The organism is Klebsiella sp. Q11 (genome assembly GCF_964241505.1).
Classification (GTDB): Bacteria; Pseudomonadota; Gammaproteobacteria; order Enterobacterales; family Enterobacteriaceae; genus Klebsiella; species Klebsiella michiganensis.
In genome coordinates, this window is the sequence record NZ_CAXSXW010000008.1 from 290,985 (window position 1) to 337,945 (window position 46,961).

At 51.6% G+C, this 46,961-nt stretch carries 40 protein-coding genes (1 of these 40 only partly in view); 29 read left to right on the top strand and 11 right to left on the bottom strand.

Annotated features, from left to right (window positions below; all coding sequences use genetic code 11):
• Both ACESQ2_RS15690 and ACESQ2_RS15695 read right to left on the bottom strand, forming a co-directional pair.
• Window positions 1–1,177, bottom strand: partial view of an MdtB/MuxB family multidrug efflux RND transporter permease subunit gene (locus tag ACESQ2_RS15690; protein WP_122117351.1) — the start only. The gene continues 1,946 nt to the left of window position 1, outside the view; the window shows 1,177 of its 3,123 coding nt (coding positions 1–1,177); it begins with the start codon at window positions 1,175–1,177; its stop codon lies beyond the left edge, outside the window.
• Window positions 1,177–2,430 carry an MdtA/MuxA family multidrug efflux RND transporter periplasmic adaptor subunit gene (locus ACESQ2_RS15695; RefSeq protein ID WP_014230096.1) on the bottom strand — a complete coding sequence of 418 codons (1,254 nt, stop codon included), beginning with the start codon at window positions 2,428–2,430 and terminating at the stop codon, window positions 1,177–1,179. Before ACESQ2_RS15695 ends, ACESQ2_RS15690 begins: the two co-directional genes overlap by 1 nt.
• A 383-nt stretch (window positions 2,431–2,813) precedes the next feature.
• Between ACESQ2_RS15695 and ACESQ2_RS15700 the strand changes: the two genes are divergently transcribed.
• The 4 genes from ACESQ2_RS15700 to ACESQ2_RS15715 all read left to right on the top strand — a co-directional run bounded on the left by ACESQ2_RS15700 (window position 2,814) and on the right by ACESQ2_RS15715 (window position 5,856).
• Window positions 2,814–3,575: a dimethylarginine dimethylaminohydrolase family protein gene (locus tag ACESQ2_RS15700; protein WP_046877531.1), complete on the top strand. Its 762-nt coding sequence runs from the start codon at window positions 2,814–2,816 to the stop codon at window positions 3,573–3,575.
• 28 nt (window positions 3,576–3,603) lie between these two features.
• Entirely contained in the window at window positions 3,604–4,377 is a 774-nt protein-coding gene (locus ACESQ2_RS15705; protein ID WP_014838973.1) for an ABC transporter substrate-binding protein, read from the top strand.
• A gap of 64 nt (window positions 4,378–4,441) precedes the next feature.
• A complete protein-coding gene (locus ACESQ2_RS15710; protein ID WP_016946939.1) occupies window positions 4,442–5,134 on the top strand; it encodes an ABC transporter permease in 693 nt (230 codons plus the stop codon).
• Window positions 5,131–5,856: an ABC transporter permease gene (locus tag ACESQ2_RS15715; protein WP_014230092.1), complete on the top strand. Its 726-nt coding sequence runs from the start codon at window positions 5,131–5,133 to the stop codon at window positions 5,854–5,856. The genes ACESQ2_RS15710 and ACESQ2_RS15715 overlap by 4 nt, the downstream gene beginning before the upstream one ends.
• Here the strand turns inward: ACESQ2_RS15715 and ACESQ2_RS15720 are convergent, their stop codons facing one another.
• The gene (locus tag ACESQ2_RS15720) at window positions 5,857–6,312 is read right to left on the bottom strand and encodes an Lrp/AsnC family transcriptional regulator (RefSeq protein ID WP_029505532.1); all 456 of its coding nucleotides are present in this window, start codon (window positions 6,310–6,312) and stop codon (window positions 5,857–5,859) included.
• Window positions 6,313–6,326: 14 nt separating this feature from the next.
• Here ACESQ2_RS15720 and ACESQ2_RS15725 point away from each other — a divergent pair, with 14 nt between their 5' ends.
• On the top strand, window positions 6,327–7,445 hold the full coding sequence (locus ACESQ2_RS15725) for a succinylglutamate desuccinylase/aspartoacylase family protein (RefSeq protein ID WP_049070162.1): 1,119 nt from the start codon (window positions 6,327–6,329) through the stop codon (window positions 7,443–7,445).
• A gap of 7 nt (window positions 7,446–7,452) precedes the next feature.
• On the opposite strand, the gene ACESQ2_RS15730 is transcribed toward ACESQ2_RS15725, so the two are convergent.
• Both ACESQ2_RS15730 and ACESQ2_RS15735 read right to left on the bottom strand, forming a co-directional pair.
• The gene (locus tag ACESQ2_RS15730; RefSeq protein ID WP_049102812.1) at window positions 7,453–8,349 is read right to left on the bottom strand and encodes a proline iminopeptidase-family hydrolase; all 897 of its coding nucleotides are present in this window, start codon (window positions 8,347–8,349) and stop codon (window positions 7,453–7,455) included.
• An 84-nt stretch (window positions 8,350–8,433) separates the two neighbouring features.
• Window positions 8,434–9,186 (bottom strand): LuxR family transcriptional regulator, encoded by a 753-nt coding sequence (locus ACESQ2_RS15735; protein ID WP_046877528.1) that lies wholly within the window; start codon window positions 9,184–9,186, stop codon window positions 8,434–8,436.
• Window positions 9,187–9,388: 202 nt separating this feature from the next.
• Between ACESQ2_RS15735 and ACESQ2_RS15740 the strand changes: the two genes are divergently transcribed.
• The 7 genes from ACESQ2_RS15740 to ACESQ2_RS15770 all read left to right on the top strand — a co-directional run bounded on the left by ACESQ2_RS15740 (window position 9,389) and on the right by ACESQ2_RS15770 (window position 17,077).
• Window positions 9,389–10,288, top strand: coding sequence for a proline iminopeptidase-family hydrolase (locus tag ACESQ2_RS15740; protein WP_016946945.1), 900 nt, complete (start codon window positions 9,389–9,391; stop codon window positions 10,286–10,288).
• Complete coding sequence (locus ACESQ2_RS15745) at window positions 10,288–11,226, top strand: ABC transporter permease (protein WP_004852520.1); 939 nt, start codon at window positions 10,288–10,290, stop codon at window positions 11,224–11,226. Before ACESQ2_RS15740 ends, ACESQ2_RS15745 begins: the two co-directional genes overlap by 1 nt.
• Window positions 11,223–12,068, top strand: coding sequence for an ABC transporter permease (locus ACESQ2_RS15750; protein ID WP_016946946.1), 846 nt, complete (start codon window positions 11,223–11,225; stop codon window positions 12,066–12,068). Before ACESQ2_RS15745 ends, ACESQ2_RS15750 begins: the two co-directional genes overlap by 4 nt.
• Window positions 12,065–13,039, top strand: coding sequence for an ABC transporter ATP-binding protein (locus tag ACESQ2_RS15755; protein ID WP_014230085.1), 975 nt, complete (start codon window positions 12,065–12,067; stop codon window positions 13,037–13,039). The genes ACESQ2_RS15750 and ACESQ2_RS15755 overlap by 4 nt, the downstream gene beginning before the upstream one ends.
• On the top strand, window positions 13,039–14,073 hold the full coding sequence (locus tag ACESQ2_RS15760) for an ABC transporter ATP-binding protein (protein WP_373170842.1): 1,035 nt from the start codon (window positions 13,039–13,041) through the stop codon (window positions 14,071–14,073). The genes ACESQ2_RS15755 and ACESQ2_RS15760 overlap by 1 nt, the downstream gene beginning before the upstream one ends.
• Window positions 14,054–15,568 carry an ABC transporter substrate-binding protein gene (locus ACESQ2_RS15765; protein WP_025107772.1) on the top strand — a complete coding sequence of 505 codons (1,515 nt, stop codon included), beginning with the start codon at window positions 14,054–14,056 and terminating at the stop codon, window positions 15,566–15,568. Before ACESQ2_RS15760 ends, ACESQ2_RS15765 begins: the two co-directional genes overlap by 20 nt.
• 234 nt (window positions 15,569–15,802) lie before the next feature.
• Entirely contained in the window at window positions 15,803–17,077 is a 1,275-nt protein-coding gene (locus ACESQ2_RS15770) for a dicarboxylate/amino acid:cation symporter (protein ID WP_004852509.1), read from the top strand.
• A 296-nt stretch (window positions 17,078–17,373) separates the two neighbouring features.
• Here the strand turns inward: ACESQ2_RS15770 and ACESQ2_RS15775 are convergent, their stop codons facing one another.
• The 4 genes from ACESQ2_RS15775 to ACESQ2_RS15790 form a co-directional block, all read right to left on the bottom strand.
• Window positions 17,374–17,991, bottom strand: a complete 618-nt coding sequence (locus ACESQ2_RS15775) for a transcriptional regulator (RefSeq protein ID WP_049070207.1) — start codon at window positions 17,989–17,991, stop codon at window positions 17,374–17,376.
• 108 nt (window positions 17,992–18,099) lie between these two features.
• On the bottom strand, window positions 18,100–18,240 hold the full coding sequence (locus ACESQ2_RS15780) for a small membrane protein (RefSeq protein WP_032451537.1): 141 nt from the start codon (window positions 18,238–18,240) through the stop codon (window positions 18,100–18,102).
• A gap of 366 nt (window positions 18,241–18,606) precedes the next feature.
• The gene (locus tag ACESQ2_RS15785; RefSeq protein WP_016946950.1) at window positions 18,607–19,305 is read right to left on the bottom strand and encodes a response regulator transcription factor; all 699 of its coding nucleotides are present in this window, start codon (window positions 19,303–19,305) and stop codon (window positions 18,607–18,609) included.
• Window positions 19,302–21,263, bottom strand: coding sequence for a sensor histidine kinase (locus tag ACESQ2_RS15790; protein WP_227638043.1), 1,962 nt, complete (start codon window positions 21,261–21,263; stop codon window positions 19,302–19,304). The genes ACESQ2_RS15785 and ACESQ2_RS15790 overlap by 4 nt, the downstream gene beginning before the upstream one ends.
• A gap of 841 nt (window positions 21,264–22,104) precedes the next feature.
• Between ACESQ2_RS15790 and ACESQ2_RS15795 the strand changes: the two genes are divergently transcribed.
• Window positions 22,105–23,388, top strand: a complete 1,284-nt coding sequence (locus ACESQ2_RS15795) for a citrate synthase (protein WP_373170844.1) — start codon at window positions 22,105–22,107, stop codon at window positions 23,386–23,388.
• Between the two features lie 97 nt (window positions 23,389–23,485).
• Here the strand turns inward: ACESQ2_RS15795 and yegD are convergent, their stop codons facing one another.
• Window positions 23,486–24,838, bottom strand: coding sequence for a molecular chaperone (gene yegD / locus ACESQ2_RS15800; RefSeq protein ID WP_373170845.1), 1,353 nt, complete (start codon window positions 24,836–24,838; stop codon window positions 23,486–23,488).
• 136 nt (window positions 24,839–24,974) lie between these two features.
• On the opposite strand from yegD, the gene alkA reads away from it, so the two are divergent.
• From alkA to asmA, 4 genes are all read left to right on the top strand, one after another.
• Window positions 24,975–25,823 carry a DNA-3-methyladenine glycosylase 2 gene (alkA, locus tag ACESQ2_RS15805; protein WP_373170846.1) on the top strand — a complete coding sequence of 283 codons (849 nt, stop codon included), beginning with the start codon at window positions 24,975–24,977 and terminating at the stop codon, window positions 25,821–25,823.
• Window positions 25,824–25,937: 114 nt separating this feature from the next.
• Window positions 25,938–26,579, top strand: a complete 642-nt coding sequence (gene udk / locus ACESQ2_RS15810; RefSeq protein ID WP_004122537.1) for a uridine kinase — start codon at window positions 25,938–25,940, stop codon at window positions 26,577–26,579.
• 90 nt (window positions 26,580–26,669) lie between these two features.
• The gene (gene dcd / locus ACESQ2_RS15815) at window positions 26,670–27,251 is read left to right on the top strand and encodes a dCTP deaminase (RefSeq protein ID WP_004122535.1); all 582 of its coding nucleotides are present in this window, start codon (window positions 26,670–26,672) and stop codon (window positions 27,249–27,251) included.
• A 27-nt stretch (window positions 27,252–27,278) separates the two neighbouring features.
• Window positions 27,279–29,126 (top strand): outer membrane assembly protein AsmA, encoded by a 1,848-nt coding sequence (asmA, locus tag ACESQ2_RS15820; RefSeq protein ID WP_373170848.1) that lies wholly within the window; start codon window positions 27,279–27,281, stop codon window positions 29,124–29,126.
• Window positions 29,127–29,369: 243 nt separating this feature from the next.
• On the opposite strand, the gene ACESQ2_RS15825 is transcribed toward asmA, so the two are convergent.
• Window positions 29,370–30,956, bottom strand: a complete 1,587-nt coding sequence (locus ACESQ2_RS15825) for a TerC family protein (RefSeq protein ID WP_004122529.1) — start codon at window positions 30,954–30,956, stop codon at window positions 29,370–29,372.
• A 972-nt stretch (window positions 30,957–31,928) separates the two neighbouring features.
• Here ACESQ2_RS15825 and galF point away from each other — a divergent pair.
• The 12 genes from galF to ACESQ2_RS15885 all read left to right on the top strand — a co-directional run.
• Window positions 31,929–32,825 carry a UTP--glucose-1-phosphate uridylyltransferase GalF gene (galF, locus tag ACESQ2_RS15830; RefSeq protein ID WP_024360046.1) on the top strand — a complete coding sequence of 299 codons (897 nt, stop codon included), beginning with the start codon at window positions 31,929–31,931 and terminating at the stop codon, window positions 32,823–32,825.
• Window positions 32,826–33,285: 460 nt separating this feature from the next.
• Window positions 33,286–33,915: a phosphatase PAP2 family protein gene (locus ACESQ2_RS15835; RefSeq protein ID WP_142471151.1), complete on the top strand. Its 630-nt coding sequence runs from the start codon at window positions 33,286–33,288 to the stop codon at window positions 33,913–33,915.
• A gap of 997 nt (window positions 33,916–34,912) precedes the next feature.
• On the top strand, window positions 34,913–36,352 hold the full coding sequence (locus tag ACESQ2_RS15840) for a capsule assembly Wzi family protein (protein WP_049088546.1): 1,440 nt from the start codon (window positions 34,913–34,915) through the stop codon (window positions 36,350–36,352).
• 73 nt (window positions 36,353–36,425) lie between these two features.
• Window positions 36,426–37,565 (top strand): polysaccharide export protein, encoded by a 1,140-nt coding sequence (locus tag ACESQ2_RS15845; protein WP_373170851.1) that lies wholly within the window; start codon window positions 36,426–36,428, stop codon window positions 37,563–37,565.
• Window positions 37,565–37,999: a protein tyrosine phosphatase gene (locus ACESQ2_RS15850; RefSeq protein WP_373170852.1), complete on the top strand. Its 435-nt coding sequence runs from the start codon at window positions 37,565–37,567 to the stop codon at window positions 37,997–37,999. The genes ACESQ2_RS15845 and ACESQ2_RS15850 overlap by 1 nt, the downstream gene beginning before the upstream one ends.
• A gap of 16 nt (window positions 38,000–38,015) precedes the next feature.
• Window positions 38,016–40,181 (top strand): polysaccharide biosynthesis tyrosine autokinase, encoded by a 2,166-nt coding sequence (locus ACESQ2_RS15855; RefSeq protein WP_373170854.1) that lies wholly within the window; start codon window positions 38,016–38,018, stop codon window positions 40,179–40,181.
• Window positions 40,182–40,295: 114 nt separating this feature from the next.
• Window positions 40,296–41,723 carry an undecaprenyl-phosphate galactose phosphotransferase WbaP gene (wbaP, locus tag ACESQ2_RS15860; RefSeq protein WP_195606020.1) on the top strand — a complete coding sequence of 476 codons (1,428 nt, stop codon included), beginning with the start codon at window positions 40,296–40,298 and terminating at the stop codon, window positions 41,721–41,723.
• A gap of 53 nt (window positions 41,724–41,776) precedes the next feature.
• On the top strand, window positions 41,777–42,919 hold the full coding sequence (locus ACESQ2_RS15865) for a glycosyltransferase family 4 protein (RefSeq protein ID WP_196565132.1): 1,143 nt from the start codon (window positions 41,777–41,779) through the stop codon (window positions 42,917–42,919).
• 12 nt (window positions 42,920–42,931) lie between these two features.
• Complete coding sequence (locus tag ACESQ2_RS15870) at window positions 42,932–43,960, top strand: hypothetical protein (RefSeq protein ID WP_373170855.1); 1,029 nt, start codon at window positions 42,932–42,934, stop codon at window positions 43,958–43,960.
• Complete coding sequence (locus tag ACESQ2_RS15875) at window positions 43,957–44,976, top strand: glycosyltransferase family 1 protein (RefSeq protein WP_196565130.1); 1,020 nt, start codon at window positions 43,957–43,959, stop codon at window positions 44,974–44,976. The genes ACESQ2_RS15870 and ACESQ2_RS15875 overlap by 4 nt, the downstream gene beginning before the upstream one ends.
• 22 nt (window positions 44,977–44,998) lie before the next feature.
• The gene (locus ACESQ2_RS15880; RefSeq protein ID WP_195606023.1) at window positions 44,999–46,177 is read left to right on the top strand and encodes an O-antigen ligase; all 1,179 of its coding nucleotides are present in this window, start codon (window positions 44,999–45,001) and stop codon (window positions 46,175–46,177) included.
• Window positions 46,161–46,961, top strand: an 801-nt coding sequence (locus tag ACESQ2_RS15885) for an acyltransferase (RefSeq protein ID WP_373170857.1), incomplete at its 3' end; no start/stop codon positions are given. The genes ACESQ2_RS15880 and ACESQ2_RS15885, both read left to right, overlap by 17 nt.

A 46,961-nucleotide genomic window follows, 5' to 3' on the forward strand; every position in this document is an offset into this window, starting at 1 on the left:
TTGAAAAATCGAGAAACACCATCACCGCAAAGGTGCCGACCAGCGATAGCGGTACGGCGATGCCGGGAATAATCGTCGCCGGGACGTTGCGCAGAAAGACGTAGATAATCATCACCACCAGGGCGATGGCCAGCATCAGCTCGAACTGGGTGTCGCTGACCGAGGCGCGGATATTGGTGGTGCGGTCGGAAAGCACCTGAACTTTAACCGATTTCGGCAGGCTTTCGGTGAGCTGCGGCAGCATCTGGCGGATGCTGTCGGCGGTCGAGATAATGTTGGCCCCCGGCTGGCGCTGGACGTTCATGACGATCGCCCGCTGATTGTTCGCCCATGCCCCAAGCCAGCTGTTTTCCGCGCCCTGTTCCACGGTGGCGACGTCGCCGAGGCGAATCGGCGCGCCGTTCTGATAAGCGATAATCAGCCGGCGGTAATCTTCCGCCGACTGCATCTGATCGTTGGCGGAGAGGGTCACCGCCCGCGACGGGCCGTCAAGGCTCCCCTTCGCCGAGTTGACGTTGGCGCTGGTTATCGCGGTGCGCACCGTTTCGCTGGTCAGCCCGAGGGCGGCGATGGCCTGGGCGTTGAGCTTGACGCGTACCGCCGGGCGCTGGCCGCCCGCGAGGGTGACCAGCCCGACGCCGGAAACCTGGGAGATTTTCTGCGCCACGCGGGTCTCCACCATATCCTCGACCTGGGTCATCGGCACGGCGGAAGAGGTGACCGCAAGGGTCATAATCGGCGGATCGGCGGGGTTAACTTTGCTGTAGACCGGAGGGTTAGGCAGGTCAGAAGGCAGCAGGTTGGTGGCAGCGTTGATGGCTGCCTGTACTTCCTGTTCCGCGACGTCCAGCGGCAGCGTGAGCTGGAACTGGAGCGTGACCACCGACGCGCCGCCGGAGCTCTGGGAAGACATCTGCTTGAGGCCGGACATCTGGCCAAACTGGCGCTCCAGCGGGGCGGTCACCGACGAGGTCATCACGTCCGGGCTGGCGCCGGGATAGAGGGTTACCACCTGAATCGTCGGGTAGTCCACTTCCGGCAGCGCCGAAACCGGCAGGAAACGATAGCCGATAATCCCGGCCAGCATAATGGCCACCATTAACAGCGTCGTGGCGACCGGGCGCATGATAAACAGACGGGAAGGGCCACCCGTGCTGCTCGGCGGTAACACTTGCATCAGGAGCGCGCTCCTTTTTTACCGTACTCGCGGCTGGTGGCTTTTTCCGGCTCGGCGGCGGTTGCCGCATCGTGGGCTTCGACGACCTCAACTTTTGCGCCTTCGGTCAGACGGTCGATACCGTCGGTTACGACGCGATCGCCGGCGGAAAGCCCGGCGTTGATCACCACTTTCAGGCTGTCCTGAATACCCGGCGTGACGGTATGCTTGCTGACCTTGTTCTCATCGTTCAGTACCCAGACGAAATGGCCTTCGTTACCCATTTGCAGCGCGGCGGTTGGGATCACCACCGCGTTCTGCTCGGTATCGACCAGCATACGGGCGTTGACGAACTGATTCGGGAACAGGGCATCGTCCAGGTTAGTAAAGCGCGCTTTCAGCTTGATGGTGCCGGTGGTGGCGTCAATCTGGTTATCGAGGCTCAGCAGTGAGCCTTCGCTGATTTTCTGTTTATTGGTGCGGTCCCAGGCTTCGACAGCCAGCTTTTTCCCCGCCTTCTGCGCCTGTACCACCGTGGCGATTTGGTTTTCCGGCAGCGTAAAGACCACGTCGATCGGGTGGGTTTGCGTCAGCACCACAATCCCGGTGGTGTCGCCGCTGGCGATCTGGTTGCCGATATCCACCTGTTTTAAGCCGACCCGGCCGTCGATTGGCGCGGTGATGCGGCTCCAGTCCAGCTGCAGCTGGGCGCTGGCGACGGCGGCTTCGTCCGCTTTGATCGTACCCTGGGTTTCGCTGACCAGCGACTGCTGGGTGTCCAGCTCCTGCCGGGAAACCAGATTGGTTTTGACCAGCTGCTGGTAGCGCGCCAGATCGCGACGGGCGTTGGCGAGGGTCGCACGATCTTTGGCCAGCTGGCCTTCGGCCTGGGCGAGGGCGACTTTAAACTGGCTGGGGTCGATTTCCGCGAGCAGATCGCCCGCTTTGACCTGCTGGCCTTCGGTAAAGTGGATGGCCAGCAGCTGGCCGTCGACGCGGCTGCGGACGGTGACGGTATTCGCCGCCGTCACGGTGCCGAGGCCGGAAAGGTAGCGGGGTACCGCTTCGCTGGTGGCGGTGGCCGCCTGTACCGGCGCGAGGGCGGCGCCAAAACGACCGGGGCGTCCGCCTCCGGGGCCCTGCTGACGCGCGCCTGATGCCGTCGGCGCGCCGCTGTTTGCCGCTTCGCGACCCTGCCAGAACCAGTACGCGGCGCCCGCGACGATCGCGACCACCAGCACCGCAGCCCAACGGCTTTTATTGCTACCTTTCATTAATTTGCTATCTCATCCTGAAACGTTTCACGGAATGATACTAGTTTAGCCAGCGAACGCTGCTTAAAAATGGAGGAATTATGAAAAGACTGTCCAGATATGTCTGTAAAAAATGCTTTTCGCAGAGCCGGTTACGGTGAATAGTTAGGCGTAAAATTCGCTTAATGATTTTGCTTAGCCGGGCGATGAATCCGGTTAGTTATTGCCCGTCATCCGCTGTTTCTTAAGGGTCACAGCGGAATACGTCGAATCTGAACTGATATACAGCGTGAATAAGCGGCCCCGGAAAGTGATTCAGCCTGATTGGCGGCGGCATCTGTTTGATAATCAAATTCACTCACGATTTTGCCTTAAGCAATGCGACCACTACCAGAGGGTTCTTTATGCATTTTACCCAAGCTATCGCCCGTCTTCCGGCCGCCACCTGCGGCGCAGGACAAACTACCGCCCGGCTGGGCGCGCCGGATATCGCCACCACCACCCGCCAGTTTCTCGCCTATGTGGAAACCCTGCTGCAGCTTGGCCTGAAGGTCACCGTACTGCCCGCGGCGGCGGATTATCCTGATGCGCACTTTGTTGAAGATACCGCGGTGGTGATGCCGGAACTGGCGGTGATTACCCATCCGGGCGCGCCGAGCCGTCAGGGCGAGGTCGATACCATTGCGCCGGTGCTGGCGGGGTTCCGTCCGCTGGCGCGGATGAGCGAGCGCGGGCATATGGACGGCGGCGACGTGCTGTTAGTGGATAAGCAGTTTTTTATCGGCCTGACGGCGCGCACCGATGAGCAGGGGATCCGCGAGTTTGCCGCCGCCGTTGAGCCGCACGGCTATCAGGTCGCGGCGATTGAAGTGAGCGCCGGTCTGCATCTGAAATCAATCGTGAACTATGTGGGCCGCAATACGCTGCTGCTGACGGAAGGCTACGTTAACCATCCGGCGTTTAGCGGCTTCAACAGCATCGTGATCCCGGAAGAGGAGGCCTACGCCGGAAATACGCTGTGGATCAACGATACCTTAATTACGCCGCAGGGCTACCCCTATACCCTGGGCGAAATCAGCAAGCTGGGAATGCCTATCGTGCAGCTCGACACCAGCGAATTTAAGAAAATGGATGGCGGCCTGACCTGCCTCTCACTGCGTTTTTAATCACCGCGCCAACACCGGGGAGATCGAAATGAAAATACGCCTTGCCGCACTACTGGCCTGCATGGCGCTCAGCGCGCCGCTGGCCGCCCAGCAGTTTGACACCATCAGCTTTGGCGTCGATGGCGGCTATCCGCCGTTTGACGTGCTGGCGCCCAGCGGTGAAATTACCGGCTTTGATATTGATATCGCCAATGCGCTGTGCACCCAGCTAAAAGCCAAATGCGTTTTCGTGAAGCAGCCGTTCGAAAGCATGATCGCCGCCCTCAACGCGCATAAGTTCGATGCCATTATCGCTTCGCTCAATATTACCGATGAGCGTAAAAAGGAAGTGGATTTCACCGACCGCTACTACCGCAGCGCGGCGCAGCTGGTGGCGCGCAAAGGCAGCCCGCTGCTGCCTGACGTCGCCAGCCTGAAAGGCAAAACCGTCGGCGTCCAGACCGGCTCCACCCATGAAGCGTTTGCGAAGGCCAACTGGGCCAATCATGGCGTGAAAATTGTCGGTTACGCTAACCAGGATAACGTCTACCTCGACCTGCTCTCCGGGCGCATCGACGCCGCGTTGCAGGATAATATCCAGGCGGCGACCGGCTTTATTGATACCCCGCGCGGGCAGAAATTCGCCTTTGCCGGTCCGGTTATCCAGGACGGCGGCATCTCTTCCGACGTGGGGATTGCGGTGAATAAAGACAACCCGGCGCTGCGCGATGCGCTGAACGGCGCCATTAAGGCAATCCGCGCCGACGGCACCTACGACGCGATCCAGAAAAAATACTTTAGCTTTGATATTTATGGCAAATAAGTCGTGAAGATGCGGGCGCGGGCGATGGCCTGCGCTCCTTTACGACCTCCGCGGAAGGCTGAATATGGTCGCAGACTATTTACCCCTGTTGTTACGCGGCGCGGCGCTTTCGCTGTGCGTGATGCTCTCTTCATTACTGGTCGCTCTGCTGCTGGGGCTGATTAACTCGCTGATTAAGCTCTTTGGCCCGCCGTGGCTGCGCCTGTTTTCCACCGCCTACACCACGCTGGTACGCGGTATCCCGGAGCTGGTGATTATGCTGCTGCTGTTTTTCGGCGGCGAGATGCTGGTGAACCTGCTGCTGGGTCTGGTGGGGCTCGGGCCGGTGCGCTTCAATACCTTTATCTCCGGCGTGCTGGCGATCGGCTTTGTTTTCGGCGCCTATTACACCGAGACCTTTCGCGGCGCCTTTCTGACCGTCGATCGCGGGCAAACCGAAGCCGCGCAGGCCTACGGGATGCGGCCGTGGACGGTGTTCCGCCGGGTGATGCTACCGCAGATGCTGAGCTTCGCGATCCCGGGCATCAACAACAACTGGCTGGGGCTGATGAAAGCATCGGCGCTGGTGTCGATCCTGGGCCTTGAGGATATGGTATGGCTGGCCGAACAGGCCGGGCGCGCCACGCAAAAGCCGTTCCTCTTCTATTTTCTGGTCTCGCTGATTTACATGGTGATTACCGCGCTCTCCAGCTGGCTTTTCAGCCGCCTGGCGAAGCGTTACGCGCTGCGCTCTTCCACGGCGGGGACGGCCTTATGAATCTGCAAACCTTTCTCGATGCGATCCCGAGCTTTTTGTGGAGCGACGGCAACGGCGCCGCCAGCGGGCTGGCGGTCACGGCGGAGCTGTTTTTGCTCTCCATCGTTCCCGGGATGGCGCTGGCGATAGCGATGGCGGTGGGGCAGGTGTATGGACCGCGCGCGCTGGCGCTGCCCATCCGTGGTTTTACGTATTTTTTCCGCAGCACGCCGCTCTATCTCCAGCTGATGCTGATTTACTACGGCCTGTCGCAGTTCGATATCGTGCAGACGGGCTGGATGAACGACCAGCCGTTCTGGCTGTTGTTCCGCGATGCGACCTTCTGCGCCACGCTGGCGCTGGTCCTCAACACTGCCGCGTACGTCGCGGAGCTGCTGGCGGGGATGATGGTGACCTTTCCGCGCCAGGAGTGGGTCGCCGGGGAGGCCTACGGGATGGGGAAATGGCAGATTATTCGTCGTCTGGTGCTGCCTGCGACGCTCAGACGCGGGATCCCGGCGCTGAATAATGAAATGGTCTTTTTACTGCACGCCACGTCGCTGGCCAGCACCGTCACCCTGCTGGATATTACCGGCGTGGCCCGCGCGTTCTACGCCATGACCTATTCGCCGTTTATTCCGTTTCTGATGGCCGCGGCGCTGTATCTGCTCTGCACCTTTATGCTGATTTTCGCCTTTTCCCGCGCCGAGCGGCGCTGGCTGGCGTTTATCCGGCGCGGCTAGTCAGGAGCGCTTAATGGCCTGCAGTTCGGTCAGGGTGACGATTTTATCGACGTGAAACTTTTTACTGGTCAGCCAGCTATCCGCCAGCTGGCAGTAGTGCGCCATGCTGCGGCAGCCGATGCGTACCAGAAAGTCGAAGCTGCCGCTGACCAGCCAGCAGTCCAGCACTTCGGGCGTCTGGCGCATCTCCTGTTCAAACATCGGCTGCGAGCGCCCGTGGTCGGCCAGCGCGATTTGCGCCTGTACCACAAACGCGTGCTCCGGATCGGGCAGTTCTACAATGGCGCTGTAGCCGCGAATAATGCCGTCGCGCTCGAGGCCGCGCACCCGCTCCAGGCACGGACGGGCGGTGAGGTTTACCTGCTCCGAGAGCTTCTGATAAGAAATGCGGCCATCCCGGCGCAGAATTTCAAGGATCTTATGATCGATACGGTCAAGCCGGGCTTTCTTTTCCACAACCAGGACGTCCAATGAAAATTAAACACTATACATTACCTGAACATGCACTCGGTGGGCAGCGGCAATTAAGCCATTTTCATTTCGGCGCGCCCGGCACGGGAGAGAAGGTCTATCTGCAGGCGGGGCTGCACGCCGATGAAATTCCGGGCATGCTGGTTCTGCACTATCTTAAAAGATTACTTAGCCAGGCGGAACGGCGCGGCGAACTGCGCGGCGAAATCATTCTTGTGCCGGTAGCCAACCCGCCGGGGCTGGCCCAGGTGCTGCTCAGCAGCGGTATTGGCCGTTTCGATCTGGCGAGCGGGCGCAATTTTAACCGCGATTTTCCCGATCTGGCGGCGCTGGCGCAGGCCGGTTTACCGGCGGATTTGCCCGGTACGCGCCCCGAGTATCTGCAGCGGGTGCGCGCGGCGATGCGGGAGGCGCTGGCGGCGCTTCCCGCCGTGAGCGAGGCGCAGGCCCTGCGCCACCATCTGCTGAGCCTCGCCTGCGATGCCGATCTGGTGCTCGATCTGCACTGCGATGACCAGGCGATTTTGCACCTTTACGCCGACCCGGCCTGGCAACGCGAGGCGAAAGTTCTGGCGGCTTTCCTCGGTATTGGCGCCGTGCTGCTGTCGCAGGAGAGCGGGGGCAACTCGTTTGATGAAGCCTGCGGCCTGCCGTGGCAGCGTCTTTGCGCGAGGAATCCGTCGTGGCGCCAGCAGCAGCCCGGCTGCATGGCGGTGACCGTCGAGCTGCGCGGCCAGCAGGAGGTGAATCACGCCACCGCCTGCGACGACGCCGAACGTATTTACCGTTACCTGCAGTACCGCGGCGTGCTGGCCGGCGCCAGGCCCGAGGTTCCGCAGCAGGAAACGGTGATGCTGCCGTTTGCCGCCGGGGAGATTGTCACCGCGCCGGCGACCGGCATCCTGGTGCTGCTAAAACAGCCCGGCGAGTGGGTCAGCGCCGACGATGTCGTCGCGGAAATCATCGATCCGCTGACCGATATGGTCAAAGCGGTGCGGCCGACATCGGGCGGCCTGATTTATGCCAGCCGTCGGGCGCCGTTTGTCACTTTAGGGGCTGAAGTGATGAAAATCGCCGGCGAGCGGCCCTTCAGCGGCGGAGGCGGACTGGCGCTGTAAGCGGCTTTTATGGTATCGCTCGGCTTAAAAAGTCGTTCACCGTTTTCATGCACAGCTCGCGTTCTTCGACGTGCGGCATATGGCTCGAGGCTTCAAAAATGACCCACTCGGCGCCGGAGATATGGTCCATAAAGGGCTGTACCACTTCCGGCGTGGCTTCATCGTAGCGCCCGGAAATCAGCAGAACCGGAACCGTAATGCGCGCGAGGCGGTCAATAATCGTCCACGCTTTCATGCTGCCGATAACGTGGAATTCGGTGGGGCCATTCATGGCGTGATAAACCGTCGGGTCGGCATCCATGGCGTCGAAGGTGCGCCGCACTTCCGCCGGCCAGGGATCGAGCCGACAGACGTGGCGTTGATAAAATACAGCGCTTGCCGCCTTATATTCCGCGCTGTCCAGCGTTCCTGCCGCCTCATGGTCCAGCAGCGTCTGCTGGACGTCGGCGGGCAGCTGCGCCCGCAGCTTTGCCGCCCCCTGCAGCCACAGCGCCATCGATGCCGGGGAGTTGGCGATAATCAGCGCCTTTAACCCCTTTGGCTGCGTCACGGCGTGCTCCGCGCCGAGCATACCTCCCCAAGATTGGCCGAGCAGGGCGTAATTATCGGCAATATTGAGATGCAGCAGCAGGTTAGCCAGTTCGTCAAGAAACAGCGCCGGTTGCCAGAAGTCGGCGGGCTGCTGCGGTAAATGGGTTGAACGCCCGTTGCCTAACTGATCGTAGTGGATCACCGCTCGCCCGCTGAGGGCGATATCGCGGAACGCATCGACGTAATCATGCGTGCACCCCGGCCCGCCGTGGGCGACGACCAGCGGCGTGAGTCCGCTATCGATATCGCCGCAAACGCGAAACCAGGTTTGATAGTGCCGAAACGGGGCGTAACCTTCGCGGATGGTATACATGAATCATCTTTACCCTGCTAAGTGGACCGGCTTTCAGGGTAAAGGCTGGCAACCGCGGCTGAACACTAGCAAAAATGCTAGTTCTTAGCTGTCGAGCAGACGGTAGTGCAGGGCGCGGACCACCGCCTGCACGCGGTTGCTGGCGCCCAGCTTTTTGGCTGCGGTATTGAGATGCAGCGTCACCGTCGCCACCGAGCGATGCAGCTTGCGGGCGATCTCTTTGGCGGTAAGCCCCTCGGCGGACCACGCCAGGCATTCGCGCTCGCGGTTGCTCAGCTTGACGTGATGGCAGGTGAGCATAGCGCTGTCGAACAGCGGGAAGGCGGATTCCTGAAACTGCCAGGCGAGCAGCATCAGCTGCGCCAGGGTGGCGCTGATTTCCCGCTCCTGACGCTGGCCGGTATGGATGCCGGTGAGGGTCACGAACCCCCCGTTGGGGAGATGCAGGGGAACCGTCGCGCCGCAGGGCATATTGTGTTCGCGCATATAGTCGGTGACCGCGGTGGGATGATTGTCCAGCCTCCCGCGCAGCATGCTGCTGTCCGGCTGTTGATAGGACCAGACAAAAGGCGCGCAGCTCTCGAGCGCGCAGTGCTGTACCGGATCCACCTGGTAATATCCGCGCTCGCACCATAGCTGGCGCATATCTTCCGGCACGTTGAACGTTTTCAGCAGCGAGGGCGTAATCAGTTCTCCTTCCAGAGAACGCGGAACCGGCGTGTAATCGTAAATCACCGCCTCAAATCCCAACCTCCGGGTGTGCTGAAAAAGCCCGCTGAATGCGTCATCCAGGCTGGCCGCCCGCGCGCTGCCGGGGTGGTCAAACTCCAGTCGCATATAACCCCCTTCACCTAAAACGAGACCTGCGACGGGCACGATTTGTGCAAATCCGTCAGTAGCTGGCCCAAAGATATGCAATTCCGGTGCCGTTCCGGCGCGGCGCAAAACTAGTATTTTTGCTAACTGTTCAGCGTCCGGGGTTGCCGTTAGCGTTAAGACAGACCCTAACCCTCTTACCATCGACGATGAGGAATAGACCATGTGGAGCGAAATAGCGCCCGACCGGTGCCATAACATTGCGGTGGAAGGCTATAACGTCGTGGCCTATCAGTTTGGCGACGGCGATGAGACCGTTCTCTGCCTCAACGGCGGACCGGGGCTGCCCTGCGACTATCTGCGTGAAGCCCACGCTTGTCTGAAACAGCACGGCTATCGGGTGATCGCCTTTGACCAGTTGGGGACCGGAAAGTCCGACCGGCCGGATGACGCCAGCCTGTGGACGATGGCGCGCTATGTGCGTGAAGTGGAGACCGTCCGCCGGACTTTGGGCCTTGGTCAGGTGCATCTGCTTGGTCACTCGTGGGGCGGATGGCTGGCGATTGAAGTGGCATTGCACCATCCTGGCGCAATTCGCTCGCTGATTCTGGAAAACACCGTCGCCGATATGCCGCATCTGGTGCAGGAGCTGAACCGACTGCGCGGGGCGCTGGGGCCAGAAACCGTCGCGATGATGCAGCGCTACGAAGCGCTCGGCTGGCTAGACCATCCGGCCTATCAGGCGGCGATTACGCTGCTGAATTACCGTCACGTGTGCCGCCTTGACGTCTGGCCAGAGCCGGTTATCCGCTCGCTTGGGGACTGGAATATGGGCCCGTATATCACCATGCAGGGGCCGAACGAATTCCTCTATACCGGTAATTTAAAAAACTGGAACCGCAGCGCTGAGCTGGCGTCAATCCGCGTGCCCTGTTTGATCACCAGCGGCCAGCACGATGAACTGACGCCCGCCTGCGCCCTGAAAATGAAGCAGGGGCTGGCGAACGCTGAAATAGCCATTTTTGCCAACAGCAGCCACATGCCGTTTTACGAAGAGCCGCAGGCTTACTATCCGGTGCTGCTCGATTTTCTGGCGCGCCAGCGCGACGCGGGAGGCTGTTAATGCATCGTTACCGCTTTCTGCTTTTTCGCCCGCTACAGCTGCTGCCGGTTCTGCTGGGTATCAGCCTGATCACCTTCATGATGGTGCGCGCGATCCCCGGCGATCCGGCGCGTATTCTGCTGGGGGTGCGCAGCACGCCGGCGGCGCTGGCCCGCATCCGCGCGCAGTTTGCCCTCGATGAACCGCTGTGGGTTCAGTACGGCTATTTTCTGCGCAACCTGCTGCAGGGCGAGCTGGGGAAGTCGATTGTATACCGGGTGGATACCCTGAAGCTGATTGCCTCGCGGCTGGAACCGACGCTGTGGCTGGTGCTCGGCAGCGTTCTGCTGGCGGTAGCGTTGACGGTGCCGCTGGCGGCGATAGCCGCACGCCAGCGCGGGCGTCTCGCCGATCGGTTGATTCGTCTGTTTACGACCGCCGGGCTTGGATTCCCGGCATTCTGGCTCGGCATCATGCTGATTCTGCTGTTCAGTATCGTGCTCGGCTGGTTTCCGGTCTCCGGCTACGGCAGCGATTTTTTAGACCAGCTGCACCATATGGTTCTGCCGTGCCTGACCGTGGCGCTGGCGCTGTCGGCGGTATTGATTCGCAACCTGCGCGCCAGCCTGCTGATGGAGATGAATAGCGACTATGTGGTGGCGGCCCGGGCGCGCGGGCAGCAGGAAAGACGTATCTTCTGGCGGCACGTGCTGCCGAACTCGCTGGTGCCGACCATCAATCTGCTGGCGGTGAATATTGGCTGGCTTATAGGCAGTACGGTGGTGATTGAAAGCGTGTTTGCCATCCCCGGCCTCGGACAGCTGCTGGTTAAGGCGATTTTTAGCCGCGACTACATGGTGGTGCAGGGCGTGGTAATGGTCTTTGCCCTTGCCACCGTGGCGGTCAGCCTGCTGGCGGATATTCTGACCGTGGCCCTCGACCCAAGGATAAAACTATGAAGGCGATAGCGACCTTTTCCTGCCTGCGTCAGCGGGCGATCCCGCGTCAGCAGGCGCTCTTCGCCGGGCTGGCGATAGTCGGACTATGGCTACTGGTCGCCTGTCTGGCGCCGTGGATAGCGCCGTTCGATCCGATTGCCCAGGACGCCTCTTCCAGCCTGCTGCCGCCGGGCGGCGCGCATCTCTTCGGTACCGACAACTTTGGCCGCGACGTTTTTTCCCGCGTGCTGTGGGGGGCGCGGGTCGATCTGCAAATCTGCCTGCTGGGGGTCCTGTTCCCCTTTATGCTCGGCACCACCCTGGGGGCGCTGGCGGGCTATCTCGGCGGCGTGGCCGACGCGCTGGTGATGCGGGTTATTGATATCGTGCTGGCCTTTCCGTTTCTGGTGCTGATGCTGGCGATTATCGCCATCCTCGGGCCGGGGCTGAGCAGCTTTTATATGGCGATGGCGATGGTGGGCTGGGTCTCCTACGCCCGGCTGGTACGCGCTCAGGTACTGACGCTGAAACAGCGCGATTTTATTCTGGCGGCCCGCAGTCTGGGCTACGGCCATCTGCGGATTTTGTTCCGCCATCTGCTGCCCAATGCGCTAACCGGAGCCATCATTTTTTCGATGTCCGACTGCGTTCTGGTGCTGCTGAACGGGGCCTCGGTGAGCTATCTCGGGCTCGGCGTGCAGCCTCCTACCGCCGAATGGGGGATTATGGTGGCCGAAGGGCAGAGCTTTATTACCACCGCATGGTGGATAACCACCTTTCCGGGGCTTGCCATCGTGCTGCTGGCGATGGGATTCAGCCTGCTGGCCGATGGGCTGGGCGATAAGCTAGGGGAACGCGTATGAGCTTGCTGAAGGTAAATCAGCTGACGGTCATGCGCGGCGAGGATGTCGCGCTGGTGGATAACGTCTCGTTAACGCTTGAAGCCGGGGAGATGCTTGGGCTGGTTGGCGAAAGCGGGTCGGGGAAAACCGTGACCTGCCGGGCGCTGATGCGCCTGCTGCCGGGGGCCGGACTGCGGATTACCGGCGGTGAGGTTCTGCTGGACGGCCGGGATATCTTGTCCCTCAGCGAAGGGCAAATGTCGGCGGTGCGCGGCCGGGAAATCGGCATGATTTTCCAGAACCCGACCAGCCATCTCAATCCGGTGATGACCATTGGAGAGCAGATTGCAGAAAGTCGCCGCCTTCACTTTGCGGCAAACCGCCGTCAGGCGCGGGAGGATGCGCTGGCCTTGCTGCGCCAGGTCGGTATCCCGGACCCGCAGAATCGGCTCAATAGCTATCCGCACGAATTTTCCGGCGGCATGCGCCAGCGGGCGATGATCGCCGTTGCCCTCGCGCCGGAACCCCGGCTGCTGATTGCCGACGAACCGACCACCGCGCTGGATGTCACCGTGCAGATGCAGATTCTGCGCCTGCTCAGCGATCTGCGCGCCGAGCTGGGGCTGGCGGTCATTATGATCACCCACGATCTCGGGGTGGTGGCGCAAACCTGCGACCGGATTGCGGTGATGTACGGCGGCAGGCTGTGTGAAGTGGGCGGCAAACGCGAAGTGCTTGGCGGGCCCCTGCATCCCTATACCCGCGGGCTCATTGATTGTCAGCCGGCCAGCGAAGGCGGGCAGGGGAGGTTGACGATCATCGACGGCCAGCCGCCCAGCGCCGACCACTTCCCATCAGGGTGTCGCTTTCACCCGCGCTGCCGCCGCGCCGATGAGGCGTGTCAGAGCCAGCCATTGCTGCGTTACGGGCAGGATTGCCATAGCCACGCGGTGGCCTGCCATCACATTTTGCCAGCACGGCAGGAGGGATAATGGTTAACGCTCGCTGGCCGCTGCTTGAGGCCGATAATCTTTGCGTCACCTTCCCGGTTTCCGGCGGCCTTTGGCGGCCGAAGCGGGTCGTACACGCGGTAAACCGGGTCACGATGCAGATCTTTCCTGGCGAGACGCTGGGCCTTGTCGGCGAATCCGGCAGCGGTAAGAGCACGCTTGGCCGAGCGCTGTTACAGCTTGAACGGGTTGCCGATGGCGAGGTGCGGTTCGCCGGACAGCGCATTACCCATGGCTTAACCAGCGATATTGCCCGTCTGCGCCAGCAAAGCGCGATGATTTTCCAGGATCCCTATGCCTCGTTGAATCCCAGGCAGACCGTAGGAGAAAGCATCTCCGAGGTGCTGCGCGTGCATCAGAAAGTCCCGCGCGGGCAGGAAGCGCTGCGGGTTGCGGAACTGCTCACCCTGGTCGGCCTGCGTCCGCAGCAGGCCAGCGCGAAACCGTCTCAGCTAAGCGGCGGCCAGTGCCAGCGCGTCGGTATTGCCAGAGCGCTGGCCATGGAGCCGCGGCTGATCGTGGCCGATGAGTGCGTCGCGGCGCTGGACGTCTCTATTCAGGGACAGATCGTCAACCTGCTGATGGATCTGCGGGAAAAGATGGGGCTGGCGATTCTGTTTATCGCCCACGATCTGGCGATTGTGCGGCGGCTCTGCGATCGCGTTGCGGTGATGTATCTCGGGAGAATTGTGGAAGAGGGGCCGGCAGAAGCGGTCTTCACTCGACCGCTGCATCCCTATACCGCCGCGCTGGTCTCGGCGATCCCGGAAATCGACCCGGATAAACCGCTGCCGAAAAATTTGCTGGGGGGCGAGCCGCCCAGTCCCGTAGCCGTTCCACAAGGTTGTACATTTCATCCGCGCTGCCCTTATGCGCAGGTGCAGTGCCGCACCGGCGCACCACCACCAACCCGGCAGATTGCCGATCGCGCTTATGCCTGCGTGCTCAACCTCGCGGGCGATGAGACCGTTTTTCCGTTAACTGGGGGATCTTTTGATGAAGCACAGGCAGATTAAGTTACTGGCGGCGAGCGTTTTTCTGGCGCTCAGCGTGGTGAGTGAAATAGCTCAGGCGGCCGGCGTATTGACCATTGGCCGCCGGGAGGACAGCACCACGTTTGACCCGATAAAATCGGCGCAAAATGCGGATAACTGGGTCTTTTCCAACGTCTTTGACCCGCTGGTGCGGGTGGATAAAAGCGGGACGAAGCTGGAGCCGGGCGTGGCCGAGAGCTGGACGATTTCCCCGGATGGCAAAGTCTATACCTTCAAAATTCGCGAAACCCGGTTCTCGGACGGTACGCCGCTGACCGCCAGCGATGCGGCGTTTAGCCTGATCCGTATCCGCGATGATGAAGGCTCGCTGTGGCGGGATTCCTATAGCATTATTGCCAAAGCGGAAGCCACGGACCCGCGCACGCTGGTGGTGACGCTGAAATCGCCTTCAGCGCCGTTCTTATCGCAGCTGGCGCTGCCGAACGCTTCGGTGATTTCCCAGCAGGCGATGAAGGCGGAAGGCGAAGAGGCGTTTGCCGAAAAGCCCGTGGGCTCCGGCGCGTTTAGCGTGAAAGAGTGGCTGCGCGGAGAAAAGATCGTACTGGTGAAGAACCCGAACTTCTGGCAGGCGAAAAACGTCAGCCTGGATGGCGTGGAGTGGTTAACCATTCCGGACGACAATACCCGCATGCTGAAAGTGCAGGCCGGTGAACTTGACGCCGCGCTGACCGTGCCTTTCTCGCGCATTGCATCGTTACAAAAGGATGCCAATCTGAAGGTGGAGCTGGATCCTTCTACTCGCGAGGACCATCTGCTGATCAATCATTCTCACGGCGCGCTGGGCAAGGTGGAAGTCCGTCAGGCGCTGGACTTCGCGATTGATAAAGACGCGATTGTGAAAACCGTGACCTTTGGCTACGGTCAGGTGGCCAATTCCTATATTCCCGCCGGAGCGCTTTACCACTATCAGGATAATCTTCGCCGGCCATACGATCCGCAAAAGGCCAAAGCGATGTTGAAAGCGGCGGGCGCTGCCGACCTGAAGCTGAACTATGTGGTCAATGCCGGGGATGAAGTCGATGAGCAAATTGCCATTTTGCTACAACAGCAGCTGGCAAAAGCCGGGGTGACGGTGAATTTGCAAAAAGTCGACCCGAGCCAGAGCTGGGATATGCTGGTGGCCGGGGAGTACGATATATCGGTGATGTACTGGACCAACGATATTCTCGACCCCGATCAGAAAACCACCTTCGTGCTGGGTCACGATGCCAATATGAACTATATGACCCGCTATCATAACGACCAGGTTAAAGCGCTGGTGGCCGCCGCGCGCGTTGAAATGGACAGTAAAAAGCGCGAGCAGATGTATATCGACCTGCAAAAAATGGCCAAGGCCGACGTGAACTGGGTCGATCTGTATTACAGCCCGTACCGCAACGTCAGCCGCAAAAATATCGACGGTTTTTATCAGAATCCGCTGGGACGTTTCTTCCTGGAGGATACCGTAAAACACTAATGCCTCTTTGCGCCGGTTGTCCTCTGACGCCGGCGCCTTTTTCATCTTACCGGCGGCGCGACACGGTTTGATGCACATCAACGAGCACATTAACTTTTACTATAAAAACTAAAAAAGAGTTGTAACCCCGCCTGCTTTTATTCAATTTATGTGGTGAATATTTAATGTATTCCAATAAATAAAGCATATATACATTAAAAAACAACACGTTAAATAAATCAGGGGTTAATTTTTGTGGCAAGTGCAAACAAACTCACGCTGTTCATCGTCATCTTCATGCTGTTGGGGATCCTCTCCGGCGCGGCCATCCACGCTTACGCCGGGCAAACGACCATTACCGCATGGTCGGAAAACATTACGCTACTTACCGACGTGTTTCTGCGCCTGATTAAGATGGTCATTGCGCCGTTGGTGTTCAGTACCCTGACGGTGGGCATTATGCGGCTGGGCGAAACGGCGACCATTGGGCGGGTCGGCGGTAAAGCCATGGTATGGTTTATTACCTCGTCCATTCTCTCCATTCTGGTCGGGCTGGTGATTGTTACCCTCGAGCATCCCGGCGCCGGTTTGAACCTGGCGATCCCGAAAGAGTCCGTGGATACCGGGCTGGCGGTGAGCGGGATGAGCCTGAAAGGCTTTCTGACCCATACCATCCCCACCAGCATTACCGAGGCGATGTCCAACAACGAGATTCTGCAAATCGTGGTGTTCTCGATGTTCTTCGGTATTGCCGGGGCATCGCTGGGGGAGAAATTCAACGCCCCGCTGGTGGCGGCGCTGAACGTGGTTTCCCATATTATGCTGAAGGTGACCGGGTACGTGATGTACGTCGCGCCGCTGGCGATTTTCGCCGCGATCTCTTCGGTTATCGCCTCGCAGGGGCTGGGGATCCTGCTTAATTACGCCTCGTTTATCGGCGGATACTATGTCGCGATTCTGCTGACCAGCGCGGTGCTGCTGGCGGTGGGGTATATGGTGCTCAAAAAAGAGGTTTTTCGCCTGCTGAACATGCTCAAAGATCCGGTGCTGGTGGCGTTCACGACCAGCAGCTCCGAGGCGGCCTATCCGAAGACCCTGGAGCGTCTGGTGGAATTTGGCTGCTCGCGTAATATCGCGTCGTTTGTGCTGCCAATTGGCTACTCCTTTAATCTGGTCGGTTCAATGGTCTACTGCTCTTTTGCCGCCATGTTTATCGCCCAGGCTTACAATATTCAGCTGAGCTTTAGCGAGATTACCGTAATGATGCTGACGCTGATGCTGGCTTCGAAAGGGATTGCCGGGGTACCGCGTTCGGCGCTGGTGGTGCTGGCGGCGACCATCCCGAGCTTCAATATTCCGGTGGCGGGTATTTTACTGCTGATGGGGATTGACCATTTCCTCGATATGGGGCGTTCAGCGATTAACGTGCTGGGTAACGGGATTGCGACGGCGATGCTGTCAAAAAATGAAGGTCTGTCGCAGAATGAGGTACCCGAGGCTGAAGTCGCGCCTCAGCAGGCGCAAGCCTGATCGTCGGGCGGCCTCTCTGACGGGGTCGCTTTTTGCGCAGAAAAAGAGGCCCCTGACAGGCACGCCAGGGGCAATGTGACGAAGTAACAGATTCCCTGGTAGAGGCATTTTTTATTGTATAAAAATACGCTCCGGTATTTTCATACCAGGGAACCGGGTCATGTTACCCGCTGCCCGTAACGCCTGAGTAGATGTTTTTCATTTTACCGATCTTTTTCGGAATCCCGTTCCTCGCAAGCCAGCAAATTCTTAATTTTACGGTACATAATCCGATCGTCGATGGCGCGTGCGCGCGTTTACCAGCGTTCTTTTAATAAGTTAATAAACTGGAAAAAGTCATAATTGTTATTAAGGCTGTATTTTTCCATAATTTTGCTTTTGTGCCAGGTGATGGTTTTGGGGGTGACTTTGTTGAGAGCAGAAATTTTACCGATATCAAAGCCATGAATAATGCCGGTGGCGACGGCTACCTGCGATTTGGACAACATTTTATGCGGGCAGTGAGTGCAAATTAGCGGCGAGTCCATTACCTGCGTCAGAGGAAGAAGTTCACTTCTTTTCAGCTCGTGGCCAATGATTTCAAACATCTTATCGATATTAACGGCTTTGATTGAGACAAAGATAACGCCCTTAAGGCAGTTGACGATCAGCTCCTTTTCCGGAAGTTTGTCATAGCTGTGCAATATAATCACCGAACTGTTTTTTTTACGGTTCTTTATACTGGTATTGCACAGATAGATCTCGCCGGGAAGAACTTCAGCGATGATGATATCCTTATCTAAAAAATCATTATGCTTATAAGAAAAAGCGGCTTTAAGGTTACCGCTGCGGCTGATGAGCTCATTGACTATGGCAACCAACGACTCTCGGAGAAAGGTATTCCTGGTGTTGATAGCGATGTTTATTTTTTTCATGGCGTTATTTCCCTGATAAATCAACATAACGCCATGTTGTGATCAATCCTCCGGGCGTATGCGGTGGCTGCTGCTGGACAGATTTGGTTACTATTCGCGGTGCTTTAGTTATTTTCTGCGCGAAGAATTCTTAGCTGAAAACGGAAATTTTTGTTTTCTCCTGTCTCTGATATAGGAAACAAGGCTGTAAACAGACACGCAAAGGCAAAATATGCATAGCAATAAGGCTAACCATGTTTGCATGGCCATGATAGATATCCTTCAACTTAATTTTAGGTGTTAAAAATGTAACTCGCCGGCACGGGAATATTTTTATACTCTTCTTTAAACCGTGCTCGCGATACGCGGCCGAAAAGCGCACGGCAAGCGTCCTGAATTCAGCTATCGCTGGATCAGCAATAGTCGGTTTGCTCAGGGACGCTTTGGGCCGGTGTGCTCACGACGCCATGTCAATGTAAGAAAATTCTTAATGTGCTGTCAGTCTCATTTCTCTCATTCCTCTCAAAAACTGAAAAAAATTAACAAGAGGAGCAAAACTGAAAACAACTTCGCAATGACGCCGCGCGGATGGCGGAATACTGACCGGCAGCGCTGCTGCTGCCGGCCGGGGAAAGGTCAGGAGAGAAACGCCAGCCCTTTGCCAAAAATCGCGCGAATCGGCAGGGTGATACCATGAAGGCGGGCCTTGTGGCGCAGGCGGCTGATCACGACGTCGATTCGGTGCAGTTCCGGTTCGCCTTCATCGGTAAACAGAGAGGTGTGCAGGTCAACCTTGCTGCAGACCTCATTGCGGTTACGCATTAACACTTCCAGCAGCCGATACTCTTGCTGCGTGAGCGGCAGGGCCAGCCCAGACGGCGCCACAAGGCGCTCGCTCTGGAGTACCCAGTGAGACGGCGCTGGCCGCTCTGCTGATAGCGGCGGGTTGACGCGCTCCGTCGGTTTTTGCTGGCGAAGCCGGGAGCCAAGCGCCTGAATACTCTCCGCGAGGTCGGAAAAGTTGACCGGCTTGATGAGGTAGAGATCGGCGCCGGCGTTTAAGGCCTGGAGCCGATCCTGCTCATGCCCTCTGGCGGTCACCACCACCAGGCCGAACTGGCCAATTTCGTGCAAATAGTCCAGCACGCTAAAGCCGTCCTCACCCGGCAAGCCAATATCGATAAGCACAATATCAACCGGATCGCGATGCAGCTGCCGCCAGAAGGCTTCGGCGCTGCCCACGCCCCAGGCATCGAAGCCGCGATGGCGCAGAAAAGCCAGCAGCTCGTCGAGTAAATCAGCGCTATCTTCGATGATTGCGACGCGTAATGTCATGATTTGTCCTTCTGCTGTCCGTTAGCCGGGAGCGTGAGCGCAAATTTGCATCCGGCCGACGTGTTCTCTGCCAGCCACAGGTCCCCGCCGTGAGCCTGGATGATTTGTCGGGCGACATACAGGCCAAGCCCGGTCCCGGCCGGCGTTGCGGTATCCGTTTCGCCGCGCCGATAGCGCTCGAAAATATGCTCGACCTGTTCAGGCGGGATGCCGGGACCGCGATCGCCAATGCGTAATTCCACGTGTTTTTCCTGCGGATAAATCTCGATGCTTATCTCCCCGGAAGCGGCATATTTCACCGAGTTGTCGAGCAGGTTGGCGATGGCGATACACAGTAGCCCGCTATCAATAAACAGCACCGGTGAAGGGGAGTCCGGACCCACAGTTTGCCCCTCAAGGGTGACATCCAGATAATGGTTAAGCGAAAGATCCACGACCGTCGCGGCCATATAGATCACCGGCAGCAGCGCTGCATCCTGCCTGTCGGCGTGCAGGTCCCTGGAGGAGAGCCGGGCGTCGGCCAGGCAATTATCGGTAAGCTGTACCAGACGGGTTGTCGCCCGCTGCATGCGGTCGAGGCGCGAGCTCTGCGTCACCGTTGCGGGGCACAGGCGCAGGTTTTCCAGCGCGGCCTGGAGGATCGCCAGCGGCGTTCTGAACTCATGCGCCACCATTCCCATAAACTGGCGCTGGTGGAAGCTGGCCTCGCGTTCAATCTGTAGCTCTCGCGCCAGTTGCTGCTTGCGCACCAGAGTCCGGTTTTCCGCCCGCACCCGCAGTACGGCGATGATCAGGACGGTGACGATATGAATAATCAGCGCGTACTGCCAGGTGGAATAGACCCCATTATGAAACGGAATGACGCCGTGGATAGAGAGCAGCGCCAGCCCGGCGGAGACGACGTATATCGGCGGCAGCAGCCCCAGCAGCAGCGTATTGATATCAATCGCTTTGCGCCGCCACAGCATCCATGACGTGATCAACAGAATAGGGGCGGCGATAAAAAATATCCCGGCCTCTATCTGCATCGCCAGGCCGTAAAAGCCCAGCGGAATACTGATTTGCAGAACGATGTTTAAACCGATCGCCGCCAGCAACAGTTGATGCAGCCGCGGCATATTTTTCTTGAGATCGAAAACTTCGCTATGCAGCCACAGCGCGGTGGCGTAGCTCACCAGCGACAGGCAGCTGATCATATAATCCTGAACCGGCAGCAGGGCGCTGCCAAATAACCACTCCGGGTAGCCATGCAGGGCCGCGACGAGCGGATAGTTTAGCGAGAACAGGCAGATCCCCCACAGCAGGCGCCGACGCAGCGCGATGGCAAGCCACAGGGCGATGCCGCTGGCAATTACCGCCAGGCCAAAATAGAAGCTCCAGAAAGCGGTATCGAGCGTGGCCGAACGCACGAACTCCTGCGGCGAGGAGAGCGTCGCCAGCAGAATCAGGGTGCTGCTGCTCTGGAGACGGAATACCATCTCGTAGCCAGCCGCAGTTGGCGGGGGCGGCAAAATCAGTACGCTTTCGCGGTAGTCGAGATCGTTATCCCGGGCAGACGCATGGTCGCCAAACTCTTTCTGTCGCCATGGACTGTCGCTGCCGTAAGGGCGATAAAACACGGTCAAACGATCGACAAACGACGGACCGAGCTGCAGCCAGCGCTGTTCGCCAGCAAATAAGGCCGCCGGGAGCGAAGTACGTAGCCAGTAGGCCTTTGTCGAGTAGCCGAACGACGGGATAAGCTGCGCCGTTTTTAGCGCCTCTTCAGGGAGCGAAAGAAAGGCGTTGAGGGTCAGCGTGTCGCTGGCGTCGGCGTACCAGTAGACCGGAATATCAATACCCAGCTGGCGGACCTCCGCGCGGGCTGGCGTCCCTATCTGCAGAGCGATAATGACGCCGCACCATGCCCAGAAATGCGCGCTGCGGCTCCTGCGAATAAGATCATAAAAAGCGCACAAACGATTCAATCACGCCCCCTTGTGGCATGGATTAATCAATCAGACGGTATAAACGCAGAGGAACGCTGCCGCAGGCACAGGTACCCCTCCGCATTCGGGAAATAAACGTCCAGGGCCGGGCAACGCAGCATTCTGCTGGTGCCGAAGATATTATTCCAGCGTTATCTGCACGCCGGGTAACTGGCCAGACCTGCTGTAAGAAGATTCTCAATCAACCTTAACGTAGGAGGGAGGTGCATAATAAGCAACCTGAAAGTTCAGGCGCAGCATACGAGTTTATGATGTTATGCCATAAATTGACGCGATAGCTATATAAAATTGGCATTAGATTATTTAATCAGCGCATATAAAAGCAGCGGGTTATATTCAAGTTTAATTTACGCTGAAATAACGATAACGGACAATATCTGTGGCGAGTGAGGCGCATTTGGCGATGAATCCACCGCGGCTGATGGGATGATCGGTCGCACAGACCCTCATAAAAGACCGCCGACGAGCGTGTGATAAAAAACTGACACCGGCAGTCCATGGCACCGCGTGCGAGTAGCGGATTTATGCGGGTAAAAAAATAAAATGGTTATATATTGACCTGCAATGAAATAAAATCAGTATTCTAAGGCGTGATAGTAGAATTTAGACGAGGGTAATTTCGGGGTAAGCGTATTTTATGCGGTTGAAAGGGCGATTTTCTGTTTCTTCCCCACCCGTAATAGCGGTCCTTTATCAATGTTTTGGTTATTTACATCAAAGAATCCGCGGGCGACTGTGGTTATGTTGGTTATTCCGCCTGGAGAAATGACCAGGTAAATCATTCACTCGTTGTGCAAGGAGACCTGACAGGATGACGACGAAATCGCTAACGCTGTCTTTGGATGAACAACAGTCCATTCCGTTGAGTACGGTCTCAGGGACGCAGGGCTATCCCGGCATGGATATTCGTCCGCTGGCGTCCGCAGGTATATGCAGTTTCGACCCCGGTTTTGCTAACACCGCAGGCTGTACGTCGGCCATCTCCTGGATTGATACCGAAAACAGCGTTTTGCTGCACCGCGGCTATCCGGTCGATCAGCTGGCTCGCCAGTGCGACTTCCTTGAGGTAGCCTGGATTCTGCTGCGGGGCGATGCGCCTGACGAAGCCAGCTATCAGTCGTTCAAAAACACGATTACCCGCCATAGCCTGGTGCATGAGCAGATTGCCCGTATGTGCAGCAGCTTTCGTCGCGACTCGCATCCGATGGCCTTAATGTGCGCCCTGGTAGGCACCCTGGCGGCGTTCTATCACGATGTGCTGGACGTTGAAAATCCTGAGCACCGCGCGCTGGCCGCCACCCGCCTGCTGTCGAAAATGCCAACGCTCGCGGCGATGAGCTATAAGTTTTCAATTGAGCAACCGGCACAGTATCCGCGCAACGATCTGTCCTATGCGGGGAATTTCCTGCATATGCTGTTTGCTATTCCGGCGGAACAGTATCAGCTGAATCCGGTGATTGAGCAGGCGATGAACCAGATCCTGGTACTGCACGCCGATCACGGCCAGTGCGCATCGACGACCACCGTCCGGGCGGCGGGCTCCTCCGGGGCGAATCTCTTTGCCTGTGTCGCCGCCGGGCTCGCGTCTCTGTGGGGACCGGCCCACGGCGGGGCGAACGAAGCCAGTATGCGGATGCTGGAGGAGATCAACACCGTCGATCAAATTCCGGCGTTCCTGAGCAAAGCGAAACGCGATCCGCAGACGTTCCGTCGTCTGGGATTTGGTAACTCTCGCTACCGTCATCTTGACCCGCGCGCCGCTATTTTGCGCGAGACCTGTCATCGGGTACTGGAAGAACTGGGGATGTCCGACATGCCGTTGCAGGTGGCGATGGCCCTCGAAGAGGTGGCGCTGACCGACCCGTACTTTGTTGAAAATGGCCTGTCGCCGAGCGTGGATTTCTATACCGCGGTGATCCTCAAGGCGATGGGACTGCCTTCATCGATGTTTGTGGTGATTACCGCCGTGGGCAGAACGCTTGGCTGGGTGGCGCACTGGAACGAAATGCACGAAGCGCCGCTGACGATTTATCGTCCGCGGCAGATTTATACCGGCGAACAGCGGCGGGATTACGTTTCGCGGCGTGAAGGGTGACAACAGGGGGCAATCGGGAAAATTAAGCCCGGCTCGCGCTGCGCTGAGCCGGGCTACAAATTCACTGCGTTCTGTGGTGCGGGAACGCAGCGGATGTTTAGCGAAACATCACCTGCGCCCAGCGGGCCAGCCCGGCGGTAACCGAGCCAAAATCATCGCCTCCGGCAACCGGAATGCCCGGCAGGTGCGCCGCCAGCGCTTTTTTAATCAACGGCGAGCGAGCGCTGCCGCCGGTCAGGTAAATCACGTCCGGTTTTTCATTACTGTTATCCAGCGCCAGCTGAACCTGCTCCATGATCCGGGCCAGCGGCTGATCCAGCGCAGCTTCCAGACCCTGCTGGCTGATGGCTGTCGCCAGCTCGTCGCTAATAAACGGCAGCCCCGCGGTGACGCTCGGCTGCGCGGAAAGGGCGATTTTGCTCTCTTCCGCGCTGCGCACCAGGCGATAGCTCAGACGCTGACGCCAGACCTTCAGCAGCAGCGCGACTTTTTCGCTGTCTCGGGCGCTGCGTAGCAAATCGTTAAGCAGGCGACCGTTGGCGGCGCTGTAAAAGTCGGTCTGCGCCGGCACGTCGTTAATGGCCACCGCATTCCACCATGGCAGAATCGGCAGCGCGATGCCTTTTTCGGTATCGCCGCCCATCCCCAGCAGCGGCATCAGGCATTTAAAGGCCAGGGCGATATCCAGGTCGTTACCGCCGACGCGGCAGCCGCTGTGGCCGAGCAGGCTTTGCTGGCGATCGGCTTTTTCTCGCCACTGCGGCCCCATCAACAGCAGCGAACAGTCGGTGGTACCGCCGCCGATATCGACGACCAGCACGCGTTTTTCTTCGCTCAGCGTCGCTTCGAAATCCAGACCGGCGGCGACCGGTTCAAACTGAAACACGACGTCGCGAAAGCCCGCACGCTTTGCCGCACGTTCGAGAATGCCCTGCGCCTGGGCGTTGGCATCATCGCCGCCCAGTCCCTGGAAGTTAATCGGCCGTCCGATAACCGCCTGGTCGATGGTTTCCGGCAGCTGCGTTTGCGCCTGGAGTTTGATATGCAGCATCATGGCGCACACTAAGTCTTCAAACAGCGCTACCTGCTGCGGCTTAAGCCCGCTGGCGCCGAGAAACGATTTCGGCGACTTTACGAAGTAGACTTCTTGCGGGTCTTCAACGTACTGATGCAGCGAAGCGAGACCAAACTGCACGCTGTTGCCGAGTACGTCGATATCTTCCTCGCGGTTGAAGCTTATCGCGCGACGCAGCAGCGCCTGGTTTTCATCACCGTTGGGCGGGACGTCGTGGTGGCGGTAGAGCCACTCGCTGACCGCTTCGCGGGTCGGCGCGCAAAGCATCGATGGCAGCAGCGAGCTGCCGTTTTCCAGCGTCAGCAGCTGCGGCGTATTCTCGCGCATTACCGCCACCGAACAGTTAGCGGTACCGTAGTCAAAACCAATAAACATAGCCTGCAAAATCCCCATGCCGGTGAAGAAGGGGGGCGACTTTAGCGGATTGACGGCACTGCGACAACTGGAATTTAAAAGCAAGGCGCCCGCGGCGCAGAGCCGCTATGATTGAAGCGCTAAAAAAGGAGAAAAGATGACGCTGCTACCCTGGCATCCCCCCTACGACTGGCAATGGATGTTTCATTTTCTTGAGGCGCGTACGGTGCAAGGGATTGAAACCTTTGTCGACAACAGCTACTGCCGCAGCTTTGCCCTCAATGGCCACGCCGGGCTGATCGCGGTGACGCCGGATGACGCCGCGCAGGGCATGCGGGTGACGCTTTCCGCCGGGCTACAGCCGGTCGCGGAAGAGTGCCTGGCGCGGGTTGCGCGCTTATTTGATTTGTCCTGCGACCCGCAGCGGATCGGCCCGACGCTGGGAAACCTCGCGCTGCCAAGGCCGGGGCTGCGCCTGCCGGGATCCCTGGATGCGTTTGAACAAGCGGTACGCGCGGTGCTCGGGCAACTGGTGAGCGTGGCCATGGCGGCAAAGCTCACCGGGAAAGTGGTGGCCGCCTTCGGGGAACCGTTGACCGACGCGCCGGGCTTTTATCTCTTCCCGAGCGCGCAGCGGCTGGCGCAGGCCGATCCGCTGGCGCTAAAGGCGCTGGGCATGCCCCTGCGGCGCGCGGAGGCGCTGATCCATCTGGCGCAGGCGGCTATCCGCGGCGATCTCCCCCTCTCCGCGCCGGAGAATATCGACGCCGGAATAAAGCAGCTGCAGACGCTGCCCGGCATAGGCCGCTGGACGGCGAACTATTTCGCGCTGCGCGGCTGGCAGGCGCCGGATATCTTTCTGGCGGATGATTATCTGATTAAACAGCGTTTTCCCGGCATGACGCCGGCGCGGATTGCGCGCTACGCCTGCCGCTGGCACCCCTGGCGCTCGTACGCTTTATTGCATATCTGGTATACGCAAGGCTGGTCGCCGGAGGAGGAATAGACCCGAGAGGCGCTTAGCACTGGTATCGACGCGCTGAAATCCCTATAATTGCGGCGTTTGGCGGTCAACCGCCACCCTTCCTACATTCCCAGGTTAATCAGGTCGCAAAAATTTATGACTGATACGTCTCATCAGTGCGTCATTATAGGCATCGCCGGCGCATCGGCTTCGGGCAAAAGCCTTATCGCCAGTACGCTATATCGTGAATTACGTGAACAGGTCGGCGATGAACATATCGGCGTTATTCCGGAAGACAGTTATTACAAGGATCAAGGTCATCTGTCGATGGAAGAGCGTGTAAAAACCAACTATGACCATCCGAGCTCCATGGATCATAGTCTGCTGTTTCAGCATCTGCAGATGCTGAGAAGCGGCCAGCCGATAGAGTTGCCGGTATATAGCTACGTTGAGCATACCCGTATGCCGGAAACTATCCATATCGAACCAAAGAAAGTCATCATTCTTGAAGGGATTCTGCTGCTGACCGACGCCCGCCTGCGCAATGAACTCAGCTTTTCCATTTTTGTCGACACCCCGCTGGATATCTGCCTGATGCGACGCATCAAGCGAGACGTTAACGAGCGCGGACGTTCAATGGATTCGGTGATGGCGCAGTACCAGAAAACGGTGCGCCCGATGTTCCTGCAGTTTATCGACCCTTCCAAACAGTATGCCGATATTATTGTGCCTCGCGGCGGTAAGAACCGTATCGCCATCGATATTCTGAAGGCCAAGATCAGTCAGTTCTTTGAATAACACGAACGAATTGTGTAACGTGCAAAGAGAAGCCAATTTGCCCTTATCCCCGGAAGGCGTAGGGGCGCAATGCCTTAAAGGAGAACGTTCATGCGTCTGTGCGACCGAGATATAGAAGCCTGGTTGGATGAGGGGCGTCTGGCCATTAATCCGCGCCCGCCCGTTGAGCGCATTAACGGCGCGACGGTCGATGTTCGGCTGGGGAATAAGTTTCGGACTTTCCGCGGGCACACGGCGGGCTTTATTGACCTGAGCGGGCCGAAGGCGGAAGTCAGCGCGGCGCTGGATCGCGTGATGAGCGAAGAGATTGTTCTGCCGGATGGTGAAGCGTTCTTCCTGCATCCGGGCGAGCTGGCGCTGGCGGTGACTTTTGAATCGGTTACCCTGCCGCCGGACCTCGTCGGCTGGCTTGATGGCCGTTCTTCGCTGGCGCGTCTGGGCCTGATGGTGCACGTCACCGCACACCGTATCGATCCGGGTTGGTCTGGCTGTATCGTACTGGAATTCTATAATTCGGGTAAGCTGCCGCTGGCGCTGCGTCCAGGGATGCTGATCGGCGCGTTAAGTTTTGAACCTTTATCCGGCCCGGCGGTGCGCCCTTATAACCGCCGCGAAGATGCGAAATATCGCGACCAGCAGGGCGCGGTAGCGAGTCGAATCGACAAGGATTGATAATTTTAGCGGTTTGCTGAGGATGCCATGAGACGAATTCTGACCACGCTGATGATCTTACTGGCGGTAGTTGTCGCCGGTCTTACCGCGCTGGTATTGCTGGTCAACCCCAACGATTTTCGCGCCTATATGGTTAAAGAGGTGGCGGATCGTAGCGGCTATCAGCTTGAACTCAATGGGCCGCTGCGCTGGCACGTCTGGCCGCAGCTCAGCATTCTCTCAGGCCGCATGACCCTGACCGCCCCGGGCGCTGAAGAACCTGTTATTCGTGCGGATAATATGCGCCTTGACGTCGGGCTGCTTCCGCTGCTTTCCCATCAGCTGCAGGTTAAGCAGGTGATGTTGAAGGGGGCGGTGATTCAGCTGACCCCCAAAACCGAAGCCGTGCGAAGCAAGGGAGCTCCGGTCGTCCCGCATGATAACACGCTGCCTCAGGTCCCCGAGGATCGCGGCTGGTCGTACGATGTCCAGAAGCTGCAGATTGCCGATAGCGTGCTCTTTTTTCAGCATGAAGATGGCGAGCAGGTGACGGTGCGCGATATCCGCCTGCAGATGGAGCAGGACAGCAGCCATCGCGCAACGGTCGATTTCTCTGGCCGGGTGAACCGCGATCAGCGCGATCTGGCGCTTTCCTTTTCCGCCGAGGTGCAGGGCGGTGATTATCCTCATTCTCTGAAGGCGGATATTTCACAACTGAACTGGCAGCTTCGCGGCGCGGAGCTTCCCCCTGAAGGGATTAGCGGCCAGGCCAGCATGCAGGCCAGCTGGCTCGAGGATGCGAAAAAGCTCAGCTTTGATAAGCTGAACTTAACGGCTAACGGCAGTACCCTTGCCGGCAACGGCAGCGTGGTGCTGGGCCAACAGCCTGACTGGACGCTGAATCTTCAGGCGGGCACGCTCAACCTCGATAGCCTGCTGTCTCATACCTCTGCATCTGACAATAATGGCGTTAACCAGCAAGGGCAAAGCCAGGCCAGGCAGCTACGCCCGGTGATTGCGGATAACGGTATTCAGCAGGATTACAACTCGCTGCGCGGTTTTAACGCCCGGCTGAGCCTGACGGCTGAGCAACTGCAGTGGCGGGGCATGCATTTTACCCAAGTGAAAAGCGATATCAGCAACCTGCAGGGGCTGCTGACGATTCATCAGATGCAGGGGAACCTGGACGATGGGCGACTCTCGCTTCCCGGCTCGCTGGACGCGCGAGGTGAAACGCCGCGAGCCTCCTTCGAGCCACAGCTCGACAACGTTGAGATCGGCTCGATTCTGAAAGCGTTCAATTATTCGATAAACCTGACCGGCAAGCTCTCGCTGACCGGTGAGTTCTCCGGCGGCAAGATTGATGCCGACGAGTTCCGGCGCAGCTGGCAGGGGCAGGCGCAAATTCAGATGACGGATACACGCACTGAAGGTCTCAACTTCCAGCAGCTGGTCCAGCAGGCCGTCGAGCGCAGCACCAACGTTCAGGCGCAGGAAAACTATGACAATGCGACCCGGCTGGATTCCGTCAGCACCGAGTTTACGCTGGATAATGGACAGGTGACCTTAAAGGATATGCAGGGGAAATCTGAACTGATGGCGTTAACCGGTCAGGGTGAGCTTAACCTGCTGAAAGAGGACTGCGATATGCGCTTCAACGTCCGGGTTCTGGGCGGCTGGAAGGGCGAAAGTAAACTCATCGACAGGCTCAAGCAGACGGCGATCCCTTTGCGAATTTATGGTAACTGGCAGACGCTGAGCTATAGCCTGCAGGTTGACCAGATACTCCGTAAGCAGCTGCAGGATGAAGCGAAAAAACGGCTTAGCGAATGGGCTGAACGCAATAAAAACACCCAGGATGGCAAGGATGTGAAGAAGCTGCTGGATAAGCTGTAAGTCTGGCGATTGTTGTCGGCGGATGATAATCCAGGGTCGGCGTCTTTGCTGACAAAGTGCGACATGTGGCATTGCCCGGCGGCGCTTCGCTTGCGCGGCCTACGGGTAAGGCGTGATGTGTTGCGAGGGTGGGTTTGTAGGCCGGGTTAGGCGTCAGTCGCCACCCGGCAATAATGTCAGCGGCTCCTCAAAAATCGGTTTGCCATTGTTCGTGCGGCTTTAGAAAATTCATTGAAGAGATCATTACACTTCATAGTCCAGTTCATCTTCATCATGCGCCGGCGGCACTATTTGTACTTTTTGCACCCGATGGCTCTCCACCTGCAGCGTGCGCAGAACGTAGCCGTCAAGGTTCACTTCTTCACCTTCCTGGGGCACATGCTGTAGGTACTCCATCAGCAGACCGGCGACCGTATGGTATTCACGTTTCTCATCCAGCGGCAGGGGAACATACTGAACCAGGTCTTCCAGCGGCATATGCCCGTTAACCGTCCAGCTACCGTCGCCGTTTTTATGAATATCGTGGCGAGCGTCAATCTCTTCCACTTCATTAGGCAGATTACCGGCGATGGTTTCCATAACGTCACTGAGCGTAACAATGCCCTCAACGGATCCAAACTCATCGACCACAAAGGCAAAGTGGGTTCTGGCTTTGCGGAACTGCTCCAACGCCGGAAGCAGCGGCAGCATCTCCGGGAATACCAGCGGCTGACGAATCAGGGCCTGCAGGTTGAGCGGTTCATGACGTAATGATTGCTGCAGCAGATCGATCACGTGCACGACGCCAAGCATATCTTCGTCATCATCGCCGCCGGTAACCACCAGGCGGGTATGCTGATTTTTGTCGAGTAAGGCGCGGATCTCCTCTTCCGGCGCGCTGAGATCAATATGTTCAATGTCATGACGCGAGGTCATGATGCTGCTGACGGTACGCTGATTGAGATTCAGTACCCGCTCAATCATCCGCCGCTCTTGCGGATTAAACAGCGGGTTATCGTCGCGATCGGCAACCAGCGAGGCTGTCTCGCTATCCAGCTCGCTACTGTCTTTGCGCCCGCTCAACAGATTCATCACCGCTTCAGTGGTTCGCTGGCGTAGCGTCAGGTTGGCCGACAGAAAGCGATGGCGGTTAAAAATCGCCAGCTGGTTGAAGGATTCAATCATGACCGAGAAGCCGATAGCCGCGTACAGGTAGCCTTTGGGTATAGGGAAGCCAAAGCCTTCGGCAATCAGGCTAAAGCCGATCATCAGCAGGAAGCTCAGACAGAGAATAACGATGGTCGGATGGCTGTTAACAAAGCGGGTGAGGGCCTTGCTGGCCATCAGCATCAGGCTAATAGCAATAATCACCGCGGCCATCATGACCGCCAGGTGGTCAACCATGCCGACCGCGGTTATCACCGAGTCGAGAGAGAAGATGGCATCAAGCACCACGATTTGCGCTACCACCCCCCAGAACCTGGCGCCTTTACGCTGGGTCGGGTTATCGCTATCTTTGCCTTCCAGCCGTTCGTTGAGCTCAACGGTGGCTTTAAAGAGGAGGAACAACCCGCCAAACAGCATAATCAGATCGCGGGCGCTAAAGCTTAGATCGTGCCACGTAATCAGCGGCCTGGTGAGAGTAACCAGCCATGAGATCGACGCCAGCAGCAGCAGGCGCATCACCATTGCGAGTAGCAGACCGGTCACGCGCGCCCGGTCACGCTGCGCGGGAGGGAGTTTTTCCGCGAGAATGGCGATAAAGACCAGATTATCAATACCGAGTACCAGCTCAATAACGACAAGCGTGATGAGCCCGGCCCAGATCGAGGGGTCGGCAATCCATTCCATATTCAGTTAAAACCTTTACAACCTAAGAGTGCCATGTACCGATCATGGATAAGCCATAGATAAAATGCAATATTTTCTGCTGCTAATTACCTCAGGTACAAAATCGGGCCTCGTAATACCCGTAAATAAAATAGCCACTTGCGTAGGATATAACCATATTCAACCATCAGCACATCGGTTGATTGTTATTTGTCATCGTGCGAATGTCATCGTGCGAATTTCCATCGATATAGACTGAGAGGGCCCACATGATTTTAAGCTGGATCCTACGGAGGCGGTGAGTTGCTATACCATAAAGCGGCCCCGCAACGGTAAAGTCTATCAATAGATTTGATGTATATAACAACGATTTTCCGGAATTTAGATATTTATACTACTTAATGTTGTGGCTTGTCGGAGATCAATTTTTGCCGGAGGATGTGCTGCGCGTTACCGGGGAGGCAGAGCGACAAAACGGTGCTGGGTATAATTTGCAGCAAGGAGAATGCGCCCGATTTTAGCGGAACATCCCTTGGTGCCGCTGAAGCCAATAGTGACGAGTAATTTGCTGTAGTTCAGACGGTTTTGTACGTTAAATAATTTTATTATCACTATAATCGATTATATGGTCTGGATTTTTATTTTTTTGCAGTCACTTGTTCTGTGTCAACTCTTGGTGGAAGATAACAAGGTATTAAAAGAGGAATGATGGAGAAACGATAAACTCCATTAGTCTATCTTATGAATTGAATGGGGTAGGTTTTCTGCATAACCTATTGTAAATATTGGGTATTTGCGTCGAAAAAATGCGCATAAGAATTTTCTTAAAACTGTCTATTGGTATGTAGACTTTGCGTGTATTCTTAAATTCTGCGTGTAATTTCAGAATTTGACGGACAGTATGGCAGAGATCAACCGTGTATCATCACTGATAAATGCCAGTGATACATACAAACTGACAGGATCAAAAGGTTTATAACCATACGGGTGGATATGAAAATGGTGAGTTTGAAAGCAGTTATACCGGTAGCAGGATTAGGGATGCATATGTTGCCCGCCACCAAGGCCATTCCGAAAGAGATGTTGCCGATCGTCGACAAGCCTATGGTGCAGTATATTGTTGATGAAATTGTAGCTGCGGGAATCAAGGAAATCGTGCTGGTAACGCATTCATCCAAGAATGCGGTAGAAAACCATTTCGACACCTCCTACGAACTGGAAGCATTGCTCGAACAGCGCGTAAAACGTCAGCTTCTGGCGGAGGTACAGGCTATCTGTCCGCCTGGCGTAACGATCATGAACGTGCGTCAGGGCCAGCAGCTGGGGTTAGGTCACTCCATTCTTTGCGCCCGCCCGCTGATTGGCGATAACCCGTTTGTGGTGGTGCTCCCGGATATCATTCTGGACGACGCCAGCGCCGATCCTCTGCGCTATAACCTTGCCGCGATGGTAGCGCGTTTCAATGAAACGGGCCGTAGCCAGGTTCTGGCCAAACGGATGGAAGGCGACCTCTCCGAGTACTCTGTTATTCAGACTAAAGATCCGCTGGAATCGGCCGGGCAGGTGGCCCGAATCGTTGAATTCATCGAAAAACCTGATGAACCGCAAACCCTGGATTCCGACCTGATGGCGGTGGGGCGCTATGTGCTCTCTGCCGATGTATGGTCCGAACTGGAGCGCACCGAGCCGGGCGCCTGGGGACGCATCCAGTTAACCGATGCCATTGCCGAGCTGGCGAAAAAGCAGTCGGTCGATGCAATGTTAATGACTGGCGATAGCTATGACTGCGGCAAAAAAATGGGCTATATGCAGGCTTTTGTAAGCTACGGTCTGCGTAACCATAAAGAAGGGGCAAAATTCCGCGAGAGTATTAAGAAGCTGCTGGCGTAGTTTCAGCGCTATGGCTTTTTAGCGGATGAGAGTGAACGGCCCGAGCTTTTTGATGAAGAACAGACAATTCGTGGCCGTTCACAACGTTAAGTTAAGCAGATATCGCTGATTAATATCCATTTTAATACAATGGGTTAGCATTTTTCTTGTTATATTGTAGCATTTGCGAACATGAGGCAATGTTCGGAGACTTCTGGTAGTAGAAGAAGACGTAACATGCTGAAATGGTCGGACTAGCTAAATTTACTCTTTGCTGATAATTACTTACTAAGACTTTTCTTAAGTAAGTGGCCCTTAGTCAAGGCGTGAGACGAAAATAAAACTTGACTGAGATCATGTTTGCGCATTAAACAACGGTAACGCATGCATAATAATGTGAAGTTACTGATTGTGTATGCCCACACCAATGTCGCGGAAAAGACGTTACGGACTGGAGAGATCGTCAAAGGATGAAAAAGAAATGAACTGGCAAGTTGTCACTTTTTTTGGCGATAGCACCGTACTGTTACCCAGTGCGGCCGTACTGTTTATCGTTCTTTTTCTGCGAAAAGATTCAAAGCAGCTGGCCTGGCACTGGGCTCTGCTGTTCGGTATAACTGGCGCCATTGTCTGCGCATCAAAACTGGCATTTATGGGTTGGGGTATCGGGATTCGCGAGCTGGACTTCACTGGCTTTAGCGGGCACACCGCGCTCTCTTCCGCTTTCTGGCCAATCCTCTTATGGCTGCTGTGTGCGCGCGCCACACCAGCTCTTCGTTTTACTGCCGTCTTATTAGGCTATGCACTGGCCGGGCTGGTAGGGTATTCCCGTTTGATGATTCATGCACATTCAACTTCGGAAGTGATTGCCGGCTTACTGCTGGGTGCCGCAGGGAGTGCAGCCTTTTTGCTGCTCCAGTCGCGTGTTCGCGATACTCATACAGCGCAACTATCGTTTGGCGGCCTGGCGAGCATGATCATTATCCCGGTGCTTCTGCTGAATACCGGGGCGAAGGCGCCAACCCAATCGCTGCTGGGCGAGATAGCGGTAAAACTTGGCCCACTGGAAAAACCTTTTACCCGAGTTGATCTGCACAAGGGGTTTTACTGACTCAGGGTAGCATGGAAGAGATGAAGGATTCAGAGCGACTCATGTTCTGTTCACAATGTATGCAATATGAAATTTAAAGTGAAATGGTCTGCAGTTGCGATATTTCATATCCATGAAATAAATCTGTGATGGGTCATTCTGCACAATAATTAGCATAATGATAATCAGCCAGGATGTTTCCTAAATAAGTTTTCTGGCTAAATATCGAATTTATTAATGATAACAGCATGCTGGCATAATTCTTTTCACTATTAATTTTTGTAGTTGACTAACTATAATTAATTTGAAACTAAGTCAACACACTTTCTGTGGTGAAAAGGTAATAAAATCATAAGGTTGAAATTATCTGGTTGTTCGATACTGTTGGCATTTGATAGTGATAGCCGGAAAACAATAACCTTATCGGCGGGTCGTTCATAGTGCTGCCAGCGTATCTGATAATTCAAGATTACGCTCCCAATTGAGGGCAGAATCTCGTAAACTTATGGCCGCGAAATTGTTGTTTTGATGGATTAATCGCCGATTTATCGAAATCAGCGATTGAATTTAAAGGGAAAGAAGTACAGTGCATTGGTAGCTGTTAAGCCAAGGGCGGTAGCGTACCTGCGGACGGACGTTTTCTCCATATCACATCTCATTTCATGCGACTGAAATTCCTAAAGTGAACGCTATACAGGTGATTATCTTTACAACCTGTATATACTTGCATGTTGTCGCCAGCTCAGAACGTGTTCGTTTGACGGTGGGCAGGAGAAGCTGCGGGTATGAAGCGTAAGGAATGGCCTTCAATAACAATTTCGCATACATTGTGTACTACAGGTAGCCTGTGAACCGAAAGCGAGCATTGGCATGAGATTCCGATAACATGCTTTCGTTTTCTTTGATCAAACCTGTAGACCAAAAATAGCAAAGGTTGGCGTCAGAGGGCGCTGCATCTATCAGTGTTCCCCTTGTCGCGCCAGCTTGCGGAAACGGGGCTTTAAATGGATCTTGTACAATGATAAAAATTGCGCGAATCGCACTCGCATTAGGGCTGCTAACTTCTGCCAGCTCACTTGCCTATGCCTCCGGGTTAGTGATGAATGACAACGAACTGCGCAACGATCTGGCGTGGCTTTCCGATCGCGGCGTTATTCATCTCAGCCTGTCGACCTGGCCTCTGAGCCAGGAAGAGATTAATCGGGCACTTAAGAAAGCAAAACCCTCTTACTCTTCTGAACAGGTTGTTCTCGCTCGAATCAACCAACGCCTCGATTCCTTAAAAGCTGATTTCCGGGTGAGTGGCTATACCTCAACGGATAAACCCGGAACGCCGCAGGGGTTTGGTCAGAATCAGCCTGCGGATAGCTCTTTATCATTAGCCTTTAATAACAGCGGCGAATGGTGGGATGTGCACCTGCAGGGCAACGTTGAAGGTGACGAACGCATCAGCAACGGTTCACGTTTTAATGCTAACGGCGCCTACGGCGCGGTTAAGTTCTGGAACCAATGGCTCTCTTTCGGCCAGATGCCGCAGTGGTGGGGACCGGGTTATGAAGGAAGTCTAATCCGCGGTGATGCGATGCGCCCGATGACCGGCGTTTTAATGCAGCGTGCTGAACAGGCTGCACCGGAAACCTGGTGGCTGCGCTGGATTGGACCTTGGCAGTATCAGATTTCCGCCAGCCAGATGAATCAATATACCGCCGTACCGCATACCAAAATTATCGGTGGGCGTCTGACGTTTTCTCCTTTCCAGTCCCTTGAGCTTGGCGCATCTCGCATTATGCAGTGGGGGGGGGAGGGGAGACCGGAGTCGTTTAGTAATTTTTGGGACGGCCTGACGGGTAAAGATAATACAGCAGCAAACGATCCCAATGAACCCGGCAACCAGCTTGCTGGTTTTGACTTTAAGTTGAAACTGGAACCTACGCTGGGGCTGCCGATCAGCTTATACGGTCAAATGATTGGCGAAGATGAGTCCGGTTTTTTACCTTCAGCGAATATGTTCCTTGGCGGAGTCGAAGGTCACCACGGTTGGGGGAAAGATGCCATCAACTGGTATCTGGAAGCGCACGATACCCGATCGAATATGAGCCGAACCAACTATAGCTATACCCACCATATCTATAAAGATGGCTACTACCAGCAAGGTTACTCACTCGGTGATGCTATGGGAGGTGATGGCCAACTCTTTGCGGGTAAAGTTGAACTGGTGACAGAGGATAATCAGCGCTGGAGTGCACGTTTAGCGTATGCGAAGGTTAACCCAGAAAATCAGTCAATTAATAAGGCGTTTCCTCGCTCGGATACATTAAAAGGAGTGCAACTGGGCTGGAGTGGCGATGTGTACAAATCGGTACGACTGAACACTTCTCTCTGGTATACCGATGCGAACCATAATGATAGCGATGATGTAGGCGCAAGCGCCGGGATTGAAATTCCCTTTAATTTATAGCCTTAACACAGCTTCTGGAAATAGACTGTTGTTTGGGGATTAGAAACTTTTGGTTTACTGATGATGTGACATTATGAAGACAAAAATTGTTAGATTTTCGGCATTGGCATTAGCAATAGGTTTTTTATCAGGCTGTACCATTATGCCGGGACAGGGGTTAAATAGTCTGCGTAAGAATGTGGTAGAACTTCCTGACAGCGACTACGATCTAGATAAGCTTGTCAATGTTTACCCAATGACACCGGGGCTGATAGATCAACTTCGCCCCGAACCAGTTATTGCACGTTCAAATCCTCAGCTAGACAGCTTGTTAAAAAGCTATGAATATCGCATTGGGGTGGGCGACGTACTCATGGTTACGGTATGGGATCACCCGGAATTGACGACTCCAGCTGGTCAATATCGTAGCGCCAGTGATACGGGTAACTGGGTGAATTCTGACGGAACAATTTTTTATCCTTACATAGGTAAAGTTCAGGTAGCTGGAAAGACTTTAAGCCAGGTTCGTCAAGATATTGCAAATAGATTAACAACATATATTGAAAGTCCCCAGGTGGATGTCAGCATAGCAGCTTTCCGCTCGCAAAAAGTTTATGTGACAGGGGAGGTTACAAATTCGGGGAAACAAGCAATTACAAATATCCCTCTAACTGTGATGGATGCTATTAATGCGGCAGGGGGCCTAGCGGCTGATGCTGACTGGCGAAATGTCGTACTGACTCATAATGGTAAAGATACTAAGATTTCCTTGTATGCGCTAATGCAGAAAGGCGATCTTACTCAGAATCATTTGTTATTCCCAGGCGATATACTGTTTATTCCGCGTAATGATGATCTCAAGGTATTTGTCATGGGAGAGGTGGGAAAACAGAGTACACTGAAGATGGATCGCAGTGGTATGACTCTTGCCGAAGCGTTGGGTAATGCTGATGGATTATCCCAATCAATGAGTGATGCAACAGGAATATTCGTAGTTCGTCAGTTAAAGGGTGACAAGCAGGGTAAGATTGCAAATATCTACCAGCTGAATGCTCAAGATGCATCTGCAATGGTTTTGGGAACAGAATTCCAATTACAACCATATGATATTGTATATGTTACTACTGCACCGCTTGTTCGTTGGAACCGCGTAATATCTCAGCTTGTACCAACTATAACTGGTGTTCACGATATGACAGAGACCGTACGATATATTAAGAGATGGCCAAATTAATGTTTGATTCAATTTTAGTCGTATGCACAGGAAACATATGCCGTTCTCCAATCGCTGAACGATTTTTGCGAAGAGAGTTACCACAAAAAAAAATTGACTCTGCTGGAACAGGTGCATTAGTCAATCAAGAGGCTGATAAAAGTGCTGCTTATATCGCTTCTATACATGGGCTTTCATTAGAGGGACATAGAGGACAGCAATTTACATCAGCCCTATCTCGCCAGTATGATTTGATTTTGGTCATGGAAAAAGCACATTTGGTGCAGGTTGGAAAAATTGCCCCTGAAGCTAGAGGTAAAACAATGCTGTTCGGTGAATGGATAGAACGCAAAGACATTCCAGATCCCTACCGGAAGAGCAATGAAGCTTTCGCTTCAGTATTTAATTTAATTGAGCTAGCCGGTCAGCGCTGGGTTGACAAATTAAAAGCTTAATAATCAGGAATATTTCATGTCATTAGTGAAAAAAAGAATAGACCATAAAGAAACGGATGAGATCGATGTTGGACGACTTGTTGGTGAAATCATTGATCATCGGAAATTGATTATATCAGTTACCGCTCTATTTACTTTACTAAGTCTTTTATATGCAATATTTGCTACCCCTATCTATCAAGCCGATGCATTGTTGCAAATTGAACAAAAACAGGGTAATGCAATACTAAATAGTCTCAGTCAAATGTTACCTGATAGCCAACCACAATCTGCTCCTGAAATTGCTTTGCTTCAGTCGCGGATGATTTTAGGCAAAACAGTGGATGACTTGAATCTTCAGACAAAAGTAGAAGAGAGACATATACCACTAGTAGGCAAAGGTTGGGCTAGATTAATAGGAGAAAAAAAAGGGAGTTTATCCGTTTCTAGGTTATATCTGCCAAACTCAGATCGCATTACGCCAGCTCACTTAGAGCTTATTGTTAAGGATAAAAAACATTATACGGTTTCATATGATAATACTAATTACGATGGTGAAGTAGGGGTATTACTTGATAATGGTGGTGTTTCTTTAAGAATTGATGAGATTGATGCAACTCCCGGTAGTCAGTTTAATATTTATTATATTAATAGATTGAAAGCAATTAAAGATTTACAAGATGAATTTTCTGTAACGGATCAGGGTAAAGATACTGGGATGCTGGTTTTATCATTAACCGGTGATGATCCAAAGGTATTAGAGAAGGTATTGAACACAATTAGTAACAATTATCTTGCCCAAAATATTGCTCGTCAGGCAGCGCAAGATGCGAAGAGTTTAGATTTTTTAAATGCTCAGCTTCCTAAAGTCAGAAGTGAGTTAGACATTGCTGAAGATAAACTTAATCAATACCGTAGACAAAAAGATTCGGTTGATTTGTCCCTCGAAGCGAAGTCAGTACTTGAGCAAATAGTTAATGTAGATAATCAATTAAATGAATTAACATTTCGAGAGTCTGAAATTTCTCAATTATATACAAAAGAGCATCCAACATATAAAGCGTTAATAGAAAAGAGACAAACTTTAAAAGAGGAAAAAGACAGGCTAAATCAAAAAGTTACAGCAATGCCGAAAACACAACAAGAAATATTACGTTTAAGCCGAGATGTTGATTCAGGGCAGGCTGTCTACATGCAGCTTTTAAATCGTCAACAGGAATTAAGCATTGCTAAATCAAGTGCAATTGGTAATGTGAGAATAATTGATAATGCAATTTCGCAACCTAAACCGATAAAACCCAATAAGATATTTATAATATTAATAGGTGTTGTTCTTGGCGGAGTAATTTCTATAGGAATCGTATTGCTTCGAGTCTTAATGCGCAGAGGAATTGAAAGTCCTGAGCAACTAGAAGAAATTGGAATCAATGTTTATGCGAGCATTCCTGTTGCAGAAACGTATGCAAAGAAAATAGCTCAAAATAAAAGCTGGAGCGGAAAAAAATCCAAGGATATACAAAGTTTCTTGGCTATTGATAATCCCGCAGATATTGCAATCGAAGCAATTCGTGGTTTAAGAACTAGTTTACACTTCGCGATGATGGAGGCTCGAAATAACATATTAATGATTTCGGGAGCTAGCCCTAATGCTGGTAAGACATTCATTAGTACTAACCTTGCAGCTATTATTACCCAAACCGGTAAAAAAGTTCTGTTTATTGATACAGATATGCGAAAAGGATATACACATAAACTGTTCAATACGAATAATGAGAATGGATTGTCGGATGTTTTATCAGGAAAAGCACCTATTGAGAAAGCTATTAAAAAAGTTAATATGGGTGAATTTGATTATATATCCAGAGGTATAGTTCCGCCCAATCCCGCAGAATTACTTATGCATCAACGTTTCGGTGATTTGATAAAGTGGGCGGGTGAAAACTATGATTTAGTTATTTTGGATACCCCACCAATTCTAGCTGTTACGGATGCGGCAATTATTGGTAATTATGTTGGTACAACGCTGTTAGTGGCTAGATTTGAAGAGAATACAGTTAAAGAAATTGAAGTGAGTTATAAGAGATTCGAACAAAGTGGTGTTTTGGTAAAAGGATGTATTCTTAATGGTATGGTAAAGAAAGCTAGTAGCTATTATGGTTATGGATATAACCATTATGGATACTCATACGATAGTGATAAATAATATATAAAAAAGGAGCTATATCGTCGGATATTGCTTCTTTTATTCCTATTTTTATATCTTTATAGCTACATGCTTAGGCAATACTAAAATACATATAAATATTGAGAGGATAATATGAAACTTCTCGGGCGAAGTTTTCTTGTCAGTATGTTCCTTGTGATTTCTGATTTTGTTAGTTTTATTGCTTCTTTATACTTTGCGTTGGGGATATTGTACTTCACACTGGACAATTATGAAGCTGCAGTTTCACTTCAACAAACTAAAGGATGGGTCGCGCTCCATTGGGTACTTGGTTTGTTTTGCGTTGGATGGTTTTCAGTTCGGTTAAGGCATTATTTTTATAGAAAAACCTTTTGGTTTGAATTAAAAGAAATACTTAGAACCTTGATAATCATAGCTTTCATAGAAATCGCTGTAATGGCGTTCGCAACATGGTCATTTTCTCGGTATGTATGGATTTTAACATGGGTATTTGTACTAGTTCTTGTTCCTTTCTCTCGTATGATGGTAAAGCGGCTATTGAATGTTTTAAATTATTGGCAACGCGATACATGGATAATTGGGAGTGGGATTAATGCTCACGAAGCATTTAAAGCTATTAGTAGTGAACGGAATCTTGGCTTAAAAGTTGTTGGATTCATAGCAACTGAAGGCGGTACTGTTGCTGGTGATAATATTGAAGGAATTCAAGTATTAAGTAATGATTTGCACTGGTTAACAACAATGGATAAAAAGACCCAGTTCATTGTCGCGGTTGAATCCCACCAAAGTGATGTCAGGAATGCTTGGTTGCGGAATTTTATGATCAAAGGATATCGCTATGTATCAGTAATTCCCACCTTGCGTGGTATGCCGTTAGATAGTACCGATATGTCATTTATTTTTAGTCACGAAGTCATGATATTTCGCGTCCAACAAAATTTAGCAAAATGGTCCTCACGATTACTTAAGCGTTTGTTTGATATAGTTGGTTCATTAAGTATAATTTTCTTATTATCCCCACTTCTTCTTTTTATCAGTAAAAAAGTGAAACAGGATGGTGGTCCTGCTATATACGGACATGAACGTATTGGTAAAGGAGGGAAATCATTCAAATGTTTAAAGTTTAGATCGATGGTGATTGATTCAAAACAGGTTCTTGATAAACTTCTTCGGGATGATATAGAGGCAAAAAAAGAATGGGAAGCAACATTTAAACTTAAAAATGATCCAAGAATTACAAAAATTGGTAAGTTCTTGAGGCGCACCAGTTTAGATGAATTACCGCAATTATTTAATGTATTAAAAGGGGATATGAGTTTAGTTGGACCGAGGCCTATTATTACAGCTGAACTTGAAAGATATAACGAAGAAGTTGATTATTATCTTTTAAGTAAACCGGGCATGACAGGACTTTGGCAGGTTAGTGGAAGAAGTGATGTTGACTATGAAACCCGTGTATATCTTGATGCTTGGTATGTAAAGAACTGGTCTATGTGGAATGATATAGCTATTTTATTTAAAACAATTGGTGTGGTTTTGAAAAAGGATGGCGCATATTGATCTTGATGTATCTCTTACACATATAAAAGTTTACGAAAAATGAGTGTTTAATTATGAAAAATATGAATGTCGGAATTATTGGTGATTGGTTCGTAACTTTTGCAGGATCAGAAAAAGTTGTTGCGGAATTTATTGAGATATATCCAGATGCAACTATTTACAGTGTTGTGGATTTTTTGTCTGAGGATGATAAAAACAAATTTAAAAATAAAAAAATTAATACGACCTTCATTCAAAAGTTGCCTAGAGCCCAACGGAAGTATCAACAATATTTGCCTTTAATGCCCTTAGCAATCGAGCAATTAGATGTATCTGCTCATGACGTCATTCTTTCAAGTAGTCATGCAGTGGCCAAAGGGGTTTTAACAGGACCGGACCAACTACATATAAGCTACGTACATTCACCTATACGATATGCTTGGGATCTACAGCATCAATATCTGAGAGAGTCAGGTTTAAATCGAGGTCTAAAAGGGATACTAGCAAAATGGATACTGCATAAAATCAGGTTATGGGATGTCAGAACCGCTAATGGTGTGGATTTTTTTGTTGCAAATTCTAAATTTATTGCGAGAAGAATAAAAAAAGTCTATGGACGTGATGCTGATGTAATTTATCCACCAGTAGATGTTGACCGTTTTAAGTTAAAAACCTCAAAAGAAAGTTTTTTTCTTACTGCGTCAAGACTAGTACCATATAAAAGGATTGATTTGATCGTTGAGGCTTTTTCTAAAATGCCAGATAAAAAATTGGTAGTAATCGGAGATGGTCCCGAAATGTCAAAAATAAAGAAATTAGCGCGATCTAATATAGAGATTATGGGTTATCAATCAAATGAAATCATGGAGGAATTCATGATGAATGCAAAAGCTTTTGTTTTTGCAGCTGAAGAAGATTTTGGGATCACGCCCGTTGAGGCGCAAGCGTGCGGTACTCCTGTTATCGCATATGGAAAAGGCGGTGTACTTGAAACAATAAAACCTTATGGGGAAGATGAGCCTACAGGTGTTTTTTTTAATGAGCAGAAAGTGGATTCAATTATTTCTGCTATCAATAGATTTGAATCAATATCTCATTTTATTTCTCCTATTAATTGTCGAAAAAATGCAGAGAAATTTTCTGTCTCACGATTTAGATTAGAAATCGAAAAATATGTCCTAGATAAGTATAAGCAAAAATTTGAGCGAAACGATTGATTAAGGAGTTGCATGAAAGCTTTAATTAAAATTGTATTTGTTTTTTTTTCAGCTATGATTAGCAACGCTTATGCTAATGATTTTTTTTACGGCGTTGCTGAACATCTATTTAGAAGGGATTATGATTATAGCGAACGCGCTATTTTGAAATCAAAAGAATTATGTGCGAACAAAATGAGAATTGATGCTCCTTGGGAGGATGTCGAGAAAACAAAAGGGGGCTATAATATACCGAGGATATGGGACAAAGTAATTAATAAAATGGTATCTGAAGGTATTGAACCAATACTAATAATAGATTATGGCAATAGCCTCTATGGAAATGGAAAACCAGATACAGAGGAATATGTGAGAGCATATTCCAAATATGCGCGCTATCTGGCTAATCATTTTAAAGGTAGAGTTCATTTTTATGAAATTTGGAATGAGTGGGATTCTACTGCAGGTAATACTCCAAAAGGTAATGTTTCTGACTATAAGCAACTAGTCAAAATGACGTATCCAAGCATTAAGTCAGTCGATGAAAATATTACAGTTATTACTGGTGCATTTTCGCCTGCGGGTTTAGATGTTGCTGTTGGTGAATCTAAACGCAATTATTTAGCTGATTATATGTCTCCTGAAATGGCCAATTATACAGATGGTATATCAATTCATCCGTATGTTGCATATCGAAAGAAACCGAATAATATATATAATAAATATTTATCTCAGATAGAATACGCCAAATATTTATTAATGAATACACCTGGTTTTAAAAATAAAAAACTCTACATCACTGAAATTGGTTGGACAACATTCGATCCAAGGTTTTCTGTGTCAGATAGCGAACAAGCAAAAAATATTATAAATTCTATAGAAGATGCAAAAAAGATTGGAATTAATGGAGTAATAATTTATTCTCTAAGAGATGGTGGTCGAAACTATTTTAACAGTGAAGAAGGTTTTGGTATATTTGATTATAAGTGGAGACCCAAAAAGGCCGCTACTGTTCTAATTAACTCATGCAAAAAAAATAATATCTATAAGGAAGAAAAATGACAATTTTAGTTAACACAAGGAATCTCTTGGGGCATACGACGGGTGTACAACGTTATACTAGATCAATTTTAGATTATTGGAATAAAAACCAGTATGAGCAAATTGAACCTCATAATACAAATAATTGCAACGGAATAAAAGGACATTTATGGGAGCAATTTAATGTGCCAAAAAAAATAAATAAAAATGATATTTTATGGTCTCCAGCAAATACTGGCCCAATTACAGTAAAAAATCAGGTTCTTACAATACATGACACCGTTCCGTTCGATCACCCAGAGTGGATGAGCCGTAAATTCACTACTTGGTATAAGTTTATGCAGCCAATCATTGCTAAGAGAGCTGCTCATATAATCACCGTTTCTCATTTTTCAAAAGAAAGAATAGTTGAAAACTTTAATATTCCAGAAGAAAAGATTTCAGTAGTTTATAATGGTATAACCCCCAAGTATTATGACGGTAATATTTTAACTGATAAATGGAAAACGATAAACTATATTTTAACTGTAGGTTCAGTCGAACCCCGTAAAAATATAAAAAGATTGATTTCCGCTTTTATAGAAGCTAAAAAAGAGTTAGATGCCACATTAAAACTAGTTATTGTCGGGAAGAAAGGTAATAATAATATTTTTAACTATTCTGATGAATTACATTTATCAAATGTAGAGGATTCCATTATTTTTACTGGCCATGTTAGTGATGAAGAGCTCGGGCAAATTTACAAAAATGCTAAGGGATTTTGTTATCCATCTATCTATGAAGGATTTGGTTTACCTCCCCTAGAAGCTTTGGCCTATGGAATCCCTGTTTTGACAAGTAATACAACCTCTATGAAAGAGCTATTTACAGGCAAAGCAATTTTAGTAGACCCTTATTCTATAGAGAGTATTAAGTATGGAATCCTTGATTTATTTAAGCTTGAACCTTCTATCATACTTAAGGGGCAAGCTTTTGCTCGAAGCCTAACATGGGAAAAAGCTTCTAAACAAACTTTTCAACTAATTAGTTCGTTTTAATGTGCTAAGAAAGAGTAATTTTATGTCCGCGCTGATTTCAGGAAAATATGATATAGAGCATAGAAATGAAAAACCACAACTAAGGTTGGTTTTTTTTATAGTTTTATCAGTATTTGGTTTAAGAGTAGCTGGAAATCTTACATTTTGCGATATTACAATTTTAATTACGTTCTGTATTATTTTATTGAAAGGCTACAAATTTTCAGTGGGTGAATTAATAGCTCCATTGATTTTTATTTTTTCATCTTCGGTTGGTATAATATTTGTATCAAGTGGTGATTTAGTTGAATACATTAAGGATCTTTTGCAGATAAGTTTTTATTTAATTAGTGCTGCAGCTTTATCGAGATACGTACTAAATAATTTCAATCTTAAAAGTATCTTTGACTCAATAATCCTTGCCGGAATTATAGTTTCCCTGCTCGGTGTATTGCAATATTTTCTAATATATTTCTTCAATATTAATATTTTTATCTTTATAAGCTCAATGGGAGGACGAGATCAATGGGTGGATAATTATATCCGGGTATCGTCTATCACCCAACATATTAATCATTTACCTCTAGTGCTCTTTCCTCCGTTAGCAATTGCACTATATAGGAGAAAGTATAAATTTGCTATTTTGATAATGTTAGGAATATTTGCTTCAGGCTCGAGGTCAGGCATCGCGGCAAGTTTAGCTTTGATTTATATAAGTTTTTTTATTAATCGTAATATATTTATATTGATACTATCATCAATAGTGGCTTTTTCTGGATTTACCTATTTTATTTATGGAACAGATTTCTTTGAAAAAAGGCTTGCCTTCGTTGCAAGCGGGACAGTTGATGGTTCAACACAGTATCGCCTAGATCTCTGGAGACGAGCTTGGGACTTAGTTCTTAATTATCCTTTGTTTGGTGTAGGTATGGGGCAAGAGTCATGGATGCTAAAGGTTGACAACCTGGAAAGCAGCATAATGCAAATACTGGTCAATTTTGGTTTCTTTGGTTTATTTTTGTTTCTAATTTCAATTGCTCTTGTTTTTATTAAGGCCTTAAGGAATTATTCATTACTTGGTATTTCCATGCTTCTTTTATATATGCAATTAATATTTCAACCATTCTTGTTTGTTTCAGTTGTGGGTCCATGTGTAATGACATATTCATTTTTTATTTATAACCTAACGAAAATGAGAGAAATACATGAATCCGCGAAATAGCTGGCTTGATCTTCTTAAATTTATTGGTATTTTCGCTGTTGTTGTTATTCACGTCGGTCCATTTTATCATTTAGATGATTTGAAACCTGTAGGCGTACTGATAAATAATATAATGCGTTTTGCGGTTCCTTGTTTCTTTATGTGTACGGGATACTTCCTTAATTCTGATGCCAGTCTATTCAATAAATACGACAACGTACGTATAAAGAAGAATATTAAAAAATTAATTGTCGTCTTTTTTATATGGAATGTTATATACTACTTCTTGATGCCGCAAAATTTTCATTTTACACTGAATACAATAATTTTGGGTACAGCTCCACACTTATGGTTTTTATCTGCATTGATTCAATGTTTATTATTAAAATATTTTTTTAATGTTATCTTCGATAGGGTAACTATCTCAAGAAAACTTGTTTTTAGTTTGTCGTTGTCATTTTTTCTTATTTTTTATTACTATTTCAAATATTGTTTTAGCGATTCTATCTATATTAAATCAATATTATGTGTGTTCGTCTTTTATATATATGGTGCAATTATCCGCTGTTCCACCAACATGCAAAAACCGATTAGTGTTGCGCTGATTTTTCTCGGTGTAATCTTACAACTTTCAGAATCTTTTTTAGCTTGGAAGTATTTATCGCTATCCCCAACGATTGATTTCAATTTCGGAACTTTATTATTCTCAGTCGGTGTCTTTAATTTATTTCTAATTCAAAAAAGCACATGTTCTAAATTGGCTAATTTTGGTAAGGATTCACTAGGTGTATATCTTATCCATTAT

Coding starts and splice junctions, on each gene's coding strand:
- ACESQ2_RS15695 (WP_014230096.1), bottom strand. CDS start 2,430: ATGAAAGGTAGCAATAAAAGCCGTTGGGCTGCGGTGCTGGTGGTCGCG.
- ACESQ2_RS15700 (WP_046877531.1), top strand. CDS start 2,814: ATGCATTTTACCCAAGCTATCGCCCGTCTTCCGGCCGCCACCTGCGGC.
- ACESQ2_RS15705 (WP_014838973.1), top strand. CDS start 3,604: ATGAAAATACGCCTTGCCGCACTACTGGCCTGCATGGCGCTCAGCGCG.
- ACESQ2_RS15710 (WP_016946939.1), top strand. CDS start 4,442: ATGGTCGCAGACTATTTACCCCTGTTGTTACGCGGCGCGGCGCTTTCG.
- ACESQ2_RS15715 (WP_014230092.1), top strand. CDS start 5,131: ATGAATCTGCAAACCTTTCTCGATGCGATCCCGAGCTTTTTGTGGAGC.
- ACESQ2_RS15725 (WP_049070162.1), top strand. CDS start 6,327: ATGAAAATTAAACACTATACATTACCTGAACATGCACTCGGTGGGCAG.
- ACESQ2_RS15730 (WP_049102812.1), bottom strand. CDS start 8,349: ATGTATACCATCCGCGAAGGTTACGCCCCGTTTCGGCACTATCAAACC.
- ACESQ2_RS15735 (WP_046877528.1), bottom strand. CDS start 9,186: ATGCGACTGGAGTTTGACCACCCCGGCAGCGCGCGGGCGGCCAGCCTG.
- ACESQ2_RS15740 (WP_016946945.1), top strand. CDS start 9,389: ATGTGGAGCGAAATAGCGCCCGACCGGTGCCATAACATTGCGGTGGAA.
- ACESQ2_RS15745 (WP_004852520.1), top strand. CDS start 10,288: ATGCATCGTTACCGCTTTCTGCTTTTTCGCCCGCTACAGCTGCTGCCG.
- ACESQ2_RS15750 (WP_016946946.1), top strand. CDS start 11,223: ATGAAGGCGATAGCGACCTTTTCCTGCCTGCGTCAGCGGGCGATCCCG.
- ACESQ2_RS15755 (WP_014230085.1), top strand. CDS start 12,065: ATGAGCTTGCTGAAGGTAAATCAGCTGACGGTCATGCGCGGCGAGGAT.
- ACESQ2_RS15760 (WP_373170842.1), top strand. CDS start 13,039: ATGGTTAACGCTCGCTGGCCGCTGCTTGAGGCCGATAATCTTTGCGTC.
- ACESQ2_RS15765 (WP_025107772.1), top strand. CDS start 14,054: ATGAAGCACAGGCAGATTAAGTTACTGGCGGCGAGCGTTTTTCTGGCG.
- ACESQ2_RS15775 (WP_049070207.1), bottom strand. CDS start 17,991: ATGAAAAAAATAAACATCGCTATCAACACCAGGAATACCTTTCTCCGA.
- ACESQ2_RS15780 (WP_032451537.1), bottom strand. CDS start 18,240: ATGGCCATGCAAACATGGTTAGCCTTATTGCTATGCATATTTTGCCTT.
- ACESQ2_RS15785 (WP_016946950.1), bottom strand. CDS start 19,305: ATGACATTACGCGTCGCAATCATCGAAGATAGCGCTGATTTACTCGAC.
- ACESQ2_RS15795 (WP_373170844.1), top strand. CDS start 22,105: ATGACGACGAAATCGCTAACGCTGTCTTTGGATGAACAACAGTCCATT.
- yegD (WP_373170845.1), bottom strand. CDS start 24,838: ATGTTTATTGGTTTTGACTACGGTACCGCTAACTGTTCGGTGGCGGTA.
- alkA (WP_373170846.1), top strand. CDS start 24,975: ATGACGCTGCTACCCTGGCATCCCCCCTACGACTGGCAATGGATGTTT.
- udk (WP_004122537.1), top strand. CDS start 25,938: ATGACTGATACGTCTCATCAGTGCGTCATTATAGGCATCGCCGGCGCA.
- dcd (WP_004122535.1), top strand. CDS start 26,670: ATGCGTCTGTGCGACCGAGATATAGAAGCCTGGTTGGATGAGGGGCGT.
- asmA (WP_373170848.1), top strand. CDS start 27,279: ATGAGACGAATTCTGACCACGCTGATGATCTTACTGGCGGTAGTTGTC.
- ACESQ2_RS15825 (WP_004122529.1), bottom strand. CDS start 30,956: ATGGAATGGATTGCCGACCCCTCGATCTGGGCCGGGCTCATCACGCTT.
- galF (WP_024360046.1), top strand. CDS start 31,929: ATGAAAATGGTGAGTTTGAAAGCAGTTATACCGGTAGCAGGATTAGGG.
- ACESQ2_RS15835 (WP_142471151.1), top strand. CDS start 33,286: ATGAACTGGCAAGTTGTCACTTTTTTTGGCGATAGCACCGTACTGTTA.
- ACESQ2_RS15840 (WP_049088546.1), top strand. CDS start 34,913: ATGATAAAAATTGCGCGAATCGCACTCGCATTAGGGCTGCTAACTTCT.
- ACESQ2_RS15845 (WP_373170851.1), top strand. CDS start 36,426: ATGAAGACAAAAATTGTTAGATTTTCGGCATTGGCATTAGCAATAGGT.
- ACESQ2_RS15850 (WP_373170852.1), top strand. CDS start 37,565: ATGTTTGATTCAATTTTAGTCGTATGCACAGGAAACATATGCCGTTCT.
- ACESQ2_RS15855 (WP_373170854.1), top strand. CDS start 38,016: ATGTCATTAGTGAAAAAAAGAATAGACCATAAAGAAACGGATGAGATC.
- wbaP (WP_195606020.1), top strand. CDS start 40,296: ATGAAACTTCTCGGGCGAAGTTTTCTTGTCAGTATGTTCCTTGTGATT.
- ACESQ2_RS15865 (WP_196565132.1), top strand. CDS start 41,777: ATGAAAAATATGAATGTCGGAATTATTGGTGATTGGTTCGTAACTTTT.
- ACESQ2_RS15870 (WP_373170855.1), top strand. CDS start 42,932: ATGAAAGCTTTAATTAAAATTGTATTTGTTTTTTTTTCAGCTATGATT.
- ACESQ2_RS15875 (WP_196565130.1), top strand. CDS start 43,957: ATGACAATTTTAGTTAACACAAGGAATCTCTTGGGGCATACGACGGGT.
- ACESQ2_RS15880 (WP_195606023.1), top strand. CDS start 44,999: ATGTCCGCGCTGATTTCAGGAAAATATGATATAGAGCATAGAAATGAA.